Raw genomic sequence first — 57671 nt, forward strand, 5'->3', positions numbered from 1 at the left:
TAGGTGTTCGCTTAACTTAGAATTACATACTATATATTGTGTATATTTTATGAACTTATCACTATATATCGATTTTTGTTGTTTTGAAGCTATATAATGGAGGTTGATAATTTAAATTGGAGTGATAGGTTTGAAACAATTACTAATGGAATTTGAGGAGATAATGAAAAGTAATAATCAAGATTTTATCCAAGAGAATGCAAATGTGGACGGAATGAGCCCTATGAGTCATATGATGCAATTTGCTTCTACTTCCTCTAAACATTATACAATGGAACATTTATTATCTAAAGAAGTGAAAACGGCTTTTGAAGAGGGATATATTCATATTCATGATCTCGACTTCTTTTCATCTGGTACAACAACATGCTGTCAAATTCCTTTAGGAAAAGTATTAGCAGACGGATTTAATACAGGCCACGGCTTTATGAGAGAACCGAATTCCATTATGAGTGCAATGGCACTTACTTCTATTATTTTACAAGCAAATCAAAATCAACAACACGGTGGACAAGCGATACCTATGCTTGATTATGATTTAGCACCATACATACAAAAGTCTTTTACTAATAACAAGAAAAAACTGGAAGAAATTATCAAAGATGCTAATGTTTTAGAACAAAAAGCATGGGAATGGACGGAGAAGGAAACCTACCAAGCATGTGAGGCATTTATCCACAATTGTAATAGCATGCACTCAAGAGGTGGAAATCAAACACCATTTGTGTCGGTTAATTTAGGTACAGATACTTCAGTCGAAGGAAGAATGCTAACTAGAAACTTACTGCTTGCAACAAAGGCAGGACTTGGAAGAGGCGAAACACCAATTTTCCCAATCATTGTTTTTAAAGTAAAAGACGGTATTAATTATGAAAAAAATGATCCAAACTATGATTTATTTCGCTTGGGATTAGAAACTACCAGTAAAAGACTATTTCCTAATTTTGTATTTATTGATGCACCGTTTAATCTAGCGTATTATAATGGCACACCAGAATCAGAGGTCGCAACAATGGGTTGCAGAACGAGGATAATGGGAAATTTGCATGGAAAAGAACAAACAATTGGGAGAGGGAACTTATCTTTTACAAGCATTAATTTACCTCTTTTAGCTTTAGAATCCACAACTATAGAAGACTTTTATGAAAAACTTACTACAAATATAGATTTAGTAGTGAAGCAATTATTCGAACGTTTTATGTATCAGGGCAGTAAAAGAGGAGCTAACTTTAAATTTCTATATACGCAAGGTGTTTGGAATGGTGGAGACAAGCTTGCTATAGAGACACCTTTAAAAGACATATTGAAACAAGGGACTTTATCAATTGGCTATGTAGGTTTGGCAGAAGCACTTGTTGCATTACTAGGAGTTCACCATGGTGAAAGTAAAAAGGCATATGAAATAGGCTTAGAAATTGTTCGATTTATGCGCCAAAAGGCCGATGAAGCAGCAGAGCAATATCAGTTGAATTATTCACTAATTGCCACTCCAGCAGAATCATTTGCAGGAAAAGCATTACGAACAACTAAAAAACGCTTTGGGGTTATTAAAGGAGTAACAGATAGAGAATATTTCACCAATAGCTTTCATATACCAGTGTATTATCCAATTTCTATCTATGAAAAAATTAAGAAAGAAGCTCCTTTTCATGAACTCTGCAATGCGGGGCATATAACGTATGTAGAGCTAGATGGAGATGCTAGTAAAAATGTTGATGCAATAGAAACGATTGTAAGAACAATGAAGGAAAGCGGTATAGGGTATGGAAGTATCAATCATCCTGTAGATCGTTGTCTTAGCTGCCAACATAAAGGCATTATCAATAAGCAATGTCCTAATTGTGGAGAGGAAGACGAAAAACAGATTGAAAGAATAAGACGTATCACAGGATATTTAGTAGGTTCTTTAGATAGATGGAATACAGCAAAACAAGCAGAAGAAAAGGAACGAGTTAAGCATCGATGAGAGTATTATCGATTATTAGGGATAGTATTGTAGATGGACCAGGATTACGAACTACTATTTTCTTTGCTGGGTGTCCTCATTACTGTAAAGGATGTCATAATCCTAAAAGCTGGAATGAGAATGGAGGGGATATGATGACTGTTGAAGAGATTATGGACGAAATCGGCAGTGATCCTCTAAATAATATCACTTTTAGTGGTGGTGAGCCCTTCATGCAAATCGATGAATTAATTGTTTTAGCAAGAGAATTAAAAGCATTAAATAAGAATATCTGGTGCTATACAGGGTTTACATGGGAAGAACTTCAAGAGAAGTTTGCTGATAGATTTAAAGAATTAGGAAAATATATAGATGTTTTGGTAGATGGAAGATTTGTATTAGAGGAGAGAGATTTAAGCTTAGTTTATAAAGGAAGTAGTAATCAACGAATTATTGAATGCCAGAGAAGTTTTTTGGAGAGTAGGGTATGTTCAGCTGGATTTTAATGGGCTAAAGTTTTTAGGACGAGTGCACAATCATTATTTTCCTACATAATTATGTTAGTATGAATATATAGTGTTATCATACTAAGCATCAGGTGAAACAAAGGGGAGAATTTGATGGGAAAAGTAACGATAATAGCAGGTGGTCATAAAATCGACTCAAGGCTAACAGGAATTTTACAATTTGCTAAGCATTTTTTAGAGGAAAAGCAGGTAGAATTAGAAGTAATACAGGTACATCAGTTACCAAGTGCTGCTCTAATTACTGCTGATTTTATGAATGAAGAAATTGTGGAAGCAAGACAAAAGGTAGAGGGAAGCAAGGGTGTTATTGTTTTATCACCAGTATTTCAGGCATCTTATTCAGGGATAATTAAGACGTTTCTTGATCTTTTACCTCAGAAAAGCCTTCGTGAGAAAACGGTATTACCTTTTATGTTAGGCGGCAGTTATGCGCATTTATTGGTTATGGATTATGCTTTAAAGCCAGTTCTAGGTAACTTAGGTGCAACAAATATTTTAACAGGTGCATATGTGATGGATGCTCAAATTGCGAAAGAAGATGATGGTAATTATCTTTTAGATGAGGAAGCGACTGTTAGGTTGGTTCAGCAGCTTGAGCAATTAGTTGATGCAGTGAAATAGGGGAAGGTGGTATCTCAGTGATTTTTGGGATACCATTTGTTTTGTTTGGAAATAAGATCTGGAAAATTAGTGCTAGAATATGGGAATGGAACATGCTATGATAGGTGTACTAATAATTTGATCTGATAGTTCAGCGGGAGAATACATCCTTGACAGGGATGGGGTCGGGGGTTCGAATCCCTCTCAGATCATTTAATGAGAAGAGTCTTTATTCCTTGTATATAAGGAGGCAAGGCTTTTTTTGTTTACTTCTAGGGAATCTATAATTAGCCTACGTATAATTAATAGAAACTACTTTGAATTGAGAGGAAAGTACCTTTTATTGATTGGCTTTTTTTAAGCATCTACTTTTAAGTTTAAAAATAGATGCTTGGGAGTTTTGGAATTGTGCTTGTAGTGGAATTGCTAAATCAATTGTGTTGCTGAAACTGCGAATCTAAAAGGTTACTAAGCGATCCTGTCAATTGGTTAAGCAATGCTATTCTAATAGTATTTTATAAACTTATACAAAGAGAGGTATTTTTTTGAGACCGAAAATATTAAGAACTTTTGTGTACTTAGTAATAATAATAGCCATAGGTTTGGTTTTCTCATTTTATAAAATCTATGATGCAGATCTTTTTAAAAGTGATAATGCTGAGTATTCAGTAACAATTGTGGGATTGATCATATCTGTTATTGCTTTTTTATTTGCTTTTTTAACATATGTTTCTATTGATAGTGTAAATAAAATCACACAAATGGATGGAAATGTATTAGAAAATGAAAATTATATCACTTCGTTTACTAGCTTAATTAGCGAATATGATATGGAAGATTCAAGTAAGTTCAGTAAACATGTCCTGAAAAATTTAAAAGATCTTTTTAAATATAAATCTAAGACGGCTGTCCAGTTTGCAAATAATTTACAAATGTTAATTGATTTATTAGTATTTCTTCCTTATATGTATCATAGCGAGGGAGAAAAAGCTAAGAATCAAAAGAAAATGAAAAAAATTCTTAAAATCATTAACAAGAGAGAAAAAACATTATTGGCGGTTAGTAATGGTAATTTAGTTCTGATTTCAGAAACTGTAAAGTTAATAGAGTCCGTTCTAAATTATCAAGAGCATGTGCATACAGATGAATTTAAAAAGACTTCTACTCTTTTAGAAGTCAGAGGAAATATGTTAAGGAACTCTGTTACCCAAATGGTTTACTGCAATTATAAAGGATTATACTATCAAAAAAAAGCAATTGGAGTATTGCAAAAAAAGTATGGAATTCCAAATGGAAACACATTTATGTACAGCAAATTAAAGCTTATTAAACGTAAAATATTGTCTTTAGAAAATCATGATAAAGAATTATTTATTATCTATCTTAAAGAAGCTCAAAAATCTTTTGATAAGGCAGTGAAACAGGGAAGTGATGATGTTATGTGGGAAGGATTTATAAAATTTAATGCAGCAAGAACCTGCTATTTATTATCTATTGTTGGGGAAGAAACGATAGATAATTGGTATAGTATGATGAATGAAGCTTTATCTGCTCGATATAGATTGAGCATCTTGATAGATGATATTTTGCAAGATAAAGAAACAACACATTTACAAGAAGCTTTCAAACATGAAAGTAATATGGCGGAATTAGTTAAAATAAATATTCTAATGGCCGAAGAGTTAGATATTACCAATAGAACGGAGAACCTTAAGTATTCTGCACCTTTTTATCAAGGTTTACAGGAAGAAACTTTATTAACTGTTTCATATAATAAGCATTTTGAAATTATTGTGAATCTTCAAAAGGAAATAATACATTACCTTCAAGAGATAGACCAAAGTACACCAGTTGCATAGTTAAAATAATTGGTTCAGACATAAGTATTTAGCAAATGATAATCCAAACACTTAGTTGATTTTTGATATACTTCCCTATAGATACCAGATTACTTTAACAAAGATTTCTGGCTAGCTAGAAGGGAGTTTTTTTTATGTCCAGCGGTTGTGATTCTTTTAGATGAATAGTATGGAACATTGTGGAGTTAGTGGATGTCCACCTATCTTCTAGGATAGCTAAAATACTTTTTCTACTTACAAAATTTCAATGGAAGTTCCTTATCAAATGATTAGCAAGAACATTATAAGGGTAATATTAACTTGAATAATGAATATATAACTTGTATAAATATCATTTATTAAGGAGGACAACCATGAAAAACTCTAAAAGATTAGGAGTTATTTATCTAGTATTCTTTGCAATTATGATTTTCTTAAACTATTGGTCACCAATGAATGTAGGAAATGTAGCAAATGCAAACCAACCACTCATTCAGCCAGCTGGATATGCCTTTTCTATATGGGGATTGATTTATCTTCTATTAGTAATATGGATTATAAGGATTTTTGTAGTAAGGGATACATCTACATATGAGATAGTTAGCTATTGGCCAGCAGTAAACTTCTTATTTAATGGTTTGTGGATTCTAGCCTTTACAGCTCAGTGGCTATTTACTTCGGTTATCATTATTTTTGCTTTGCTAATTACATTAATTATCATTTATTCTTCTATTAATAAGAGCCCATCCCATACGTTTTTCGAAAAGTTACCATTTTCTTTTTATATTTCTTGGGTATCTGTTGCTAGTATCTTAAATGTATTTGTTTGGTTAGTTGGGATTGATCAGAGAGAATTATTAGGTATGGGAGAAGAAATGTGTTCCATCATCATTCTATTTGTGGCAACCGCTTTGGCCATGTGGTTCTCCATTCGTTTTAAGGACTTTATTTACACATTCGTTTTTATTTGGGCTTTTGTTGGAATTTATATGGAGACTTCTAGTGATATGATTCAGAATACTACGTTGGTTCTGATTGTGATTCTTGTTATTACATTTTGTTATGTTGTATATAGTTACTTCAAGAATCGTCATTTAAGAGGTAGAAGGTTATAAGTATTAATCATATAAATGATTATTTATAAAAGTTTTCCTTTTTTAAGGAAAGCTTTTCACAGTGTTGAAAAAAGATTATGTCAATGAAAAAGCCTCCAATTTTTATAACAGGAGTGTGTCGAGAACTTGTATCAGTAATTAACTCACTAAATAAGGTTTGATTTCTGTTACAGGCGTTCGGTTCGCTTTTCATGGGGCTCGAAGCTTTATACTCTGTCCATGGTCTACAGAGTATAAAGCTTCGCAGATTCCAAAGGATTCTCACCGCTGAAACATAAATCATCTGGATAAAAAGAACCTTATTGAAAAAAATTCCACAGCCAATTCGTAGGAATCCTCAAAATAAGCGGAGAATTCCGATTAATGGCAAATATAAAGTTAATTTCCTTGTTAATAAGCGGAGTTTTCCGGTTAAGTAAGTAAAATGCCTCCGATTTTCATGTGTTATAAGGAAATAGGCGTAATTCTCCGTCTATTTCCGTTGTTTTTCATGAAAGTAACGAAAATAAGAGGATATCTACGACTATTTTTCCAAAAGTGGTTTTATCCAAATTCTATATGTTACGAAGCATCGTACATTATTTCATAGTTCTTTCGATTTTTTCTACTATCTCCATATTTGAATGGGTGAAGTACATAAAAAATCCCTCGTTTTTCATTATGATACGAGAGGGTCTATCTCTATTTTCACAAATTCTCCATAGACAATTTTGTTTTTCAACAGTATGAAAAGCTTTCCTTTTTTAAGGAAAGCTTTTTTGTGTTTCCGAATATTGGATGGGACGGAAAATGTCATTAGAAAAAATGATTTAATTTTCTGAAACTTATTTGATGGTTACACGTATACTTTATAACTTTAGCAAATAGTGAGCTAGTTCCATATAAATATAGCAAGTATACAGTGCTTTATATTTCGAAGCATACACATAAGGTATTAGGAGGTTGTTCTATTGAAGAAGCTAGCAACCATCATTTTTGGATTATTGTTATTAACTGCATGTACTGCGGAAGAAAAGCAATATAACTATTTATTTATAGGAGAAGGGGATTTCTGGAAAGCTGAATATGTTTATAGGGGAACAGAGGTATGGAAAAAAGAGGGAGAAAGAGAGCGGTATTCTTATAGAGATAGTGATGAGTTTACTTTGACATATAAAGGGGCTAAAGAAGAACTTTCTACTATGAAATCTCTTGAATATCAGTATAAGACCTCTGGAGGAAGTAGTACAATGCAGGAAGAGTTTGATGAACCGACTTCTAAGGTTACTTTTACACAAAAAGGAAGTTCAGAAAATGGATCAAAAGTAAGCGAAGATGAAGTGATTCAAGTACAGGTAGAATGGGATGGACACAAGGAAATATTTGAATTACGTAATACGAATAAGTAGTTTAATTAAGGAGAAAAATTAAGCCGCCATTATAAAGGTGTTACTTTATCATCTAATTGGTAGAGTAACACCTTTTTTATTATTTCATACTATCAAAAAATAAATCAACATCTTCCACTTTAGAAACTAAATTAGGTATATCTCTAAACGATAAGTTTGTTAAGCAACTTCTTAAGAAATATGTTATCTCATTTGTGTTTTTATTTAATCTTGTTCCCAGTCTTGCATTAATAAAACCAGCTTCAAAAACAATAGGGTTCTCTTCTAGAAACTTAGCTATCTCATTAGATTTAACCGTATATAAAGTGGTATCCTCTTGATTATTATAATACTGACCAATTAAGTAACCTACTATTGAATTACCTTGTAATAATACGGCTGATACAAAGAAATCACTTAGAGGGTTCCCTTTTTCTACTGAATAGCTAGTTACAGGCATTTTTAATAGTTTCTGATAGGATGCCGACCTAGGAAGAACTACTTTCACTCCTTCGAATTCCTCATAAGTACCTAATGAGTCAATGTCTTCTTGCAAGTAATAGGATTTTTTCTCTTGCTGCATTTCTTCAGCAGCAATTGCTTCTTGCATGACTTGACTTTGCATGGGAACATCAAATTTATCACTAATAATCTCCGTTAATGCTTCTTGAAGACACTTTTGCACTAATGGTCTAGCCGTATTGATAAACTGTTGTGTTACTTTGAATTTGAATCTCTCCTTTATAACAAACTTAATAAAGTCATCACTAGGATTTTCAAATATCTCTTTAATAACAGATTTAAAGGATTGTGAGTATATTAGAGATTCAGCTAGTAATTTTATCGTTTCATAATCATAAAGATTTTTAGAAAACTTAACTAAATGACTAAAATCATCTTCAGAATACGAAGTTAAGTCAAATACAAAGAAAGGAGTAGGATCCATTATATTAGTATTGTTTAAATCTGTGAAAAAGTGATACTCTATTCCATTCGTTAATATGCCCAGTCGAACATTTGGAAACGTGCTAAAGTATCTACTTAATTGCGGAGCACTTTTGTTAATTTTACTATTGATTGGTTTTGCTTCTACAAATATTTTAGGTTCGCCATTTATAGAAATTGCATAGTCCACTTTTTCATTCTTCTTATGAAAATCTGCCGTGAATTCAGGAGTAACCTCTTGTGGACTGTATGTATCGTAGCCAAGGCCTCTAAGTAGAGGTAAGATGAGAAACTGTTTAGTAGACTCCTCATTCTTAATTAAATCTCTATTTTCAAGAATTACTTTATTTAACATTTCTAGCGTTTCTTTAAGATTCAATACTATCACTCTCCAGATTTATTATTTAGATGGAACAATATAAAAGTAAGGCTATTACTATTCATTTTTGGTACAATCTATCTTTTGTTGTGTGAATTATTTATTTTTAGGCATACTAATTTGGTAAATCTATTCTATTCATATGTTGAAAATTATATTTTGCATAACGAGTAAATATGAATATTATTACAATAGATAATACCATTTACTTTCCATATTTTCTCTGTTTATTAAAAAGGTTCATAATTCCATAACAATTTAAAGTTGTAGATTGATCTTAATAGAAACTAGGTAGAAATTTATAAGATTTCCATTTATTTTCTGGTGAAATATTTTTTCATTAAAATGACTAAAAATATAGAAAAATAAAAATATTTTATTCTTTTAAATGAAATAAAAAATATTCTTTAATAACGTATTGATTAATGAAAAAAATTTTCGTATAATGAAAACAGTTAAAGAAAACACTTACATTTACAAAAAATGAGTTATAGGAAAGGTGGTTGTCTTATGGATGCCTATTTATTAATTATTGCACTAGTATCCATTATTGTTGTTATTTTGGGAGTTTCCTTGTTTAAATGGCATGCATTTATTAGTTTAACGGTTGCGAGTTTATTTCTTGCTATTTTCTCAGGATTATCCTTTGATAAGATTGTAAGCGCTTATGAGACAGGCGTTGGTGGAGTATTAGGTCATTTAGTTGGAATTTTGGCTTTAGGTACTATCTTGGGGAAAATGCTTTCTGAGTCAGGAGCAGGTCTAAGAATTGCTAATTTCTTTATAAAGGTTTTCGGGGAAAAGAAATTACCATGGGCAATGTTCTTTTCTGGTTTTATCATTGGAATTCCTGTGTTTTTCGAAGTCGGTATTTTAATTCTATTACCATTAGTTATTTCTATTCATAAAGCTACTAAAAAGAATATTCTTTTAATAGCACTACCTGGTATTGCAGGATTATCGATTGTGCATGGACTTGTTCCTCCACATCCAGGTGCAATTGCAGCAATTGGAATTTTTGATGCGAATTTAGGAAAAGTATTACTCTATTCATTAATTATCGCTTTACCTGCTGGTATACTAGGAGGACCAATATTTGCAAAATATATTAGTAAACGTGTAACACCAGAAGGGGAATCTACTTTAATTACAGCAGATCCAGTAGCAGATAGTAAACTACCTAGTACTGGCGTTTCTTTTCTATCTATATTACTACCAGTTATTTTAATGATTATTGGTACTGCTGCACCATATATGACAGTTTTTCCAGAGAGTGTTAGAAGCTTACTAGCTTTCTTAGGAAGTCCGTTATTAGCTTTATTAATTGCCGTTTTCTATGCATACTACTTCCTTGGTTTCCGTCAAGGTATGAACAAAGAAAGTATTAGAAAGTTTACAGAAGATTGCTTTGTCCCAGTTGGATCTATTTTATTAATAATTGGTGCAGGTGGGGCATTTAAACAAGTTCTAATTGATAGTGGTGTTGGTACTACAATTGGAACGATGTCTGAAAGCTTATCACTATCTCCATTAGTTCTAGCATTCTTTATTGCAGGATTAATTCGTATTGCGACAGGATCAGCTACTGTTGCCCTGACAACTGCAGCTGGAATCGTTTCTCCTATTATCGCAGGAATGTCTGGCGTGAATGTAGAGCTATTAGTTATTGCAACAGGAGCAGGATCTCTTATGTTCTCCCATGTTAATGATGCAGGATTCTGGATGGTTAAAGAGTATTTAGGGCTTAGTGTAAAAGAAACCTTTAAGACTTGGACCGTTCTTGAAACGATTCTATCCTTTGTGGCATTTGCTGGTGTATTAATTCTTGATATGTTTATTTAATAAATAAAAAAAGAGTGGCTTTAGAGAGAGGTTAAGTACCTGTTCTAAAGTCACTCTTTTTTTGTTATATTCTGGTATCAGAAATAGCATTTCTAATTTTCTCTAAAGTTTTATTTGCCACTTCTTTATTTAATATCATCATATTTACATATAATGCATCAATTAAGCTTAACTGAGCAATCCTAGAAGATAAGGCTTCTGAACGATATTCTGTTTCTTCAGAACTCGTGAACAGGGCTACATCTGTATTTTGTCCAACAGGAGATTTTGGATATCCTGTAATACCGATTGTTTTTGCTCCATTACTCTTAGCTGACTTCATAATGCTTATGGTGTCCTTGTTAGTCCCAGAGTGAGAGATAATAACAGCAACATCATTCTCTGATAATTGAGAAGAAGACATGAGCTGGAAGTGGGAATCCACGAATGAAAACGCTTTTATTCCCGTACGTACAAATTTATGAAAGGCATCCATTGCGATAACGGCAGATCCACCGGTACCATAAAATTCTACTCGATTCGCATGTAGTAATAAATCAACTGCTTTTTGAATAGAATGACCATTTAATATTTCTAATGTGTTTTCTAATGTACGTATATTAGATAAAAATACTTTTTCTGTTACGGTTTTAACGCTGTCTTCTTCAGAAATTTCTTCATGTATTTGTTGAATTGGTTCAATAACCTCAGAAGCTAGTGCAATCTTCATAGCTTGGTAGCCTTTGAAGCCAATTCTTTTACAGAATCGAAAAACAGTTGCATCTGCAACTCCTAAATCTTCTGCTAATTCATTGATAGTAGAATGAATGATTTTTTCTGGATTTTCAAGAATATAATCGGCGATTTTTTTCTCTTTTTCACTGAGTCTAGCGTAATAGGAACGAATTTTTCCAAGACAGTTTTGCGCCATCGACTTCTATCCTTTCAAAATAATATAGTGGTAGTATAACACAATACATCGTTTGAAAAAAAATTTCTTGAAAATAGGGTATTTATTAAAAAAAATTCACAAAAGGGTTTAAAATTCGAAAAAAATTTCGTATAATGTAATTAAAGAAGAAATATTTTTTCTTAAAAAGGAGAGTGTAATGATGAATATAGGTCTTATTGGTTTAGGAAAAATGGGATATAACTTAGCATTAAATATGGTAGATCATAATTATAGTGTAACAGCTTTTGATATAAATGAAAGCGCTGTAAAAGAAATTTCTCAAAAAAATGTAACTGGAGTAAATACAATTGAAGAACTCGTTAACAAATTGTCTTCTCCAAGAGTAATTTGGTTAATGGTTCCAGCAGGAGAGATTACTGAAAATGTTTTAAGAGAATTAAAAAAATATTTAACAGTTGGGGATATCGTAATGGATGGAGGAAATTCTCATTATAAAGATTCAAAACGAAGAGCCACTGATTTAGCAGAATTAGGTGTTCATTATCTAGATGTAGGAACAAGTGGTGGAGTAAGTGGTGCGCGAAATGGCGCATGTATGATGGTAGGTGGCAGCAAGGAAGTATTTGAGTCAGTGGAGTCATTATTTAAAGATCTATGTGTGAAAGATGGTTACAATTATGCAGGTGAGTGTGGTAGCGGTCACTTCTTAAAAATGGTTCATAACGGAATAGAGTACGGTATGATGCAATCTATTGCAGAAGGCTTTGAACTTCTTGAGAAAAGTGAATATTCCTTTGATAATGAGGGTGTCGCAAAAGTGTGGAATAATGGTTCCGTTATACGCTCTTGGTTAATGGAATTAACACAAAATGCATTCTCTAAAGATCCGAAATTAGAAGGAATCAAAGGAATTATGCATTCTTCAGGAGAAGGAAAGTGGACATTAGAAACAGCATTAGACTTACAAACAGCTATGCCAGTAACGGCACTTTCCTTAATGATGCGTTATCGCTCATTAGAGGAAGATACTTTTTCTGGGAAAGTGGTTGCTTCCCTTAGAAATGAGTTTGGTGGGCATAGTGTGGAAGGGAAATAAGTTTGGGAGAGGAGTCCTTTGGCAGGTTGTGGCTGTCAGAGGGCTTTTTTTTATGATGGTAGTGAATGATGAAAGCCCGAAATAGTGAAGAGAAAGAAAAAAGGTCGTTCATCGGCGAAAGGAAAGCCCAAAATGGTGAAGAGAAGGAAAAAAGGTCGTTCATCGGCGAAAGGAAAGCCCGAAATGGAGAAGAGAAGGAAAAAAAGTCATTCATCGGCGAAAGGAAAGCCCGAAATGGTGAAGAGAAGGAAAAAAGGTCGTTCATTATCGAAATGAAAGCCCGAAATAGTAAAGAGAAGGAAAAAAGGTCGTTCATCATCGAAAGGAAAGCCCGAAATGGAGAAGAGAAAGAAAAAAGGTCGTTCATCGGCGAAATGAAAGCCCGAAATAGTGAAGAGAAGGAAAAAAGGTCGTTCATCATCGAAAGGAAAGCCCGAAATAGTGAAGAACAAAAAAGCCGTTCATCCCTAAAAAGATGAACGACCACTCTAAAAACAACCCTTACTTAACCCACTTATTTTGAAAATCCGCAATAGCGTCATACTCTTGCTCTAGAACACGAGAAATGCGAATGTAGATGGAAGTTAAATCCTGATAAATATCCACATTATCAGATATAGGTTGATGTGTATGGGTGCTGCCTACTAACTCTTTCATAATAGAAAAGTCGTCGATTTCTCCTAAAGCATACATTCCTAAAACAACTGCTCCAAGACAAGAGCTTTCAAAGCTTTCTGGTACAATGACTTCTTGATCAAATATATCTGCCATCATTTGACGCCATAACTCAGAGCGTGCAAAGCCACCTGTTGCTTGAATTTGTTTTGGTGCACCAATTACTTCTTGAAGAGCGAGCATAACTGTATATAAATTGAGGATTACTCCTTCTAGAACTGCTCGTACCATATGTTCTTTTTTATGATGAAGTCCTAGGCCGAAGAAGGATCCTCTCGCATTAGCATTCCATAATGGAGCTCTTTCACCAGCTAGATATGGATGGAATAAAAGTCCATCTGCACCTGGAGTTACTCTTGAAGCAATTTTCGTTAAGACTTCATATGGATCAATTCCTAGGCGTTTAGCTGTTTCGACTTCGGATGAGGCAAGCTCATCTCTGACCCAACGGAAGGTCATTCCACCATTGTTAACAGGTCCACCAACTACCCAATGATTCTCGGTTAAGCAGTAACAGAAGATTCTTCCCTTCGGATCTGTTACTGGTTTATCTGTTACTGTACGAATGGCTCCACTAGTTCCAATTGTGACGGCAACTACTCCTGGATCAATGGCGTTTACTCCAAGATTAGAAAGAACTCCATCACTCGCACCTACTACAAAGGGAGTATCAGTAGGAATCCCTAGCTCTGATTGATAACTATCTTTTAGACCACTTAAATAATGTGTAGTTGGAACTGGTTTTGCTAGCTTGTCTTCTGTTACACCTGCAACTTGTAATGCTTCCTTGTCCCATGCAAGATTCTCCAAATGAAACATACCAGTTGCCGAAGCAATAGAGTAATCAATAACAAATTCATCAAATAATTTATAAAATACATATTCTTTAATGCCTATAAATTTATGTGCTTTTTTAAAGATTTCTGGTTGATCTTCTCTTAACCAAGCAAGCTTTGCAAGTGGTGACATAGGATGAATAGGTGTGCCTGTTCGTCGGTAAATATCTAATCCGTTATGTTCTTCTTTAATTTTTTTCGCCCATGCAGTGGAACGGCTATCTGCCCATGTGATACAACGAGTTAAGGGCTTACCATTCTCATCAATCGCTAATACACTATGCATAGCAGAGCTGAAAGAAACTAACTTTAGATTTTGAACATTTATATTGGCTTTCTTAATAGCAACCTTCATTGTTTCTAGAACAGCCTGAAAGATCTCTTCTGGATCTTGTTCTGCTATAGCAGGTGCTGGGCTATATAGTGGGTATTCGACGTGATGCATACTTAGTACTTTACCAGCTTCTGCAAAAAGAACGGATTTTGTGCTAGTAGTACCGATATCTACTCCTAAGTATAGGGATGAATGACTCATATAAAAAACTCCTTTATGAAAGGTATTGGTGTGTAAAAAAATATTTCTTGAAATTGTTTTTAATCAGAAAAAAAATTCCTTATAATCTTATTTTAAAGGAAAATAATTTGTATTGGAACTGTTTTCATAAAATAATGCTAATTTCTTTCAAAGTAATCCCTGTATTCATATTTGAAATAAAGCTTCTTTAAGAAAGATAAATGATAAATTTTTGCTCTAAGGTAAAGCAAAAATATGCTACCATATAAACAAATAGTAGAAATGTTAAATGGAGGCTAATTCAATGAGCAAAATGGACAATGTTTACGATCAAATATATCAGCAAATTTTACAACAGCAAAAACAAATCGAATTGTTCCAACAAGAAGCTTCTACCTACAGTGAGGAAGATAGAGAAAAGTTAGATCGCATCGAAATGGCTCTTCAAGTCTCTAAAGATATTCTTGAGAATATGTTAACACCAGGAAAGAAACTGAATTTTACTTATGAAAAAGGCATGATTAGTCTAGAATTGTTTTAGGGAGTCACATCTATTAAGCAAATAAATCTTCACTAGGACTAATCCTCTTTTTTCGAAATTGCCCTGGGGTCATACCTGTGACTTTTCGAAATACCTTTGTAAAATAATTGGCATTGGCAAATCCTACTTCCACGGCAATCTCTTCTATAGCCTGGTTCGTCTGATATAGAAGCTCTGCTGCTTTTACGAGACGGAGATTCGTTAAGTATTGAATAGGGGTAATTCCCATTGATTTCTTAAACATACGTGTGAAATGGTATCTAGATAAGCCCGCAGCATCTGCCATTTCATCAGGGCCAACTGCTTCCTGATAGTGGTTTTGTGCAAACAAGGTAGCATTAAGTATACTTTCTGGTAACTTTACGGAAGTCAGTTGTTTCGTAAATTGGTAAAGCTCCATAATAAATTCATAAGCCAAGTGAGAAGCTTGAAAGGCGTTCTTTATATTTTTCTCCTTTGCCATTTGATACATATGAAGCAGTTGTTTAATGGGAGCTGCTTCAGAAGATAAAGAAATTATTGCCTGATTTTCACGTTGAATGTAATCCCAAGCATCCTTTACTTTTTCCCCGTAAAGTGTAATAAAAAGAAATTCCCAATGAGTACTATGTTGTGGTAAATAATAGCGATATTCATCCGCTATATCGATTAAAAAAGCTTTTCCAGGTGTGAGTTTATATTCTTTATCCCCTAATTCAATCGCTCCTATTCCTGAAATAGTATATTGAAAAACATACATACTATCCTCTTTTCGTTTAGAGCCCTTCCAATTGTATAAATGAGAGGTTTGATTTTCCCAGCCAATGGACCATATCTGAGCAATTTCTTTTGTTATCTTTTCATTAAATCGATAAGCAAACACATGATTGTCTTGTTGTGGTGACATGGAAAAACATCCTTTCTAGGTAATGGTAGATAATTGCCTCTATTTCTAGTAGGTATATAGAAAAATTAACGATTAATGGGAAATGCTCTAAGCAAAATATTACCCTTTTATCTCATTTATTTTACCATTGAGGAATGAAATGATGAAGCATAAAATAAAAATGTAAACGATTTATCGGAGCGGTAGAGGAAAGGAGAGACAGACATGTCTAAACAATTATTAGATAGATTTAATGAGATTTTTCAACATAATGAAGCGAACAGCAGAGCGTTTTTTGCTCCTGGGCGAGTGAATTTAATAGGAGAGCATACAGACTATAATGGTGGTCATGTTTTTCCATGTGCTTTAACAATCGGCACAATGGCCATTGTGAAAAAAAGAGAAGATCGATTAGTTCGTTTTTACTCCACTAATTTTGAGCAATTGGGGATTATTGAAGTGGCGTTAGATAATTTGCAATATGAAAAAAATCATGATTGGGCGAACTATCCAAAAGGAGTTATTGCTATATTGGATCAGCATGGATATAAGGTTGAATCAGGGTTTGATGTATTGTATTCTGGGGAGATTCCGAATGGAGCAGGTCTATCATCCTCTGCATCTATTGAAGTGGTAACAGGAATACTGTTAAATGAGTTATTCTCATTCGAAATAGATAGGGTAAAACTTGTGAAAATGTGTCAGCAAGCTGAAAATGAATTTATCGGAGTTAGCTGTGGCATTATGGATCAATTCGCTATTGGTATGGGAAAAGAGAAGCATGCTGTTTTATTGAATTGTGACAATTTGGACTATGTATATAGCCCGCTAGATTTAGAGAATGCTTCGTTAATTATTACAAATACGAATAAACGTAGAGGTCTTGCAGACTCAAAATATAATGAAAGACGTGCAGAATGTGAGAGGGCTTTAGGAAATTTGCAGAAAGAATTAGGCATTTCTTCCCTTGGTGAGCTATCTCCCACTCAATTTGACCAATATGAACATCTAATCACAAATAAGATGGATAGAAAAAGAGCAAAGCATGCTGTATATGAAAACGCAAGAACAAAGGAGGCAGTTAACAAATTACAAGAAGGAGACATTCAAGCCTTCGGAAAGTTAATGAATGCTTCTCATGTTTCTTTACGTGATGATTATGAAGTAACAGGGCATGAATTAGACGCTTTAGTAGAGGCAGCATGGAGACAAGAAGGTGTTATTGGTTCTCGCATGACTGGAGCAGGGTTTGGTGGATGTACGATTAGTATTGTAGAAGACGACTACATTGCATCATTTATTGAAAAAGTCGGCGCAGAATATGAAGGAAAAACAGGACTTAAAGCTGATTTCTATGTAGTGAATGTTGGGGATGGAGCAAAAGAAGTCTCCATTAAGTAAGAAAAAATGAATCATGGAGGGAACAATAATGACAATTCTAGTATGCGGTGGAGCAGGATATATTGGCAGTCATATGGTTAAAGAACTGTTAGATAGAGAGGAAGAAGTAATCGTCGTAGATAATCTTCAAACAGGGCATAGAGAAGCAGTATTAGAAGGAGCAACTCTTTATGTCGGTGATTTACGAGATGAGAAGTTTTTAGATAATGTGTTTAAACAGAATAAAATTGATGCAGTCGTTCATTTTGCAGCAGATTCTCTAGTGGGGGAAAGTGTAACAAACCCGTTAAAATACTATGATAATAATGTATACGGAGCACTCAGTCTTTTAAAAGTGATGCATGCAAATGGAGTGAAGAAGATTGTCTTTTCTTCTACCGCTGCAACCTATGGGGAAGCAGAGAATTTTCCTATACAGGAAAGTGACCCGACAAATCCAACAAATCCTTATGGAGAAACAAAACTAGCCATTGAAAAAATGCTGAAATGGTCTGAAATTGCTTATGGGATACATTATGTTGTGCTTCGTTATTTTAATGTAGCGGGAGCTCATATAGGTGGTCAAATAGGAGAGGATCATTCTCCAGAAACCCATCTTATTCCAATCATTTTACAGGTGGCATTAGAGAAAAGGGAAAGTATAAGTGTATTTGGAAATGATTATGATACACATGATGGAACATGTATTAGAGACTATATTCATGTTACGGATTTAGCCAATGCACATATACTTGCTCTTGAAAAATTACACAAAGAAAATCAAAGTGGAACATATAATTTAGGAAGCGGTACTGGTTTTTCCGTTAAAGAAGTGATTGAGGCTGCTCGAAAAGTAACTGGTCATCCAATTCCAGAAGTGGTTGCACCAAGAAGAGCAGGTGATCCTGCTAGATTAGTTGCTTCATCAGAAAAGGCGAAAGCAGAATTGGGATGGGATCCACAATATACAACTCTAGAAGAAATGATTGAAACAGCTTGGAGATGGTTCCAAGAGCATCCAGACGGATACAAAGAATAGAGAGGAGCAATGTTAGATGAGTGTATCTATCTATCATCATATCGAACATTTGCTTCACTATGGTGTCAGACAAGAATTAATTACAAAGTGGGATATAGAGGTTATTAGAAATAAAATTTTAGAGGTCTTAGAGATAGAGGATTATATATATCCTGATAAAGTAGTAGAGGAAGATACACCTCTACGAGAAATATTGGAAGCAATCCTCGATTGGGCTTCTAAGAATAATAGGCTGAAAGAAAATACAATCACTTATCGCGACTTACTGGATACAAAGCTCATGGGCTGCTTCGTTCCATTGCCATCAGAGCTGAATCGAACATTTTTTGAAATGGTTACCTCTGAAGGACCAGAACAAGCAACAAACTGGTTCTATAAATTTTCTAAAAAGGTAGATTATATTCGCACAGACCGCATAGCTAAAAATGAAGAGTGGCTAACAAAAACGGAATATGGTGATATGGAGATTACTATTAATTTATCCAAGCCAGAAAAGGATCCAGTAGCGATTGCTGCAGCAAAAAATTTGAAGCAAACTGGCTATCCAAATTGTCTACTATGTAAAGAGAATACAGGATATGCTGGAAGAATCAATCATCCAGCAAGACAAAATCATCGTATTATTCCTGTAACATTAAAGGATGAACAATGGTTTCTCCAATTCTCTCCATATGTTTATTATAAGGAGCATGCTATTTGTTTCTCTGAACAGCATAGTCCCATGACTATATCCAAGAAAACGTTTGAGCAATTATTACTCTTTGTACAGCAATATCCCCATTACTTTATCGGCTCGAATGCGGATTTACCGATTGTAGGGGGATCCATTCTATCACACGAGCATTTTCAAGGAGGCTATCATGAGTTTCCGATGGCAAAAGCTCCGATAGAATGGCAGTTTTCGCTAAAACAATACCCGACTGTAATAGCGGGATTGGTGCAATGGCCAATGTCGGTGATACGACTACAAGGTGAGGAAATAGAAGAACTGGTAGAAGCATCCGATTATATACTGCAAAAATGGAAGCATTATACCGACGTTAAAGCGGATATCGTTGCTTATACCAATGATAAAAGACATAACACGATTACTCCTATTGCAAGGAGAAGAAATGACCTTTTTGAAATAGATTTAGTGTTAAGAAACAACCGTACTAATAAGGAATATCCGTTTGGAATCTTTCATCCACATGAAGAGGTTCATTCTATCAAAAAAGAGAATATAGGACTTATAGAAGTAATGGGGCTAGCTGTGTTACCTGGCCGCTTAAAAGACGAAATGAATATACTTGCAGAGCAATTAGTACAGGTTGATTATGAAGAAAGAATAACTAGAGATGATTCCATTTCTAAACACCTAAACTGGGCTAAAACAGTAAAAAGTAAATATGCAAACATTAAAGAAAGTAATGTTCATTCCATTATTCAAAAAGAAATCGGCTTAACATTTGAAACCATTTTACACCATGCAGGCGTTTTTAAAAGAAATACAGAGGGAAAGAGCGCGTTCCTTAGATTCATTGATGTATTGGTACATGAAAAGAATGCTTAACTGCTAGAGGAAATAAAAAATGGAAGTCTCTATGAAACCCTGGTGATTCATTGAGACTTCCATTTTATTTTAGAGGAATGTCCTCCCAATTTCTTATAACACCTTTAAAGCTAACTGATTATGAACGTTCTTATAGAAATGATGATTTTCTGTTTGGCTTTTTTTTAGAAGAAGCTTTTTATTAGGAATCTGTAACGGAATTTTTTGATACTCATTAAAAACTAAGTAGAGATTATACGTCGATTTTGATAAAGGGGATATGAATCCTTCTGGAATGGTGACTCTTCTTAATGGCACTGGCGAATCTGAAAGAGAATAGGTTACTTGATTGAATATATTATTACGATCATGGAATAGGATGTTTTCCACTTGATTTTCATAGTCACCAGTAATCCTTAAATCTAGTCGAAAAACACCAGCTGCAAAGTCACAATTTACCACTTCTGCATACATCGGAATCTTTATATATTTATTAGGCTGTGGTAAAGGAGAAACAGTATAAATAGAGTCTTTACTACGTACATATGATTTTCCGTTCTCTTTGTTATACCACTTCAAAAAGGCTTCTAATTCTTGGTAACGCTTCTGTTGAAATAAGGCATAACAGATTTTATTATGTGAATCTAAAAATTGCTCTGTTAGAGGGTATTCCAACTTAGAAGTCGTTTTTAATATCTTTCTCAAGGCAGAGTTATAGGTCCATCTTTTTAAGCTATCCTTAGCTTCTCTTGTATAGAAGAATGGTTATCACTACGAATTGTATAGTATTTATTCATAAAGCTATTAAAGCTATCCACTTCATAAAGTCGATTGAAAATCATTTTTCGCAATGTTGGATCTAGCTCTTGTTGATGAAAATACTGTATAACTTTTTTATTACAATTCATCTTGATTAGTGGATTAATTTGCTTTGCAAGAGAATTTCTATTATCATCACGACGATTAAGGTAATAGATGACAGCATCAGTGGTTGATAATCTTTTACATTTTGTTAAAACTTCCAGAAAGAATTGCTTCTCTTGTGCATACTTCATTTCAGGAAATTGAATGATATTATCCTTTATTATACTGGATTTAATCATGCGAGCTCTTGGTGCTAAATGGTTAAAGATATGCGGAATACTTGTTGGTGCAATGCTTCTTCTTTCCTTAAAGGACTCATGTTCTGCAGTGATTACCATTTCATTAGAAGTTACCTTAATCGTTCTTCCTATAGCATAGTCATCACCAGTTTCTTGTAAAATAGTATACAGCTTCTCTAGTCCTGTACTTTCTAGCCAATCATCTGGATCTAAAAAAGTAAGATAAGGGGCATTTGAAAGAATGATACCTAAATTTCTAGGATAGGCTGGTGTTCCTGTACTCTTTTTTAAGAAGATAACTTTTAAATTAGAATGCTCTTTCACCATTGCTTTTAGAATTTCCCTCGATTGATCTCTAGAGCCATCATCAATAAGAATATATTCGATTTGTGGCATGATAGATTGCTGTAAAACGGATTCAATAGTATGTTTTATTGTTTTTTCATTATTAGATACAGGTGTAATGATAGATACAATTGGTTGAGTTATATAGTCTTTACTTCGTATAAAATCAAAGGAAACAGTCATCTTTTTGTCCCTGCTTTCTTTCAGTAATTAATCTGTAGTCATAGTATGGACCAAAGAGAAAAGGGATACACTTCGGTATGTAAATTAGAATGAATAAAAGTTTTCAATAGAAAAAATGGTTGACAGAAAAGAAGAAAGTAAATTATAATCCAAATTGTAAGCGGTTGCTCAAAATAGACTGTCACATTATCTAACAAATTCCAAGATTTTTACGCATATTTTTAGTAGGATTAGGAATAAGATAAGAGTACGAGTCAACTGGTATAGACATCTAGATATATAGATAATAGTAACAAAGGGGATTAAAGCATGTTAGAACAAGAGAACATCTTAGTAATAAAGAATGTACGAATATATGCAGAAGAAGAATTTCTAGAACATGGATATATGGTAATAAAGAATGGAACCATATTTGCGATAGAACATCTGTCAACCTTTAAGGAGGAAGAATGGGCTCATGCTAAGGTTTTAGAATTTCCTAAAGAGTTTCATTTAATTCCTGGTTTCATTGATATTCATATACATGGAGCAAATGATGCAGATGCAATGGATGCTTCAATAGAAGCACTAGAAACCATGGCAAAAACATTGCCAGAAGAGGGTACAACTAGTTTTCTAGCTACTACTATGACACAGCCTGCAACTGATATTGAGAGAGCACTTTCAGTTATAGGAGAATATATGGATGAGCAAGAAGAAGGGAAAGCCGAAATTTTAGGTGTTCATTTAGAAGGTCCTTTTATTTCTAGTAAAAGAGCAGGTGCACAGCCACTGCATGCAATAAAACAGCCAGATGTAGAGCAATTTAAAAAGTGGAATGATCTTTCAAAAAATCAAATAAAATTGGTAACTCTTGCCCCAGAAGAAAATGGTGGGTTAGAACTTGTTCAATATTTAAAATCAAATCATATTATAGCTTCTATGGGCCATTCTGATGCCATATACGAAGAAATTCTTGCAAGCATACAAGCAGGATTAAATCATGTGACACATCTCTATAACGGGATGAGAGGCATACATCACAGAGACCCTGGCGTTGCAGGCGCAGCCTTGTTACACCCTGAATTAATGACTGAAATGATTGTAGACGGAATTCACATCCATCCAAGTATTGTAAAACTAACGTATCAAGTAAAAGGTGCTGATCATATTATTTTAATCACAGATAGTATGAGAGCAAAAGGATTAGAGGATGGCGTATCATCCTTAGGTGGTCAAACCGTTTTAGTGAAAGATGGAAAAGCATTACTAGAAAATGGTGCCCTTGCAGGAAGCACATTAAAAATGATAGATGCTATCCATAATATGATGAACTTTACGGGATGTTCTTTAGAGGAAGTAATAAAAATGGCTTCTTATAACCCAGCAAAGCAAATCGGTGTCTTGAATCGAAAAGGAAGTATCGCAGTTGGAAAGGATGCTGATTTAGTTGTATTAGATCAGAATAATCAACTTGCATTAACAATTTGCCAAGGTCAAATAGTATATGTGAATGGAGGGTATGGAAATGAAATTAATAGAAGTGAAAAACTATGAAGAGATGAGTGAGCAAGCTGCTAGTGAAGTGATTAAGCAAGTTCGAATCAAACCAGATAGTGTGCTTGGATTAGCTACTGGTGGTACGCCGGTTGGTATGTATCAATACATCATTAAGGATTTTATGGGGAATGGAACCTCTTACCAAGATGTCGTGACAATGAACCTGGATGAATATATCGGAGTTAGCCAAGACAATGAGCAAAGCTATCACTATTATATGCGAGAAAATTTATTTAAACATATTGATTTGAGACCAGAAAATACGTACTTACCAACTGCTCGAAATATAGAAGATAATGAGGCTGGAGTGAAATATGAAAAGCTAATTGATTCAGCTGGTGGAATCGATTTACAGATTCTTGGAATTGGAGAAAACGGCCATATTGGATTTAATGAGCCTGGAACTTCTTTTGATTCTATCACAGGTATTGTAAAGCTAACAGAATCAACAATAAAAGCAAATGCTAGATATTTTCAATCAATAGAGGAAGTTCCTACACATGCTATTTCAATGGGGATCTCTACCATCATGAAAAGTAAAAAAATTCTTCTCCTTATTTCAGGCAAGAAGAAGGCACAGATAGTAGATCAATTATTGAAGTCAGAGGTTAATGAAAACTTACCAGCATCCATCCTAAAAAATCATTCTAATGTCATCATGATTGCTGACCAGGAGGCTCTATCAGTCTTCAAAGAAAATAAAGGGAGTGTGTATAGTTGATTATTAAGGATTCACATATTCCGATTTACTACCAGCTTGAAGTAGAAATAAAAGAGCTAATCAAAGAATTAAATCCAGGAGATCCTATTTATTCAGAACGAGAATTTTCCGAGAAGTATGAAATTAGTAGAATGACAGTACGTCAAGCCATCAATAATCTTGTAGCAGAAGGCGTACTAGTTCGCCAACGTGGGAAAGGAACCTTTGTTGCTGCTCCCAAAGTAGAACAGGAACTTTCAGGCATGACAAGTTTTTCGGAAGATATGAAGAAAAGAGGGTTAACGCCGCAAACCAAAATACTGGATTTTAAAAAGATTGCTTCGACCATGACCATAGCTAATAAGTTGAATATTCAAGAAGGTGACATGGTGTATGAAGTCACTAGGCTAAGAATTGCAGATGATATTCCGATGGCACTGGAAACATCCTATATACCAGTTCATTTAATAAAAGAGTTACAAGTAGAAACCTTACATGCTTCTTTTTATGAATATGTGGAAGATACATTACAGCTAAAAATTAGTCATGCTACACAGACGTTACAATCAACTCTTGCTGAATTAGAAGAAAGTGCTTCCTTAGGTATAGCTAGTGGTGCACCAGTATTATTAATGGAGCGTTTTGGTTATTTAGAAAATGGTACACCATTTGAATATGTAAAATCGATTTATCGTGGTGACCGTTATAAATTTGTAATCGATATGAAGAGGTCGAAATAATGACAAATCAGAAAACAACGGAACAAAGAAATAGTCAAAGTCTCGCATTAGATGAATGGAACTCCTTAGAGATTGTATCTTTTATGAATAAAGAAGATGAAACAATTGCAGTATCTATTCAAAAGGCATTACCAACCATTGCATTAGCAATTGATGCTATTGTAGCAAAATGGATAACAGGTGGTAGAGTGTTCGTCATCGGAGCTGGAACAAGTGGAAGATTAGGTGTAGTGGATGCAGTAGAATTGGGTCCTACTTTCTCTATTGAAAAAGAGCGTTGGACTAGTATTCTATCAGGTGGATATGAAGCGATGTGGACGTCCCTTGAAGAAACAGAAGATGATGAGCAGCATATTCTTACTGCACTTAGGTCTCACTCTTTTTCTTCTAACGATGTATTAATTGGGGTAACAGCTAGTGGATCTACTCCATTTGTGTTATCAGCCATTCAGTATGCTAAAGAAATAAATGCCACTACTATTGGGATTAGTAATAATGAACATTCTCTATTATCTTCTATATGTGATTATGGAATTGAAGCAGTAACGGGCCCAGAAGTGATAAGAGGATCTACACGATTAAAAGCAGGAACTGCTCAAAAAATGATTTTAAATATGCTTTCTACAGCTTCTATGGTGAGACTGGGAAAGGTATATAGCAATGAAATGGTCGATATGAGGCTAATTAATAGCAAGCTTGTAAAAAGAGCCATTGATTCGCTCACAAATTTAACAGAGATTACTGAATTAGAAGCAACTAAGATTCTAGAAGAGAATGATTATGATTTAAAGACTGCCTTATTTCGAGCATTAACAGATAGTACAAAAGAGGATGCTTTTCGCTATATAGCAGAAGCAGAGGGTCATATAAAAAAAGCAGTTCAACTCTATTTTTCTAAAAAGATAAAAAATTGATCCTTTAGAGGAGGGATGCCGTGATAATAGAAGAGTTCTAAGCTTCATTGAAATTATTTTTTTCATTTATTTCATAAGTAGATTTAGGGGGGAATTTGGATGAAAGCATACTTACAAAAATTAGGTCGAGCTTTAATGTTACCTGTAGCAGTTTTGCCAGCAGCAGCCATATTATTAGGAATTGGTTATGCCATAGATCCATCTGGATGGGGAGCAGGAAGTCCTGTCGCTTCATTCTTAATAAAAGCAGGGTCATCTATATTGGATAATATTGCTATCCTTTTTGCAGTTGGTGTTGCACTAGGGTTGTCAAAGGATAAGGATGGGGCATCTGCTCTAAGTGGTTTAGTTGCTTACTTAGTAGTAAAAACTGTTTTATCGCCTGCATCTGTTGCGATGCTTCAAGGTATTAATGTAGAAGATGTAAACTTAGCTTTCTCTAAAATTGAAAATGCATTTATTGGTATTCTAGCGGGTGCAGTAGCCGCTTTCTTATATAATCGTTTTAGTAAAACGCAGCTTCCTACCGCTTTCGCATTTTTTAGTGGGAAAAGGCTAGTGCCTATTCTAAGTGCAGGATCTATGTTAGTTATTTCTTTAGTTCTTTTATACGTTTGGCCAACTATCTTTACAGGTCTTGTTACTTTTGGAGAGTCAATTAGTAAATTAGGAGCTGTTGGTGCAGGGATTTATGGATTCTTTAACCGTTTATTGATTCCAACAGGTCTTCACCATGCTTTAAATGCTGTATTCTGGTTTGATATTGCAGGAATTAATGATATTAATAATTTCTGGTCTAATAATGGAACAAAGGGTATAACGGGTATGTATCAAGCTGGATTCTTCCCTGTAATGATGTTCGGGCTTCCAGCAGCAGCTCTTGCTATGTACCATACAGCGAAGTCTAAACGTAAAAAACAAGTAGCATCCTTAATGTTAGCAGCTGGTGTAGCAGCATTTATTACGGGTGTAACAGAGCCGATTGAGTTTGCGTTTATGTTTGCAGCTCCAGGATTATATGTGGTTCATGCTGTATTAACAGGAATCTCCCTATTTATAGCAGCAAGTTTTCACTGGACAGCTGGATTTGCCTTTAGTGGTGGATTAATTGATTATGTATTAAGCTATAATTTACCACTTGCTAATAAGCCTTATATGATAGTAGTACAAGGATTAGTGTTTGCCGTTATTTACTATACATTATTCCGTTTCTTAATTACGAGATTTAATTTTAAGACACCTGGAAGAGAAGATGATGAGCTACTAGAGGAAGATTCCATTAATCAAGTAGCAGCTTCAGCTGATAATAAATTTGCTGCTATGGCAACAGAAATCTATGCAGGACTAGGTGGAGATCAAAACGTAACGTCTGTTGATAACTGTGTTACTCGTTTAAGAATTGAAGTGAAGGATATGGATACTGTTAATCAAGAAAGAATCAAAGCAACAGGGATACCAGGTATTAATATTGTAGGCAAGACTAGTATCCAAGTAATTGTAGGAACACAAGTTCAATTTGTTGCAGATGAAATAGAAAAGATTAGAAAAGTATAATCATACAAATAATATTAGAAATCTTAATGAAAAGGCATATCAGAAATTCTGATATGCCTTTTAACATTACTTAATCCCCTTCATCTTATGTTGAATCATTGGAGATAGTAAGAATAGAACAATACTCAATACAACAGCTGTTCCACCTAAAATACCAAAGTAAGTTACTTCTGATATTTTAGTAAACAATGGTGCGATTTGTGCATTTAATGCTTGTGCAGCAGCACTTGATAAGAACCAAAGACTCATTGTTTGCGCAGAGAACGCAGCTGGTGCCAATTTAGTTGTAGCAGATAATCCTACTGGAGATAAACATAATTCTCCGACTACTACTAAGAAATAACTTAATACAAGCCATAATGGACTTACTAGCGTATTTTCTCCACCTAAGTAAGCAGGAAGCATCATGATAATAAAAGATAAACCTGCGAATAGCAAAGCAATGGAGAACTTCTTCGGAATAGAAGGTTGTCGGTTGCCTAACTTAATCCAAATCCATGCAAATACTGGTGCTAAAATAATAATAAATAAAGGATTAATCGATTGGAAAAGTGCTGGCGAAATACTGAAACCTGCAAAATCTAATTGAGTTCTCTTATCCGCATAAGAAGCTAAGATGGTAGAACCTTGCTCTTGAATAGCCCAGAACATAACAGATGCCAAGAATAAAGGAATGTAGGCAATTAAGCGAGAACGCTCATCTGCTGTTGTTTTAGGACTACGATACATCACAGTGATGTAAATAGTAGGAATCAAGAATCCTAGTATTCCAATAATGGTAATAAAAGAATTAAAAGTTAAATACCCTAAAGGAATGGTAATAGCAAGTATTATGGCAAGGACAACTAGACCAGTTCCAATTATAGTGAAAACTTTTTTCTTTTCTTTTTTAGATAACGGATTAGGAACAACTGTACCTGCAAGACCAAGGTTTTTCTTTTTTGTCATCATAAAGACTATTAATCCAATTAGCATTCCAATTGCAGCAATACTGAAACCTAGATGGAAGCTATAATTCATTCCTATTTCCCCAACGATAATTGGTGCAAGGAATCCTCCGAGGTTGATACCCATATAGAAAATACTAAAACCAGCATCACGACGAGCATCTTCAGGACTATACATTTCTCCAACAATACTAGATACGTTTGGTTTTAGTAGACCAGTTCCAATTACAATTAAGACCATTGAAATAAAGAACATAGTAATACTACCTGGAAATGCTAAAACAATATGACCAAACATGATGAAAATACCACCATAGAATACTGCTCTAGATGTACCAAATATTCTGTCAGCTAACCATCCACCAATGACACCTGACATATATACTAGAGATCCGTAGATAGAAGCTATTGAAAGAGCTAATCCTTCACTAATTCCTAATCCACCTTTTGAAACTTCATAGTACATATAATAAACGAGAATAGCTCGCATACCGTAATAGGAAAATCTTTCCCAAAACTCTGTGAAGAAAAGTGTGAATAACCCTTTAGGATGTCCGAAGAATCCTTTTTGGGGAACACTGTCCACAATTTTCTGTTTATTAAAATCTGACATACTTCAACCTCCTCTATCATATTTAAATATAATATCGAACGAATAATAGATTTGTCAAAATAATTTTTGTATATGGAAAATATTAAAGAAAACATGGTGATTATGTTAGAAAAGTGGTAATTATTATTATATTAAGATAATAGAATGTTTGGTTTATTTTAACTATTATATGAATTCTGTAAAAACGGAGAGATAGATTGAAATGGTCCTAAAAGAAGGTTTTTTGGCAGGAAATCAGTGGAATTATCTTTTGAGTATAGTTTTTAGCAAAAAACAAAGTAGCTGTATTTAATCAGCTACTTTGTTTCATATTACCCTCTAATTGCTGCGATTGCTTTCGCTCGGTTAGTTTGGTTATAAATGAAGGAGCCTGCAACTAGAACATTTGCGCCTGCTTCTTTTACTAATACAGCTGTTCCTTCGTTTATGCCGCCATCTACTTCTATTTCTAACGTTGGATTCATTTTATTTGCAAGTTCTCGAACTTCCTTAATTTTAGGTAGAACACTTGAGATAAAAGCTTGTCCACCAAAGCCAGGATTCACTGTCATAAGAAGAACCATATCTATATCTTGAATGATATGTTTGATCATTTCAACTGGTGTACTTGGGTTTAATACTACTCCTGGTTTAACGCCATGTTCTTTTATTAATTGAATAGTTCTGTGTAAATGATTGCAAGCTTCTACATGAACCGTGATAATATCTGCGCCTGCTTTAGCAAACTGTGGGATATAGTTATCCGGATTTTCAATCATTAAATGAACATCTAGAGGTAGTTTTGTCACTGGTCGGATAGCCTCTACAATTAAAGGACCAATTGTTATATTTGGTACAAAATGGCCATCCATAACATCTACATGGATATAATCAGCTCCGCCTGCTTCAACATCTTTAATATCTTCTCCAAGCTTAGAAAAATCAGCAGAAAGAATAGAAGGTGCAATTTTAATCATTATTTTACCTGCCTTTCGTATTAGAAATTAGTTAGGATGCTTTAGTATGTATGACATGAAAATTATACCAAACAGGGAATGGTCAAACAAGTTTGCAAGACAGAGAGTTGAAGTAGTAAAGATAATAATCATGCATGAAATCATAAATACTGTGGGACATTAAAATGTACATTTTAAGAGGAGGTTATGTAATGGATACAAACGAATTTGTAGAAGAGCTAAAAGAAAATAAGAAAAAACAAGAACAAAACAAAAAGAAGGGGAAAGGACACCCTGAAGCAAAACTGCCTAATAAGCAGCACTAACAATAGTATTGATACTTTTATTGATTGATAAGAAGTGAATTTCATGAAAATTTCCTTTCACAGTTTAACTCTCGTTGCATAATGTAGCAAGGGAATAATGTGAAGGGAGATTTTTTTATGAAATTAGAAAAAATAGTAAGATATTATGGATATGATTTAATGGTTAATGAGGTATTACATAAGAAATGTTTGAGGTGTGAGAAATGGTATAAGTTTGAGAAAGAGTCTGGATACTGTCAGAGTTGTTTGGTTCGGTTTGTCAAACAGCAAAAGCATCGATAGGGTTTGGCTGTCACGAAATTGATTGTTTAGGGTGAAAGTAATTTATTACAATATTACTTGTCAGCAACAGATTGGTTTGTACAAAAAAAAGAGCCAATTCACTGGTATTTTACTAGATAAATAGGCTCTAACTATTAAAAATTATTTTGAAACTATTTGAATGATGGCCTTTTGTGTTTCGTGGTTTGCAGCTTCAAAACTACTAGAAATACATTGAACTAAGACATCCTTATTTTTATAATAGGATTCTTTGTTTTTATTATAATAAAAACGAACACTTTCTTCTTCTTTAAAGAATTCTTTACCAATTTTTAAAAGTGTTGTTACAGGTAAATGATCAAGCTTTATGTAGGTAGTTTCTTCAGCTGATTCTTGTTCTTGATCTTGATCTGCTTGTTTAAACTCACTTACTAGCTTTTTTAGTAGCTTCTCTTGAGAGACAACTTGTTTAAACAGCTTTTTACGGACTCTTTTTTTCTTTGATTGTAAACCAAACGTTTCTAATATAAAGTGATGTAATTCTATATTTTGTGTTGCTTCTTCTTGCATTTGATTCATTGTGTTCATTGCAAAACTCCTCTAATCTATTGTTTACCGCCAAAAGGTTAAGGATTTTGGCACTGATTTATTATTATATACTAAACTAGCAAAAGTACAAAATATATTTCGTATTTCGAATCAAAATACTTGTATAACTGATTTTTTTAAAGACAGGTGAATGCGAGAGTCTGTAGTGCAGTGGATTGACCTTATACAACTGTGTATCAACTAGATGAATAATTCAAAGAAGGGTGAGGAAAGAAAACGAAAGAAGACTATACTAGCCTTCTTTTGTTGATCAGTTTTCTCTTTCTGCAAAGAGTCGAACGATCTCTACTATTACATTTGTTGCTTTTACCATGTTATCAGCAGAAACATATTCGAACTTTCCGTGAAAGTTCTCTCCGCCTGTGAAAATGTTAGGAGTTGGAAGTCCCATATAGGATAGCTGTGAGCCATCTGTTCCACCACGAATTGGCTGAACAAGAGGGTTTATTCCTAGATTGACCATTGCTTGATGGGCTACATCTACTATTTCTTTCACAGGTTCAATCTTTTCACGCATATTATAATATTGATCATTTAATTCTAATTTTACTACGTTTTCTCCGTATTTTTCATTTAATTCTACAACAACGCTTTGAATAAAGCCTTTCTTATCCTCGAAGGAAGCACGATCAAAATCACGAATTATGTAGTGTAATTCCGTTTTTTCTACATCTCCTTGGAAAGAAAGTAAATGGTAGAAGCCTTCGTAGCCGTCTGTATATTCTGGTGCTGCATTTTCTGGTAATTTACTTTGTAATTCCATTGCGATTTTTATACTATTAACCATTTTTCCTTTTGCTGTACCTGGATGCACATTTGTCCCACTTACAGTGATTTTTGCTCCAGCAGCATTAAAGCTTTCATATTGTAATTCTCCTAGTGGTCCTCCATCGACTGTATAAGCAAATTCTGCTTGAAATCTATCTACATCAAATTCATGAGGTCCTCTTCCTATTTCTTCATCTGGTGTAAATGCTACTCTAATTTTTCCATGCTTAATAGCAGGGTTTTCCTTTAAGTAGATAAGAGCAGAAATAATTTCAGCAATTCCTGCTTTATTGTCTGCGCCTAGTAAGGTAGTCCCATCTGTTGTAATTAAAGTGTGACCAACATAATTCTTAAGTTCGGGAAAATCTTTTGGAGATAAAACGATATTTAGAGCTTCATTTAATGTAATATCTTTACCATCATAATTCTCTACTCTTTGTGGTCGTACATTTTTCCCTGTAAAATCAGTTGCTGTATCAAGATGAGCAAGGAAACCTATTGTCGGAACTTCCTTATCTGTATTAGCGGGAAGTGTAGCCATTACATAGCCATTTTCGTCTATGGTTACTTCGTCTAAACCTATTTCCTTCAGTTCTTCTACTAGAAGGTTTGCCAATCTTAACTGTCCAGGAGTAGACGGGCATTCTTCATTATCAGCATCAGATTGTGTATCAACTACCGCATACGAAATGAAGCGATTAATCATGTTTTCTTTCATAGTATTCATCTCCTATATATAATAGTTGATTTTAACATAAGAATAATACATTTTACGAATTTATTGAATTGGTAGATAACTATTCTTTTAGTTAACTCTAGAAGGATTCAATGTACTATTTAGAATTGATTTGTTCACAATACTGTTGTTTTTTGATAAACCTTTCCATCCTTGTCCTAGGTAAAATAATCTATAAAGACGTATTTAAAGGAGAGGAATATGAAGAAAAACCAAAAAGCTAAACTAACATTTATATTCATAATTGCCGTAATTATTATAAGCTTCTTATCCATTTGGCTGTTAAATAGAAGTAATCATACAGCTATTGAAGATCTGTCCAAAATAAAAGCAGAGGAAACATTTACTCAATCTGAGGATGAATATATTGTTTATTTCTGGCAATCAACATGTACATATTGTAAGCAAATAGAACAGGATGTCCTCTCATATAGTAATAGTGGAGAACTGCCGATTTATATTGTAGATATGCAAAATACTAGCAATGAAGATTATTGGTATGATTGGGAAGGACATCATAAAGAATATGATCAAATCATTGGGAAATTAGAAAATGAAAAAGAGGTATTCAAAGAAGGGATAACGTTAGAACAGTTTCAAAATGATCAAGAGGTAGCATGGTCCATTGCTGTAAATAATGAAAAGGACATTATTGCCACTCATAATACGGCATATGGTAATGAGGAGCCAGAAACGGCTAAGGAAATAGAGATTACAGGTACACCGACAATGATTCAAGTTAAAAATGGAATGTTTGAGAGTTATGCTGTAGGTGTAGATGAGACTTTAAAGCTGATAGATAAACAATAAAATAAGACCCACATTTGAAAAAAAGAGATATCCGTTATTTTGGTATATCTCTTTTTTTCCGTTAAGTAGTACTAATTATTCTTCTCCAATATACTCGCAAAGATTATAATAATAGAAGTACATACATTTTTTTCCTAGTGAGGTGCTACAGTGAAGAAGTTAATCCCTATTTATACTATATTAATAATACTATTTGGATTTTACATCTATCAGGTAAAAGATGGACTATTCCATAATAATACAGATAATAGAGAACGCTTACAAGGTTCCTTGAATGATGAATTTGTAATGGTAACCTTTCAAGGAGGAATTGACTATTGGAAAAAGGCATTAAAAGGCTTTGAAGATGCTGCTGGTAAACTTAATGTTTCCGTTGTCTATCGAGGTAGCGCAAATTATGATCTTCATGAGCAAATTACTATATTAGAGCAGGTAATCAGTAAGAAGCCTGCAGGTATAGCTCTATCCGCCATTAACCCAACTGCCTTAAACGATACAATTAATAAAGCAATGGAAGCTGGTATTCCAGTTGTATTATTTGATTCAGATGCACCTGAAAGCAAAGCAGGATCTTTCTTAGGAACAAATAATTATGTTGCTGGTGTTAAAGGAGCAGATAAACTAGCAAGCGATTTAAGTGAAGAGGGAAAAGTGGCTGTTATTACACTTCCAAACCAGCAAAATCATAAAGAGAGAACAGAAGGTTTTATGAATACAATAAAAGGAAAATATCCTAACATGGAAGTGGTACAGGTGTTAAATGGAGAAGGAAATCAACTTGTATCACAACAAGTAGCAGAAGAGATTTTAACAAGATATCCAGATATAAAAGGGATATTTGCAACAGAGGCTAATGGTGGAGTTGGTGTTGCAGATGCTGCCAATAAATTGTTGAAAGAAGACTTGAAAATTCTAAGCTTTGATGTAGATAAGCAAACATTAGATTATATTAAAAATGGAGATATATCGGCAACTTTAGCTCAAGGGACATGGGAGATGGGATATTGGGCCATGCATTTTTTATTTGAGCAAAAAGAATCTTCTCTCTCTATCGAAGATGCATCTCTCTTATTACCAGAATATGTGGATACAGGATTATCCATTGTCACAAATCAAAATGTGGATACATATTATGCAGATTACAAATAGAAAGGCTAATGAAACATGCTCTCCAAAGTAGTCAACTTAAATAATTTATCAATTAGGAACAAGCTAATTATTTTATTTATTATCATTAGCATAATTCCTTTTATTGCTCTTGGTTTGGTAATAGGGGTAACGGTAGAAAAGATACTAGGTGAACAAGCGACAAAAAATACATATCAATTAATTGATCAGGTAAATGCTACTTTTGAATCTTATATCACTAATTTGCAAAATGTCAGCTACTTAATTTCGTTAGACACGGAAGTAAACTCTTTTTTTAATGGTATGAACAAAGAGGAGCAAAGAATAAGAGAAGATTATTCTATTCGCCAAAAAATGCAAGGGTTTACATCGTTGTACCCTGAGATTGCGGGAATATTCCTTATTAATAAACAAGGGGAATATATAAGTAATGAGCTTTTTGCTCAATCAGATGCGGACTTAACAAAAGAAGAATGGTATGAAAAAGCTGTTGAGAATAAAGGTATCTTTAAAATTATTGGAAAACCAAAAAATCGGAATATTATTAGTCAAATCAACTATAAAGATAACGAGGTAGTTACTGTTGTTAGAGCAATCTTAGATAGAGAAACGCAAGAGGTGACTGGTGTAATATTAATAGATTTAAAGATACGTGTGTTAGGGGAGGCAATGAATAATATTCGATTAGGTTTATCAGGTTACTTAATGTTAGTAGATGAGGAAGGGCAAGAATTGTACTCTACTAATAATAAGAGGAGTATTCCTATCCCACAAGAAGTGTTGAAAGGTGAGGAATATGGAGCCTATCAAAAAGAGATAGGGAAGGAAAAAATGGAATTTATATATCAAAGAACTCCTTTTACACAATGGACAACAGTAGGTGTATTTTATGTAGAGGAATCCGTAGCAGAAGTAAGAGAAATTAAGTTTTATTTAATGAGCTTTGTGTTTTTTCTATGTTTGGTTGGTGTTACAGCATCCTACTATTTCTCTCACTCTATCTCAAATCCAATCACTGGTCTCATGTCCTTAATGAAAAGAGTAGAAAATGGAAACATGAAAATACAGTATAAAGAGCAAAGGAAGGATGAAATCGGTAAGTTAGGTCAAACCTTTAATCATATGATTTCGAAGATTAATAGCTTAATATCCTTGAATGAGCTGCAAGAAAAGCAAAAAAGGGAAGCAGAACTAAGAAGTCTTCAGGCACATATCAAGCCACATTTCTTATACAACACATTAGATACTATTAATTGGATGGCAAGAAAGCATGGTGCAAAGGATGTAGCAGAGGTTGTTTCTTCTTTGTCTTCTTTATTTAGAATAGGACTAAGTAAGGGAAAAGACATCATATTGGTGAAGGAAGAAATCAAGCATATAGAAAGCTATCTTCGTATTCAAAAGGCTAGATACCAAGAAAAATTGAATTATGAAATAGTAGTAGATCCATCCATAGAGGAAGTGAAAATCCTAAAATTAGTCCTTCAACCAATTGTAGAAAATGCAATTTATCATGGCATAAAAGAAAGAAAGGGAGCTGGATATATAAAAATAGACATAAAAGAACAAGATGATTCTTTGTATTTAATGGTATCAGATGACGGAAAAGGGATATCAAAAGAAAATGTATATTTACTTAAAGAGAAACTTCATACATTAACTATTTTGGATAAAAAGGAGAAAGAAAGCATTGACTTTGGATATGGAATGATGAATGTTCAGGCAAGAATTAAGCTTACTTATGGGAAGGGCTATGGAATAACGTTGGAGAGTAATGCTGATAAGGGGACAGTTGTAACGATTAAGCTTCCTGTTAATAGATAAAACGGACATAATAGGAGGGGATTAGGGATGAGCAATTCATTATGGAAAGTATTAATAGCAGATGATGAGCCAATTATTCGCGAAGGCATTCGAAGCTCTATTAATTGGGAGCATCTACAAATGAAAGTGATAGACGAAGCAGAAGATGGTGAAGAGGCAATAGAAAGGGCTATTCTTCACTCCATTGATATATTATTGGTAGATATTAATATGCCGATTGCGAATGGTTTAAAAGTGATTAAGAGAGTGAAAGCTGAATTACCCGATTGCCAAGTTGTTATTATAACAGGCTATGATGAATTTAAATATGCACAAGAAGCAGTCAGGTTACATGTTTCTGATTATCTATTAAAACCAGTCGAACCTGATCTACTCGTGGAGATACTAACTAATATGCGAGAAGAGCTTGTGAGAATAAAGGACCAAAAAAGATTATGGAACACTACTACCGAGCAAATTACTAAAAACCTAGCCACTTTAAAAACAGAATTCTGTCGTGAGTGGGTACTTGGAAAGCTAAGTAATGAAGAGGTGCTGAGTCAATTACCATTTCTTCATTTACCGTCGTACTCTCCAAAGCAATTCCTTGCCATAGCTAGTTCAGAATACATAGAAAGCAGAAATTTAATGAATGAAAGAGATAAAGAAGCTTTCCAAAAGAAAATCATGAATCAAATTTCTGCTCTATTTTTAGATTATGATATTTTATCTTTCCACGATGATATGGGAATCATTATTATTGCTTTTCAGGTTATTCCGCAAAAGTTTACTGAAAAAGTAGAAGAGCATTTGCAGAAGGAATGGAATATGTATTTGTCTATTTATAGAAAGAATAATGAAAAGGATTTTAGCCACATTTCCTTGCTTTATAAACAATATAGAGAACAAATTCAAAGTGAAATAAATATATCACCTATTGTAAGAAGAGCAAAAAACATCCTCGAGCATCAATATGCTGATCCAACTATCTCACTTGAGAAGGTGGCACTAGAATTGCAGGTATCATCTGTCTATCTTAGTCGACTATTCAAGCAAGAGCTAGGGATGAACTTTGTACAGTTACTAACAAGAAAAAGAATAAAACAGGCAATGTATTTGCTACAATCGACAGACAGTCCTATTGTTACAATATCCGAACAAATTGGTTATGATACACAGCATTATTTTAGTACTGCTTTTAAAAAGGCAACCGGGATTTCACCAAATAAATATCGAAGAAATCTTATTCAACAGATGGAAGAAACAAAATGTTAAGGAAATCGAGATAGACACATCTCGGTTTCTTTTTTTTTGTAAGCGTTTTATTTAAAGTTAAAAAAGTATAAAAATAGTAAATTAATTGAAAAGACCAGTAACTCACGTAAATGATATATTGAATGCGTAGATAACAGGTCAATTCATGAGCGGAAAGGGGGAAATCCATTTGTTTAAGAAATCGCTTACAATAATTATTGCGCTTTTCCTATTGATCCTTACAAGTGGTTGTGGAGTAAGTCAAACGAATGGAGAGTCAAAGGGTTATATTGGCATTTCCATGCCAACCAAATCTTCTGAAAGATGGGTGAATGATGGAGAAAATATGAGAAAGCAATTTGAGGAATTGGGATACAAAACAGACTTACAGTATGCTGAGGATGTTATTGAAAACCAGACAGCTCAAATTGAAAATATGATTACAAAAGGAGTAGATATCCTAGTCATTGCACCTATAGATGATCGGTCGGGTATGACAGGTGTTCTAGAAAGAGCTCATAAAAATGGTATTAAAATTATTTCTTATGACCGTTTAATCCAACATAGCGAATATGTGGATTACTACGCTACATTTGATAATTTTCAAGTAGGAGTATTACAAGGTCAATATATTGAAGAAAAGCTTCACTTAAAAGAATCTGATGGTCCATATAATATCGAAATTTTCGCAGGGTCACCTGATGATAATAATGCTTACTTCTTTTTTGATGGTGCCATGTCTATATTGCAGCCCTACATAGATTCAGGCAAGCTCGTGGTGAGAAGTAACCAAACGAAATTTAGTCAAGGAGCCACACTACGTTGGGATGGTGCACTTGCTCAATCAAGGATGGATAATCTTTTAAGTGCGTATTATTCTAGTGAACGTTTAGATGCAGTGCTATCTCCTTATGATGGAATCTCTATCGGAGTTATCTCTTCTTTAAAAGGGGTTGGTTATGGAAGTGCAGATAAGCCGATGCCTATTATTACTGGGCAAGATGCAGAACTAGCATCCATTAAGGCAATTATAAATGGTACTCAAACACAAACCATTTTTAAAGACACACGAGAGCTAGCTAAAAAAGCGGTAGATATGGCGAGAGCATCATTAAATGGAGAAATAGCAGAGGTAAATGATACCGAAACCTATAATAACGGAAAAAAAGTGGTTCCAGCTTATTTGTTGAAACCGGTTTCGGTTGATGTTGAAAACTATCAAAAAGAGCTAATAGAAACAAAGTATTATACAAATGAACAGCTTGGCCAATAAAAAAGAATTAGCTAGGGGTGGTGAGAAAATGACAAATATCATTCTAGAAATGCGCAAGATAACTAAAGAGTTTCCAGGAGTTAAAGCACTAGATAACGTTAATTTAAAGGTGAAACAAGGGGAAATACATGCACTTTGTGGAGAAAACGGTGCAGGTAAGTCGACCTTGATGAAGGTACTAAGTGGGGTATATCCACATGGAACATACTCTGGTGATATTTTGTTTCAAAATAAGGTTTGTGCTTTCAAAGATATTAAGCAAAGTGAAGAATTAGGCATTGTTATTATTCACCAAGAGCTAGCATTAGTGCCTGAATTATCAATTGCGGAAAACCTCTTTTTAGGAAATGAAATTACAAGTAGGGGTGTGATTAATTGGAATAAAACCACTAATCGCGCGAAGGAGCTCCTGAATAAGGTTGGTTTAGATGAATCTCCAAATACAAAGGTAAGTGATATTGGAGTCGGAAAACAGCAGTTAGTTGAAATTGCTAAAGCGCTATCAAAAGATGTAAAGCTGCTAATCTTAGATGAGCCTACAGCATCCTTAAATGAAGATGACAGTGAAAATCTATTAAATTTATTACTTGAATTTAAAAAACAAGGAATGTCAGCTATTATTATCTCCCATAAATTAAATGAAATTGAAAAGGTAGCCGATTCTATTACCATTCTACGCGATGGGCAAACAATTGAAACTTTAGATGTTAAGGGTGATCAAGTAACAGAAAATCGCATTATTAAAGGGATGGTTGGAAGAGATTTAACCAGCCGTTATCCAGAGAGAATTCCGCAAGTTGGCGAAATTGTTTTGGAAGTTAAAGACTGGAATGTATATCACCCTCAGCATTTAAATACAAAAGTAATTGATGATGTTGACTTTCATATTCGCAAAGGAGAGATAGTTGGCGTCGCTGGATTAATGGGAGCTGGTCGTACAGAATTGGCCATGAGCCTTTTTGGCAAAGTCTATGGAAAGAATATTTCTGGCCAAATCCTCAAAAATGGAGAAGAAATTCATTTGAAAGATGTAACAGCTGCCATCAATTATGGCTTAGCTTATGTATCTGAGGATCGTAAAGGAAATGGTTTAATCCTTATGGAGGATATTAAGCAAAACATTACCTTAGCAATGCTTGATAAGATTTCTAAGCGATCTGTTTTAGATAAGAATAAAGAAATAATGGTTGCAGAAGAATATCGCCAAAAATTTAGAATTAAAACGCCAGGTATTTTTCAAAAAGCAGGTAATTTAAGTGGTGGAAATCAGCAAAAGATTGTTCTTAGTAAATGGGTATTTTCAGAACCTGACATTCTGATTCTAGATGAACCGACAAGAGGGATTGATGTTGGTTCTAAGTATGAAATTTATACCATTATTAACAGTCTTGTAAAAGAAGGAAAAAGTATTTTAATGATTTCTTCAGAGTTACCCGAATTGTTAGGAATGTGTGACCGAATCTATGTAATGAATGAGGGATCTATAACAGGTGAAGTATCAAAAGAGGATGCCAATCAAGAGAAGTTAATGACATTAATGACTAAAAGTAAAGTAAGGGGGTAAAAGGATGGAACCACAGTTAAAATCAAATCCAACCACAACCAAAAAAGGAAATTCACTTAAATCACTTTTGCAGCTAAATATGCGTCAATATAGTATGATTATTGCCTTAGTATTCATAATGGTCTTGTTTCAAATTCTTACAGATGGATTACTATTAAAACCATTAAATATCACTAATTTAATTTTGCAGAATAGTTATATTCTTGTACTAGCAGTTGGAATGCTACTTGTCATTGTTACTGGACATATTGATTTATCAGTAGGCTCTATTGCTGCATTTGTTGGCGCAATTTCAGCTATTATGATGGTAAACTATGAATTTTCTCCATTTGTCGCTATTGTTATTTCATTAGTGCTTGGAGCAGTTATTGGTGCATGGCAAGGGTTTTGGATAGCATATGTTAGAATTCCTGCATTTATTGTTACACTAGCTGGAATGCTACTATTTAGAGGCTTGACCATGATTGTATTAGAAGGAAAGTCAATTGCTCCATTCCCTGAGTCTTTCCAGAAAATCAGCTCAGGCTTTATCCCAGACATCTCAAGTTCAGGGTCTGTTCATCTTTTAACCATATTGATTGGAATTGCACTTTCTATTATCCTTCTAGTAGTTCAGTTGAAAAATAGAAGAACACAACTTAAACATCAATTCGATGTGCAGCCTTTTGGATTATTTGTAACAAAATTAGTTGGATTAATCCTCATCTTAAATATATTCACGTATGTATTAGCTACGTACGAGGGAATACCCAATATTCTAATCATCTTAGGTATTTTAGTTATCATCTACACATTTGTGACCAATAAAACAAAAGCAGGTAGACATATATACGCCATTGGAGGCAATGAAAAAGCTGCGTTGCTTTCAGGGATTAAAACAAAGAAAATGACCTTTATGGTTTTCGTCAATATGGGTGTACTTTCTGCATTATCTGGTCTTTTATTTGCAGCACGCCTAAATGCAGCGACTCCAAAAGCAGGAAATTTATTTGAGTTAGATGCAATAGCAGCATGCTTTATTGGTGGAGCTTCGGCGTATGGAGGCATTGGAACCATTCCAGGAGCAATTATTGGTGGATTAGTAATGGGAGTAATGAATAACGGAATGTCCTTACTTGGACTAGGTATTGATTGGCAACAGGGAATTAAAGGGCTAGTATTATTAGCAGCAGTTGCATTTGATATCTATAATAAGAATAAAGCAAATTAACGAAAAAATGGCTGTTTTGAAGGTAAGGTTACCTGAAACAGCCATTTTTTATTTTACTCTATAACACGCTTTAAACCGATACTTGCTAATGCAGTATGTAGGTTAGCACAAGTTGTTACTTGACTAAAATCAATTCCTAACGAAATAATCGTTTGAGCTATTTCTGGTCTAATTCCAGAAATAATGGATTTTACTCCAATTAAATCTAATGCATGAACTACCTTAAATAAGTTATCTGCAACCATTGTATCAACAATAGGTACCCCAGATATATCTAAAATTAAATATTCTATTTTTAAATTAGCCGATTCTTGTAAGGCTACTTCTAATATTAATTGAGAGCGTCGTGTATCAATTTCACCAATTAAGGGGATAATAGCTGTTTCTTTTGCAATAGGAACAACTGGTACAGAAAGTTCTTCTAATGCAGAATACGCCATTTTCATTTTTTGTGTATTACTCTGTTCATAAATATGTCCTATTATGGCACTAATTTCATCAAGAATAGGATCAATAATTTTTCCAACATCTAGCATAGTTATCGGGGCGAAGGATTTTTGTTCTAGCTCTTCTGTAAATACGTCCCAAATAATATTTCGATAAATAGATAAGGAACGAAGTGCTGATTGTAGAGGGACAAGATGATCTACGAAAGCCTTACCAGTTTTTTCAGACCAATGCTGTACTTCTGTTGCATTCTTATTATCTTTAAGTGCTTCACCTAAAATGGAAAAAAGCTTCGCATTCCATTCAAGGGTACCTTTTTCGTCAAAAGGGAGACTTTGATAGGGAAAATCCTTTGATAAGAATTCTATTAGCAGTTGATTTATATTAGCTCCTAGGATGCTTTTATTTTTTATAATTTTATTCCCAATATAGGCCAGTTCATCCTTCACAATAATTCACTCCTACTTTTATTTCTATTTATCCAGTATACATGGTTTTAGGAGATAAGGGGAGAAATACGGCTTTTTCATTGTTTATTATTCCTGTTGCTATCTAGGGATTACCATTTTATCATTAAGATAATGAGAGCGCCTTCAAGATAGAGCCAAATGAGGAGGAAATAAAGATATGTACAAGCATGGTGTTTATGGATTTCGGTTTTTAGATGGCATGGATCAATCTCTGTATCAATTGTTTGCTGTTGGTTATGAATATATTACAAATACTGAGTATCATTGGGATGGTCTGCAGCGAACAGATGGACCATTAATCCTATTTCAATATACAGTTTCGGGAAAAGGGAGCTTAATAGTAAATGGGCAATTACATGAGGTGTCAATGGGAAGTGCATTTATGATTGACATTCCAAGTAATCATCAATATTTTTTTAATAGTAGTAATGATCATTGGGAGTTTTATTTTATTCTATTTCGTCCGACAAAATTGGAGACTGAATGGCAATTTTTATCAAAAGAGCTTGGAGTGATTTTTTCTTTAGAAGAAGCAAGTCCACCTGTATTATTACTTAAAACGATGTATCTTCATGCTTATAATAGAAATATTAACGATCGTTATCTGGCTTCCTCAATGGTCTATCAGTTTGTGATGGAAATATATCGAAATAGTTTAAATTTACATAAAGAGCATGATATGCCTGATCATATGAAGAAGGCAATAAGGTATATAGAAGAAAATTTTACAACTGTAGAAAGTGTAGAAGAAGTAGCTGCAGTTGCTACATTATCTAAATATTATTTCACTAGATTATTTAAGAAAATAACTGGATTTACACCCTTGCAATATGTAACAAAGCTTCGGTTAGAAAAAGCGATAAAGCTATTAAGAGATACCGATTATACGATAGAAGAAATTGCGAGAATGATAGGTTATGCGAATGCAAGCTATTTTATTAAAGTATTTAGACAATGGGTTGGATATTCTCCTGGAGAATATCGCCTTGGGAAAAATCATCTTGCTTTTACAGATATGTTATTTAAATAATAGAGCAATATTTTACAACTAGAGCAAAAAGATAGGATAGATGATGACTACTTTTTTCCTTATGATGAGTATATAAGATTACGAGTTTTAGGAAGGATGGATGACATGAAGCATCATTTATTAGCAAGTACTCCTCCGCTTGGGTGGAATAGTTGGGATTGTTACGGAGCATCTGTTACAGAGGAAGAAGTAAAGGGTAACGCGGACTATATGAGCAAATATTTAAAAAAGTATGGGTGGGAATATGTAGTTGTCGATATTCAATGGTATGAACCAGGTGCTAATTCCTCTATGTATCGCCCATTTGTTCCACTAGAGATGGATGAATACTCGAGATTATTACCTGCAGTAAATCGTTTTCCATCTGCTGAAGGAGGGAAGGGCTTTAAAGAATTAGCTGATTACGTTCATGGCTTAGGGCTGAAATTTGGAATACATATAATGAGGGGAATTCCTCGTCAGGCTGCTCACCAAAATACAGCTATACTAAATTCAAGTAAAACGGCTCGAGATATTGCTCACCCAAATTCAATTTGTCCATGGAATACGGATATGTATGGAGTAGATGCTAGTAAGGAAGGAGCACAAAGCTACTATAATTCCCTGTTTGAATTATATGCAGAATGGGGAGTAGACTTTGTAAAGGTAGATGATATTGCTGCATCTAAGTTATATACTACTCATTTGGACGAAATAAAATTAATTCGTCATGCTATTGATCATTGTGGTCGAGATATGGTATTAAGCCTGTCACCAGGACCTGCTCCTCTAGAGTTCTCTAAGGAATTGACAGAACATGCTAATATGTGGCGTATGACAGATGATTATTGGGATTTATGGCAATTACTTTATGATATGTTTGAACGATGTGAAAAGTGGTCTGATTACCGGGGAGAGGGATATTGGCCGGATTGTGATATGTTGCCATTAGGACATATTGGAATTCGCTCTGTTGATGGTGGGGCGCAAGATCGCTGGACTCGTTTTACAAAAGAGGAACAGAAAACAATGATGACACTATGGTCTATCTTCCGCTCACCACTTATGTTTGGAGGCGAGCTTAGAGATAACGATGATTGGACACTATCTTTATTAACAAACGAACATTTATTGTATGTAAATCAGCATAGTCATAATAACCGCCAAGTTTATCGAGAAGATGATAAGGTGGTCTGGTCAGCTGAGGATGATCAAGGAAATTCTTATGTAGCTTTGTTTAATATTGGTGAAGAGGAAAAGTTGGTTACTGTTAAGCTTGAAGATCTTGGTCATACAGATACAAAAAAATATGAAGATATTTGGGATAACCAAGAAGTAGGGGAAATAACGGAGAAAATAGAAGTAAACTTAAAGCCTCACAGTACGAAGTTTTATCGAGTGTATTAATAGAAGAGAGAGTCTTAAAAGGTAAATCCTTTAAGACTCTTTCTGTTTTGTCATAACCGTTTTAGCATCAAAATATTGTATATAAAAAGGTACTTCTCTTCAAGAAAAGTACCTTTTTATATATTCTTATTGATTTACAGGGCATGGTCCAGTGGAATTACGTATAACTAACTTTGGTTTATAAACAACAGAAGGAGGAACAGAATTTTTTTTCTCAACAGCATCCACAATCCATTTAGCAGCTTCCATTCCCATTTCCATTTTAGGATGAGAAACGGAAGTTAACTTTACTTCAGAAGCTTCTGTTAAGAAAGAGTCATCATATCCAATAATGGACACATCTTCAGGAATGGTTAAGTTTAAAGAACGAAGAAAATGAATCACTTGAATAGCCAGTTGATCATTGTAACAAACAATAGCTGTTGGTTTATCATGGCTATCAAACAGTTCCTTTAACTTCTCTAATGGAAAATGTACCTGGTTTTCCGTTGAATAATTAATCACCATATCTGGGAAAAAAGGAACCGAGAATTCCTTATAGGCTTGAATGAAGCCTTTCATACGATTTATTCCTTGTAAATCATCAGACTTAAATAAGCCAATAATTCTTTGATGTCCTAATTTTATAAGATGTTCTGTTGCAATAAATCCCCCTAGTTCGTCATCTACTATTAGATGAGGTGGAGAAAGTTGAGAATAGAACTGATTAATCATTAAATAGGGAATCTGATTTTGTTCAAGCTCTAAGTAAAAGTTAATATTAGGATTAAAGGTACTGCTTTTAGTTGGTTCTACAATTAGTCCATCAACATTTCTGCTTAACATGGTTTGTAAACATTGCTTTTCTTTTTCTACATCATTGTCCGTACAAGCAAAGGTAAGTGAATAACCTTTTGTTGTTAAATAAGATTCAATTCCTTTTATAATGGAAGGAAAGATATAGTCTGATATGTAAGTGGTAATGACTCCAATGTTCTTTGTGCCTTTTATCGAAGAAATGGAACTATTTGCACTTGGCGTTTGTCTGTGGGAGACGAAGGTTCCTGCTCCTTGCTCTCTATAGAGCCATCCTTCGTGGACTAAATCTCCTACTGCTTGACGGATAGTATGTCTACTAACCCCAAACATCTTTACTAATTCATTTTCTGAATATATTTTATCACCTGGTTTCACTTTCCCGCTAGTGACCCATTCGGTTATTTTTTCTTTGACCATATTATATTTTGTCATTTGTGCCACTGTTTCACCGCTTTCATTGGTATGTAACGAATTCAAACTTATACGTACAATAAAAAGTAATACCGTTATAGTATCAGAAAAAAGCTGAAATGACTATTAAATATTTTAGTAGAAGTATGAACAAAAGGTGAGTAAAGTATAAGTATCTAGAAGAGTACTTATATGAAAAAAGTAAGCCTACACAATAAGGCTTACTTTTTTCATATATATAAGGATATATACGTCTAAACACTGTTTTAATAAACTTAGTGGAGCGTAACGGAACGAACTTGTTCATACAGCCGAATATATTAAAAACAACAAAGGATGTGAAAACAGTCCTATATAATAATATTCTCCGATTCAACAAGTACTAATTTTTCAACATGTAAGAATTTCTGGATGTTGATAGAGGTTGCTCCTAATAAAGAGGCTTTGGAACCTAGAGTAGAACTCTTAATATCAATGTCTTTGTTAAAGGAGCTTACTAGATTTTGCTGAACTTTTTCTAGAATAAGAGGAATTCGTCTAATAAGGGAACTATTTAGATAGACGATTTCTGGTGCGTATGTTGCAATAATATTATTTACAGCAGCAGCTAAGTAAAAACTGAATTCCTCTACAACTTTTAAAGCGATATTCTCCTTATTATCATATGCTAGGATTAATTCATCTACAGTGATTTTACCAGAGCTAGTAAGAGAGGCATATGTAAATAATAATGCATCTTCAGAGCAATACTGCTCTAGGCAGCCATTGTTACCACATGGGCAAGGCTTCCCGTTAGGAACTAAAATGGTATGACCAATTTCCCCGCTCATTCCTTTTTTCCCATGATAAAGCTTCCTATTAATGATTATTCCCGCTCCTACACCACTATGAATACTTAAACTAACCAAATTCGTTTGATCAGTAGTAAAAGTATTTTCAGCGATAGCCGTTAGATTTGCTTCATTTTCTAGGTGAATAGGAAATGAATAGCTAGTAGTTAAACGTTCATATAAATTAATTTGATCCAAGTCATAATAGGGAGTAAATAGAATGTTATTTGTATCTACAATTCCATGGATAGCTAGGGACATACCAATTATTCCATAGTTAAACGTGTAGATATTCGAGTCTGCTTTTTTTAAGGTATTTAGTTTTAGTTGATACTCTTTTACAATTTCTGAAATCAGCTCAAAGATATTTTCATTAGAAACAAGGATGTTCTTTTTTTTCTCGGCAGTAATTATCTCTCCGTCAAGAAAGCAAAGTGCAGAAGAAATATAGTTAGCGCCAATATCTATGGAAATGGAAAGTCCTGCGAATTTATTAAATGTTAGCATAATAGGTTTTCTTCCGCCTTGATTCGTGCTATCACCTATTCCTACTTCTAGGATTAATTCTTTCTCTAAGAGACTTTTCGTAATTTCAGAAACGGATGCTTTATTTAAAGCAGATATTTGGGAGACAGTGGCTCTTGATATTTGTCCATGTTGAATAATTAATTCAAGAACCAATTGCTCGTTTTTTTCTCGTATTTTATATCTATCTGTAATCATTTTTTGATTCACTCCAAACCGATTGCTCTCTCTTGTTTGCTAAAAATCAGCTTATCATAGCGAGCAAGAAAAAGCAGTTTATTTAGGGAAATTCTTGACAAATGTAAGCGGATAAATTATGTTTTACTTAGTTAGTTTAACTTCCTAACAAACTGTTTGCAAGAATAAAAAAAGAGGAGTGTTTTCAGAATGAGTTATTTTCCTAATGTACAAAAAATCAAATTTGAAGGTACACAAAGCAAAAATCTATTTGCATTTAGACATTATAATCCCGATGAAATAGTGTTAGGAAAGTCGATGAGAGAGCATCTTAGATTTGCAGTTGCCTATTGGCATACCTTTACTCAAGATGGCTCTGATCCATTTGGTGCAGCAACAAACATTCGTACTTGGATAACAGATGACTCAATGGAAACCGCATATAATAGAGTGGAAGCTGCATTTGAATTTTTCACAAAAATAGATGCTCCTTACTTTTGCTTTCATGATGTGGATATTGCTCCAGAAGGAGAAACTCTTCAAGAGTTCTTTGATCATTTAGATGAAATAACAGATTTAATAAAAAAGAAGATGGATGAGACTGGTGTTAAGTTACTATGGAATACAGCAAATATGTTTACAAATTCTAGATTTGTGCATGGAGCAGCATCATCTTCTAATGCAGATGTGTTTGCATATGCGGCAGCTCAAGTGAAAAAAGGGTTAGATATTAGTAAAAAATTAAATGGACAGAACTATGTTTTTTGGGGTGGCAGAGAAGGGTATGAATCTCTTTTAAATACGGATATGGAGTTAGAACAAGATAATATAGCAAGGCTTTTTCATATGGCAGTAGATTATGCGAAAGAAATTAACCATCCTGTACAGTTTTTAATTGAGCCAAAACCAAAAGAACCTTCTAAACATCAATATGATTTTGATGCTGCAACCACTCTTGCATTTCTTCAAAAATATAACTTGATGGATCATTTTAAATTAAACTTGGAAGCGAATCATGCAACACTTGCTGGTCATACTTTTGAACACGAATTAGCTGTGGCGAGAAGTTATAAGGCATTAGGTTCTATAGATGCGAATCAAGGAGATTTACTTTTAGGCTGGGATACGGATGAGTTTCCGACCAATATTCACGATACTACTTTGACGATGTATCAAATCTTAGAGAATGGTGGAATTGCACCAGGTGGAGTAAACTTTGATGCAAAAGTTCGCCGTAGTTCCTTCACAATGGATGATTTATTTTTAGCCCATATTGCTGGGATGGATACTTTTGCTCGCGGGTTAAAGGCAGCAGCGAAATTAAAGGAAGATAAATTTTTTGATAGTCTACTAGAAAAGCGCTATGAAAGTTATCGTACGGGTATTGGAGCGGATATTGTGGAAGGTAAGACAGATTTAAAAGTATTAACAGAATACGCTTTAAAAAATGATCAAATAAAAAATGAACCAGCGCATTTGGAATGGATTAAATCAAGATTAAATGATTATTTAGTTTAATAGGGTAATAGTTTATAGGAGAGGAGGAGAGATAATGAGATATGTGCTGGGGTTGGATTTAGGTACTAGTTCATTGAAGGGTATTGTCGTTAATCAAGAAGGAAGAATTGTGTGTACTAAATCAGCTGATTATCCATTATTTAACTTACAGAGTGGCTACAGCGAACAAGATCCTCTTGATTGGTTAAAAGCTGCGAAGAAAGTATTGTCTGAGCTGAAAATGGAGATATCTGATTTTGCTTCTCAACTAGAGGGGATTAGCTTTTCTGGACAAATGCATAGTTTAGTATTACTTGATGAAAATAGTAATCCACTTCGCAAAGCCATTCTATGGAATGATGTCAGAACAACAGAACAATGTGACACAATAATGAAGGAATGTGGTGAAGAAATTCTTGCTACAATGAAAAACCGAGCATTAGAGGGCTTCACATTACCTAAACTCCTTTGGGTGAAAGAAAATGAGCCAGAAACTTGGAAAAAGGTAAGTAAATTCCTCCTTCCAAAGGATTATTTAGGATTTTGGATGACTGGTAATATCCAAATGGAATATTCAGATGCTGCAGGAACACTACTACTTAATATCGCAAAAAAAGAATGGGAGTGGAGTGTTGCGGAATATTTTGACATTCCGAAAGATATTTTCCCAAGGCTAATAGGCTCTATGGATCAAATAGGGATATTAAGAGAAGAGCTAAAAGAAGAGTTTGGTTTCACTAAAGATATTCCTATTTATGCAGGTGGTGCAGACAATGCTTGTGCTGCATTAGGAGCAGGCATCGTAGAAGATAATACGGGTTTATGCAGTATTGGAACTTCAGGGGTATTTCTTACTTATGAGGCCATAAGTGAAAAGGATTATAAAGGAAAACTACATTTTTTTAACCATGTAATAAACGATCATTTCTATTCAATGGGGGTAACCCTTGCTGCTGGTCATAGTCTTAGCTGGTTTAAAAATACATTCGCTAATGATGAGAATTTTGAAGAATTACTGAGTAAAGTAAGTACTATTTCTCCAGGGGCAGAAGGATTATTATTTGCTCCATATATTGTGGGAGAAAGAACTCCGCATTTTGATAGCAAAGTTAGAGGAAGCTTTATTGGGATTGATACAAGACATCAGCTTGCTCATTTTACTAGAGCTGTTATGGAAGGGATTACATTCTCCTTGAAGGATTCTCAAGACTTGGTAATTAAATATGCAGATAAAGAATTGGACAAAATAGTCTCTATTGGTGGCGGTGCTAAAAGTGAAGAATGGCTACAAATGCAAGCGGATATATTTCAAACAACGATAGTAACTTTAACCAATGAACAAGGACCAGGACTAGGAGCAGCGATGATAGCTGCAATAGGTTGCAAGTGGTTTAATGATTTTCAGGAATGTGTCCAAACATTTATTTCTTATGGAAAAGAATATAAGCCAATACAAAAAAATGTAGAGAGATATAAAGAAGTGTATAGTAGATATAAAGAAGTGTATCCAGCAATTAAAGAGGTCAGTCTCTCGGTGCTTTAAGGCATAAAGGGGGCTGACCCTTTTTTAAAAAAAAATATGTATTTTTTAAAAAAATACATTGAAAAAAACAGAATAGGTGATAGAATTTAAATTAAGGTTATACGTACAAGTTAGTAATAATATTGTTTGGTTGTAAGTATATATGTATAGGTTTACAATTCTTTGTTCTTGTACGTATGAAAAAAGAATAAATATAGTAATAACAACTTTAGATAATTCATTGAAATGAAAACGTATTCTTTATTATGTAGGAGGATATTTTATGACCAAGTATACGATAGGTGTAGATTATGGAACACAATCAGGAAGAGCTGTTTTAGTTGAAGTTGGGACAGGGAAAGAAATTGCTTCAGCTGTTAAGGTATATACCCATGGAGTAATGGATGAATACTTACCGGATGGTACAACAAAATTAGAACATGACTGGGCACTTCAACACCCAGCCGATTATTTAGAAGTATTAGAGATTACTATTCCAGAAGTTTTAGCAAAAGCAAAGGTATCTAATGAGGATGTAATTGGAGTAGGTATTGATTTTACAGCTTGTACGGTTCTACCAATTGATGAAAATGGAATTCCCCTCTGCTTCAAGCCGGAATATGAGAAACAGCCACATAGTTATGTGAAGCTATGGAAGCATCATGCTGCACAAGATGAAGCAAATCGTTTAAATGAAATAGCAGAACAAAGAGGAGAAGCCTTTCTTCAGAGATACGGTGGAAAAATTTCATCTGAGTGGATGGTTCCAAAAGTATGGCAAATCTTGAATGAAGCACCAGATATTTATGATAGTGCAGATCAAATATTAGAAGCAACGGACTGGGTGATTTCTGAATTAACAGGAGTTGTTACACGCAATAGCTGTACTGCTGGATACAAAGCTATCTGGCATAAACAAGATGGTTATCCATCAAATGAATTCTTTAAAGCATTAGATCCAAGACTAGAGAATGTAGTAGAAGATAAGCTATCAACGAATATCATACCAATTGGTTCTAAAGCAGGAGAAATAACAGAAAAAGCAGCTAAATTAACAGGATTAAAGCCTGGAACCGCTGTTGCCATTGCAAATGTAGACGCACATGTTGCGGTACCAGCAGTCGGTATTACAGAACCAGGGAAATTATTGATGATTATGGGAACTTCGACTTGTCATATTCTACTTGGTGATAAAGAAGAAATTGTGCCAGGTATGTGTGGTGTGGTAGAAGATGGTGTCATTCCAGGACTTTTAGGATATGAAGCAGGGCAATCCTGTGTAGGAGACCACTTTGAATGGTTTACAGAAAACTGTGTACCTGAAAGCTATTATAAAGAAGCAGAAGAAAAAGGCATGGGGATTCATCAGCTTTTAACGGAAAAGGCAAGTAATTTACAAGTTGGTGAAAGTGGACTTTTAGCATTAGATTGGTGGAATGGAAACCGCTCAACATTGGTAGATGTAGACTTAACAGGTGTTTTATTAGGGCAAACATTGCTTACTAAACCAGAAGAAATTTACCGTGCATTGATTGAAGCAACTGCTTACGGAACGCGTATGATTGTAGAAACTTTCCGAGAAAATGGAGTTCCTGTAAATGAAGTATATGCAGCAGGAGGAATTGCAGAAAAAAATGCGTTAATGATGCAAATCTATTCAGATGTACTTAATATGGATATTAAAATCTCTGCGTCTTCTCAAACTCCTGCTCTAGGAAGTGCTATGTTTGGAGCTGTAGCTGCTGGTAAAGATAGAGGCGGTTATGAAACGATAACAGAAGCGGCAAAAGATATGGGTAGAGTAAAAGACCATGTGTATCAACCAGGAGATAAGAATGTAGCAGTATATAACGAGCTGTATAGTGAATATGCAAAACTATATGATTACTTCGGACGCGGCGAAAATAATGTAATGAAAACACTGAAAAAAATTAAAAAGAACTCTGTCGCTAAGGAGGCAGAAGAATATGTTGGATAAATTAAAGCAAGAAGTATTAGAGGCAAACCTTGCTTTGCCAAAGCATCAGCTTGTTACGTTTACATGGGGAAATGTAAGTGGAATTGATAGAGAGCAGAATCTTGTTGTCATTAAACCTAGTGGTGTTCCGTATGATGAACTAAAAATAGAACATCTAGTTGTGCTTGATTTAGAAGGTAATGTAGTAGAAGGTGATTTAAGACCATCTTCAGATACACCAACACATCTAGCTTTATATAGACAATGGAAGAATATAGGTGGAATTGTACACACACATTCCCCTTGGGCAACGAGCTGGGCACAAGCAGGAAAAAGTATTCCTGCTCTTGGAACCACACATGCAGACTACTTTTATGGAGATATTCCATGTACACGCAAACTAACTGAGATAGAAATTAATCGTGCATATGAGTTAGAAACTGGAAATGTCATCATTGAAACACTAACACAAAAAGGAATTGACCCAGTTGCGATACCTGGTGTTTTAGTAACAGGTCATGCACCATTTGCATGGGGAAAAAATGCGGATGAAGCAGTGCATAATGCAGTTGTATTAGAAGAAGTAGCAAAAATGGCTCTTCATACCATTCAATTAAATCCAGAAGTGGAATACATTGATCAATACTTATTAGATAAGCATTACTTAAGAAAACATGGAGCAAATGCATACTACGGTCAGAAATAATGAAGCATTCATCCGTGTTATGGTCATGCACGGATGAATGGAAAATAATTAGCTATTTAACAAGCAACTAAACTTTTAGGAGGAATTTATGATGTTACATACAAAAGAATACGAATTTTGGTTTGTTACAGGAAGTCAGTTACTTTATGGAGAAGATGTACTTAGACAAGTAGAAGAAAACTCAAGAGAAATTGTAAATGGCTTAGATGATGCTTCTAGTATTCCATATAAAATTACCTTTAAAGCTGTTTTGAAAGATGCTAATAGCATTCAGCGTTTAGTTTTAGAAGCAAATCAAGACGAAAACTGTGCTGGTATCATAACATGGATGCATACTTTCTCACCATCTAAAATGTGGATTGCAGGGCTTTCTTCTTTACAAAAACCGCTACTACATTTTGCTACACAATTTAACCGTGATATTCCTTGGAGCTCGATTGACATGGATTTCATGAACTTAAATCAATCAGCACATGGAGATAGAGAACATGGGTTCATTGGAGCAAGATTAAATGTGAAGCGTAAAGTAATTGTTGGTCACTGGGAAAATGAAGAAATTAGACAACGTGTCGGCAATTGGACGAAAACAGCTGTAGCATACTCTGAAAGCAAGCAGTTAAAAGTTGCTAGATTTGGTGATAATATGCGCCAAGTTGCGGTTACAGAAGGTGATAAGATTGAGGCGCAAATTAAATTTGGTTGGACGGTAAATGGCTACGGTGTTGGTGATCTTGTTCAGAAAATGAATGAAGTAACAGAAGAACAAATTGAATCATTAATGAAAGAGTATCAAGAAAACTATGATATAACTTCAGAAGGATTAGTAGAGGGACCAGTAAGAGATTCTATAAGAGAACAAGCAAAGATTGAGATAGGATTAAAAGCTTTCTTAGAAGAAGGAAACTATACAGCTTTCACCACTACATTTGAGGATTTACATGGTATTCGTCAACTTCCAGGTCTTGCTGTTCAACGTTTAATGGAGCAAGGATATGGATTCGCTGGAGAAGGAGATTGGAAAACAGCTGCACTTGTACGCTTAATGAAAATCATTGCAGATAATGAAGGCACATCTTTCATGGAAGACTATACGTATCATTTTGAACCAGGAAATGAAATGGTATTAGGTTCTCATATGTTAGAGGTATGTCCAACAATCTCAGCAACTCGTCCGAAAATTGAAGTACATCCACTTGGAATTGGTGGAAAAGAGGATCCTGCAAGAATTGTGTTTGATGGTAGAGGAGGATCTGCTTTAAATGCATCTATCATTGACCTAGGTCACCGCTTCCGTTTACTAGTAAATGAAGTAGATGCTATTCAGCCAGAAGAAGAATTGCCTAATCTTCCAGTAGCTCGTGTATTGTGGAAAACACAGCCATCACTAAGTCAAGCAGTAGAAAACTGGATCCAAGCTGGTGGAGCTCACCATACTTGCTTCTCCTATGTAGTAAGCACAGAGCAATTAAGAGATTTTGCAGAATTAGTAGGAATGGAAACAGTAGTTATTAATAATGATACAAAAACAGAAACTTTCTTAAATGAATTGCGTTGGAATGATGTTGTTTACCGTTAATTATATATAATAGAAGAAAGTGCTTCTTCTATTAAAAGCAGTCTACCAAACAGTCCAGTATAGTCTAATAATCTATATAATTGGAAGTGAAGGGAGACTGCTTTTCTATTTTATATGAAAGGATGTTACGTAGAATGCAAATAACACAAAAGCTATTCGGAAAAATGGAAGAAAAAGAAATAATAGAATACACCTTAAAGAATAATCAAGGGATGGAAGTATCTTGTTTAAATTACGGGGGAATTGTAACAAGAGTTATTGTTCCAAATAAAGAAGGTAAATTGGAAAATGTAGTACTTAATTATGCTAGTTTAGATGAATACCTAAATGATACATACTACTTTGGAGCCCTTATTGGTAGAGTTGCAGGAAGAATTAAAGGCGCAACATTTGAATTAAACGGGAAAACACATTCTCTTGAAATTAATGACAATAGAAATAATCTACATGGTGGAAAAAAAGGATTTAATCGTGTTATATGGGATACAGAATTGTTAGAGAATGAGGAAGAAGTTGCCATAAAATTAATGTATCACAGTCCAGATGGTGAAGAAGGTTTTCCAGGAAATATTAACGTAGAAGTGTTATATACTTTAAACAATCATAATGAGTGGAAAATTAGCTACAAGGGTAATAGTGATGAACAAACTATTTTAAATATGACTAACCATACATACTTTAATTTAAGTGGAAATGCTAAACGAGATATTCTTCAACATCAAATGCAGCTTAAAAGTGATAAAGTACTTGAACTAGATCAAGAATTACTGCCAACAGGGGAATGGATCTCGGTGGAAAACACTCCGTTTGATTTTCAAGAAAGAGCAACGATTGAAAAAGGTGTATTAGCAGATCATGAACAAACTATTCTTGCAGGCAATGGATATGATCATCCCTTTTTATTAAATGCACATAATGATCAGGAAATTCAGCTAATCGACGAAGAGTCTGGAAGAATATTAACGATTGAAACAGAAGAAGAAGGAGTAGTTATCTATTCTGGTAATCAAATGGAAGAAAAAGGAATGGTATCTGGTGTGCCTTGCAGAAAGTATTTAGGGATTTGTTTAGAAACTCAAGGGTTGCCTGATGCTATTCATCATTCTGCCTTTCGCTCTTGGGTAATAGATAAAGACCGTCCTTATCAAACAGAGACAGTTTACCGATTTGATGTAATTAAGTAAGAGTAGAGGGAGTGTATAGGAAATGAAATCAATTGTTTCGGATATTCAATCTTTATCTTATCAATGTAATTGTGGTAATCAACATCAGGTGATTGAAATAGAGGAAATTGTTGTTGAAAAGGGTGCATTAGTAAAAGCAATGGAATATATGGAAAAGAAAGCTTTTCAGCAAGTCATGATCATTGCCGACGAAAACACACATAAAGCATGTGGAGAGAAATTATCTGCTTTACTAGAAGAAAAGAAACTATCTTATTCTAGTTGTTTGGTAGAGTCAGATGATAATGGAGATGTTTTGGCAGACGAAAAATCTCTTGTACAAGTATTATTAGAAGCATCATCAGAAGTGGATGTAATGGTTGCCGTCGGTTCTGGAACATTACATGACATTACTAGATTTTGTAGTGCGAAAATGGGCATTCCTTTTATCTCTATTCCTACAGCGCCTTCTGTTGATGGATTCACTTCGCTTGGAGCACCTATTATTGTAAAGGGAGTAAAACAAACATTTCAGTTAACTTCTCCTATTGCAGTATTTGCTGATATTGAGGTTTTAAGTGCAGCTCCAAGAAAGATGATTGCAGCAGGTGTAGGAGATATGATAGCTAAGTACACATCTTTAGCTGATTGGAAATTCGATTCATTGGTAACAGGTGAACACTATTGCCCCGTTTCTGCCCAAATAACACAAGACGCCCTATTGGCGTGTATAGAGAATATCGACTCTATTGCAGCTGGAGAAGATAAAGGAATTACTATTTTGATAGATTCCTTAATAAAATCAGGGCTAGCTATGCTATTATTTGGCAAATCCCATCCTGCCTCAGGTGGAGAGCATCATCTATCTCATTTTTGGGAAATGGAATTTATGAAAGCAAATCGACCACAAGTTTTACATGGAGCAAAAGTTGGAGTTTCTACTATCTTATTAGCATCTGTGTATAAGGAGAAATTCTTACAAGCATTGGAAAATGATTTCATTTTGGATCAACTACCAATTCAAGAAGAATGGAAGGTAAATTTAAAGGAAAAGATAGAGGAAATCATAAATACTTATCAACAAATACCTGACGCTGCTGAAATTAGGGGATTCATTCAAAAAATCGGTGGACCCACTTGCTATGAAGAGTTAGGTATAGAGGATGAGCTTTTACTGTCTAGCTTAAAAGAGGCACATCAATTACGGGATCGTTTTACGGCTTTAAAGTTTTTACATGAAGTAGGAGAGAAGGACTTTTCTGCCTATTTATCTACTGCCGAAGCGAAATGATAATTTTTAAAAGCTATATATGTTACTAGATTAGCTAGTGATATGTATAGCTTTTTTATGTTATAGAAGTTACTTGGATAGTGAATGAAATGGGAGATATGGAGGGTGTGAGATCTCTGTTTTATGGCTATCACAGCCTATTTAATCTCAAAATATTGGACAATTCATACAATGTGTTTTTGATTAAAGATATTTCCTTGTAATACTTAATTTATTGAAAAAATGGATAAAATACGAAATAATCAATTTAATAATCTGAAAAATTAAAAATCTAACAAAGTAGTAAAGCTTAAAAAAGGAGGTATATTTGTATGAAGAAGATTATTATTGTAAGCTTGACCATTCTCATTCAAGCAATCGGACTGTACGTATTGTCTTTGTTTATCCATTGGAATTATGTGGATATGCTATTGCTAGGGAGCATTCTTTTATTTGGTGTTTCTTGGTTATTTCCAATGCATTTAAATCATACAAACAACCAATATAATGCTTATGAAAAAGCGTGGACTGGAAAAGAATTAGGGGCAATAAGGCCGTTTGTTTTTAGAGTAAATGCTGTTATTTTGGGACAAATTATCTTTATGGTTCTTTCGATTGTAATAACAGGTATTATTTACCTTATTTTCTTTAATATTTAGTATGA

The 57671-nt window shown here is 34.3% G+C and carries 49 protein-coding genes and 1 tRNA gene; 37 read left to right on the forward strand and 13 right to left on the reverse strand.

Translation table 11 applies throughout. The features are described from left to right. The first annotated feature begins 145 nt into the window (after positions 1 to 145). From F9279_RS15110 to F9279_RS15140, 7 genes are all read left to right on the forward strand, one after another. Complete coding sequence (locus tag F9279_RS15110) at positions 146 to 1966, forward strand: anaerobic ribonucleoside triphosphate reductase (protein ID WP_152114589.1); 1821 nt, start codon at positions 146 to 148, stop codon at positions 1964 to 1966. Continuing rightward, positions 1963 to 2451 (forward strand): anaerobic ribonucleoside-triphosphate reductase activating protein, encoded by a 489-nt coding sequence (gene nrdG / locus F9279_RS15115; RefSeq protein ID WP_152114478.1) that lies wholly within the window; start codon positions 1963 to 1965, stop codon positions 2449 to 2451. The genes F9279_RS15110 and nrdG overlap by 4 nt, the downstream gene beginning before the upstream one ends. A gap of 114 nt (positions 2452 to 2565) precedes the next feature. Beyond that, positions 2566 to 3093: an NADPH-dependent FMN reductase gene (ssuE, locus tag F9279_RS15120; protein WP_152114480.1), complete on the forward strand. Its 528-nt coding sequence runs from the start codon at positions 2566 to 2568 to the stop codon at positions 3091 to 3093. Between the two features lie 119 nt (positions 3094 to 3212). Then, positions 3213 to 3284 (forward strand) — tRNA-Val (locus F9279_RS15125). Between the two features lie 333 nt (positions 3285 to 3617). Beyond that, positions 3618 to 4931, forward strand: coding sequence for a hypothetical protein (locus F9279_RS15130; RefSeq protein ID WP_152114482.1), 1314 nt, complete (start codon positions 3618 to 3620; stop codon positions 4929 to 4931). Positions 4932 to 5284: 353 nt separating this feature from the next. Then, positions 5285 to 6025, forward strand: coding sequence for a TspO/MBR family protein (locus tag F9279_RS15135; protein WP_152114484.1), 741 nt, complete (start codon positions 5285 to 5287; stop codon positions 6023 to 6025). 950 nt (positions 6026 to 6975) lie between these two features. Then, positions 6976 to 7413, forward strand: coding sequence for a hypothetical protein (locus tag F9279_RS15140; RefSeq protein WP_226793565.1), 438 nt, complete (start codon positions 6976 to 6978; stop codon positions 7411 to 7413). A gap of 79 nt (positions 7414 to 7492) precedes the next feature. Here F9279_RS15140 and F9279_RS15145 read toward each other — a convergent pair whose 3' ends face one another. Next, on the reverse strand, positions 7493 to 8716 hold the full coding sequence (locus F9279_RS15145; RefSeq protein ID WP_152114486.1) for a type I restriction endonuclease: 1224 nt from the start codon (positions 8714 to 8716) through the stop codon (positions 7493 to 7495). Between the two features lie 510 nt (positions 8717 to 9226). On the opposite strand from F9279_RS15145, the gene F9279_RS15150 reads away from it, so the two are divergent. Continuing rightward, complete coding sequence (locus tag F9279_RS15150) at positions 9227 to 10558, forward strand: gluconate:H+ symporter (RefSeq protein WP_152114488.1); 1332 nt, start codon at positions 9227 to 9229, stop codon at positions 10556 to 10558. A 64-nt stretch (positions 10559 to 10622) separates the two neighbouring features. Here the strand turns inward: F9279_RS15150 and F9279_RS15155 are convergent, their stop codons facing one another. Then, entirely contained in the window at positions 10623 to 11468 is an 846-nt protein-coding gene (locus F9279_RS15155) for a MurR/RpiR family transcriptional regulator (RefSeq protein ID WP_152114490.1), read from the reverse strand. A gap of 181 nt (positions 11469 to 11649) precedes the next feature. Here F9279_RS15155 and gnd point away from each other — a divergent pair, with 181 nt between their 5' ends. Together gnd and F9279_RS15165 are read left to right on the forward strand one after the other, a co-directional pair. Beyond that, positions 11650 to 12546 (forward strand): phosphogluconate dehydrogenase (NAD(+)-dependent, decarboxylating), encoded by an 897-nt coding sequence (gnd, locus tag F9279_RS15160; RefSeq protein WP_152114593.1) that lies wholly within the window; start codon positions 11650 to 11652, stop codon positions 12544 to 12546. A 65-nt stretch (positions 12547 to 12611) separates the two neighbouring features. Continuing rightward, on the forward strand, positions 12612 to 13025 hold the full coding sequence (locus F9279_RS15165) for a hypothetical protein (protein ID WP_152114492.1): 414 nt from the start codon (positions 12612 to 12614) through the stop codon (positions 13023 to 13025). A gap of 22 nt (positions 13026 to 13047) precedes the next feature. Here F9279_RS15165 and gntK read toward each other — a convergent pair whose 3' ends face one another. Beyond that, a complete protein-coding gene (gene gntK, locus F9279_RS15170; protein ID WP_152114494.1) occupies positions 13048 to 14592 on the reverse strand; it encodes a gluconokinase in 1545 nt (514 codons plus the stop codon). 283 nt (positions 14593 to 14875) lie between these two features. Between gntK and F9279_RS15175 the strand changes: the two genes are divergently transcribed. Next, the gene (locus F9279_RS15175; protein WP_152114496.1) at positions 14876 to 15112 is read left to right on the forward strand and encodes a hypothetical protein; all 237 of its coding nucleotides are present in this window, start codon (positions 14876 to 14878) and stop codon (positions 15110 to 15112) included. Positions 15113 to 15125: 13 nt separating this feature from the next. Here the strand turns inward: F9279_RS15175 and F9279_RS15180 are convergent, their stop codons facing one another. After that, a complete protein-coding gene (locus F9279_RS15180) occupies positions 15126 to 15998 on the reverse strand; it encodes an AraC family transcriptional regulator (protein WP_152114498.1) in 873 nt (290 codons plus the stop codon). Between the two features lie 204 nt (positions 15999 to 16202). Here F9279_RS15180 and F9279_RS15185 point away from each other — a divergent pair, with 204 nt between their 5' ends. From F9279_RS15185 to galT, 3 genes are read left to right on the forward strand one after another with little or no spacing between them, the layout of a single operon-like run. Next, positions 16203 to 17378 (forward strand): galactokinase, encoded by a 1176-nt coding sequence (locus tag F9279_RS15185; RefSeq protein WP_152114500.1) that lies wholly within the window; start codon positions 16203 to 16205, stop codon positions 17376 to 17378. A gap of 28 nt (positions 17379 to 17406) precedes the next feature. Then, positions 17407 to 18396, forward strand: coding sequence for a UDP-glucose 4-epimerase GalE (gene galE / locus F9279_RS15190; RefSeq protein WP_152114502.1), 990 nt, complete (start codon positions 17407 to 17409; stop codon positions 18394 to 18396). A gap of 16 nt (positions 18397 to 18412) precedes the next feature. Beyond that, positions 18413 to 19948, forward strand: a complete 1536-nt coding sequence (galT, locus tag F9279_RS15195; protein WP_152114504.1) for a UDP-glucose--hexose-1-phosphate uridylyltransferase — start codon at positions 18413 to 18415, stop codon at positions 19946 to 19948. 93 nt (positions 19949 to 20041) lie between these two features. On the opposite strand, the gene F9279_RS15200 is transcribed toward galT, so the two are convergent. Together F9279_RS15200 and F9279_RS15205 are read right to left on the reverse strand one after the other, a co-directional pair. Beyond that, positions 20042 to 20632: a hypothetical protein gene (locus F9279_RS15200; RefSeq protein WP_152114506.1), complete on the reverse strand. Its 591-nt coding sequence runs from the start codon at positions 20630 to 20632 to the stop codon at positions 20042 to 20044. 23 nt (positions 20633 to 20655) lie between these two features. After that, positions 20656 to 21558, reverse strand: a complete 903-nt coding sequence (locus F9279_RS15205; protein WP_152114508.1) for a glycosyltransferase family 2 protein — start codon at positions 21556 to 21558, stop codon at positions 20656 to 20658. A 309-nt stretch (positions 21559 to 21867) separates the two neighbouring features. On the opposite strand from F9279_RS15205, the gene nagA reads away from it, so the two are divergent. From nagA to nagE, 5 genes are all read left to right on the forward strand, one after another. Then, positions 21868 to 23094, forward strand: coding sequence for an N-acetylglucosamine-6-phosphate deacetylase (nagA, locus tag F9279_RS15210; protein ID WP_152114510.1), 1227 nt, complete (start codon positions 21868 to 21870; stop codon positions 23092 to 23094). After that, on the forward strand, positions 23066 to 23818 hold the full coding sequence (gene nagB / locus F9279_RS15215; protein ID WP_152114512.1) for a glucosamine-6-phosphate deaminase: 753 nt from the start codon (positions 23066 to 23068) through the stop codon (positions 23816 to 23818). Before nagA ends, nagB begins: the two co-directional genes overlap by 29 nt. Then, complete coding sequence (locus tag F9279_RS15220; protein WP_152114514.1) at positions 23815 to 24537, forward strand: GntR family transcriptional regulator; 723 nt, start codon at positions 23815 to 23817, stop codon at positions 24535 to 24537. The genes nagB and F9279_RS15220 overlap by 4 nt, the downstream gene beginning before the upstream one ends. After that, entirely contained in the window at positions 24537 to 25451 is a 915-nt protein-coding gene (murQ, locus tag F9279_RS15225; protein WP_152114516.1) for an N-acetylmuramic acid 6-phosphate etherase, read from the forward strand. The genes F9279_RS15220 and murQ overlap by 1 nt, the downstream gene beginning before the upstream one ends. Positions 25452 to 25550: 99 nt before the next feature. Next, the gene (gene nagE / locus F9279_RS15230) at positions 25551 to 27005 is read left to right on the forward strand and encodes an N-acetylglucosamine-specific PTS transporter subunit IIBC (protein ID WP_152114518.1); all 1455 of its coding nucleotides are present in this window, start codon (positions 25551 to 25553) and stop codon (positions 27003 to 27005) included. Between the two features lie 66 nt (positions 27006 to 27071). Here nagE and F9279_RS15235 read toward each other — a convergent pair whose 3' ends face one another. Both F9279_RS15235 and rpe read right to left on the reverse strand, forming a co-directional pair. Next, entirely contained in the window at positions 27072 to 28565 is a 1494-nt protein-coding gene (locus F9279_RS15235; protein WP_152114520.1) for a peptide MFS transporter, read from the reverse strand. A gap of 311 nt (positions 28566 to 28876) precedes the next feature. Then, positions 28877 to 29521: a ribulose-phosphate 3-epimerase gene (gene rpe, locus F9279_RS15240; RefSeq protein ID WP_152114522.1), complete on the reverse strand. Its 645-nt coding sequence runs from the start codon at positions 29519 to 29521 to the stop codon at positions 28877 to 28879. Positions 29522 to 29712: 191 nt separating this feature from the next. Between rpe and F9279_RS15245 the strand changes: the two genes are divergently transcribed. After that, positions 29713 to 29826: a DUF4023 family protein gene (locus F9279_RS15245; protein ID WP_152114524.1), complete on the forward strand. Its 114-nt coding sequence runs from the start codon at positions 29713 to 29715 to the stop codon at positions 29824 to 29826. A gap of 423 nt (positions 29827 to 30249) precedes the next feature. On the opposite strand, the gene F9279_RS15250 is transcribed toward F9279_RS15245, so the two are convergent. Both F9279_RS15250 and pepT read right to left on the reverse strand, forming a co-directional pair. Next, positions 30250 to 30675, reverse strand: a complete 426-nt coding sequence (locus tag F9279_RS15250; protein ID WP_152114526.1) for a hypothetical protein — start codon at positions 30673 to 30675, stop codon at positions 30250 to 30252. 271 nt (positions 30676 to 30946) lie between these two features. Then, positions 30947 to 32182, reverse strand: coding sequence for a peptidase T (pepT, locus tag F9279_RS15255; RefSeq protein ID WP_152114528.1), 1236 nt, complete (start codon positions 32180 to 32182; stop codon positions 30947 to 30949). A gap of 219 nt (positions 32183 to 32401) precedes the next feature. Between pepT and F9279_RS15260 the strand changes: the two genes are divergently transcribed. From F9279_RS15260 to mmsB, 7 genes are all read left to right on the forward strand, one after another. Beyond that, the gene (locus F9279_RS15260; protein ID WP_152114530.1) at positions 32402 to 33010 is read left to right on the forward strand and encodes a thioredoxin fold domain-containing protein; all 609 of its coding nucleotides are present in this window, start codon (positions 32402 to 32404) and stop codon (positions 33008 to 33010) included. A gap of 150 nt (positions 33011 to 33160) precedes the next feature. After that, positions 33161 to 34159, forward strand: coding sequence for a substrate-binding domain-containing protein (locus F9279_RS15265; protein WP_152114532.1), 999 nt, complete (start codon positions 33161 to 33163; stop codon positions 34157 to 34159). Positions 34160 to 34174: 15 nt separating this feature from the next. Then, positions 34175 to 35962 (forward strand): sensor histidine kinase, encoded by a 1788-nt coding sequence (locus F9279_RS15270; protein WP_152114534.1) that lies wholly within the window; start codon positions 34175 to 34177, stop codon positions 35960 to 35962. A 27-nt stretch (positions 35963 to 35989) separates the two neighbouring features. Continuing rightward, the gene (locus tag F9279_RS15275) at positions 35990 to 37216 is read left to right on the forward strand and encodes a response regulator transcription factor (protein WP_152114536.1); all 1227 of its coding nucleotides are present in this window, start codon (positions 35990 to 35992) and stop codon (positions 37214 to 37216) included. Between the two features lie 211 nt (positions 37217 to 37427). After that, complete coding sequence (gene chvE / locus F9279_RS15280) at positions 37428 to 38468, forward strand: multiple monosaccharide ABC transporter substrate-binding protein (RefSeq protein ID WP_413463214.1); 1041 nt, start codon at positions 37428 to 37430, stop codon at positions 38466 to 38468. A 28-nt stretch (positions 38469 to 38496) separates the two neighbouring features. After that, on the forward strand, positions 38497 to 40032 hold the full coding sequence (mmsA, locus tag F9279_RS15285) for a multiple monosaccharide ABC transporter ATP-binding protein (protein WP_152114540.1): 1536 nt from the start codon (positions 38497 to 38499) through the stop codon (positions 40030 to 40032). A 79-nt stretch (positions 40033 to 40111) separates the two neighbouring features. Continuing rightward, the gene (mmsB, locus tag F9279_RS15290; RefSeq protein ID WP_319020771.1) at positions 40112 to 41242 is read left to right on the forward strand and encodes a multiple monosaccharide ABC transporter permease; all 1131 of its coding nucleotides are present in this window, start codon (positions 40112 to 40114) and stop codon (positions 41240 to 41242) included. 53 nt (positions 41243 to 41295) lie between these two features. On the opposite strand, the gene F9279_RS15295 is transcribed toward mmsB, so the two are convergent. Continuing rightward, on the reverse strand, positions 41296 to 42138 hold the full coding sequence (locus F9279_RS15295; protein WP_152114545.1) for an STAS domain-containing protein: 843 nt from the start codon (positions 42136 to 42138) through the stop codon (positions 41296 to 41298). 178 nt (positions 42139 to 42316) lie between these two features. Between F9279_RS15295 and F9279_RS15300 the strand changes: the two genes are divergently transcribed. Together F9279_RS15300 and F9279_RS15305 are read left to right on the forward strand one after the other, a co-directional pair. Then, positions 42317 to 43189 carry an AraC family transcriptional regulator gene (locus tag F9279_RS15300; protein WP_152114548.1) on the forward strand — a complete coding sequence of 291 codons (873 nt, stop codon included), beginning with the start codon at positions 42317 to 42319 and terminating at the stop codon, positions 43187 to 43189. Positions 43190 to 43294: 105 nt separating this feature from the next. Next, on the forward strand, positions 43295 to 44575 hold the full coding sequence (locus F9279_RS15305) for a glycoside hydrolase family 27 protein (protein WP_152114549.1): 1281 nt from the start codon (positions 43295 to 43297) through the stop codon (positions 44573 to 44575). A 126-nt stretch (positions 44576 to 44701) separates the two neighbouring features. Here the strand turns inward: F9279_RS15305 and F9279_RS15310 are convergent, their stop codons facing one another. Both F9279_RS15310 and F9279_RS15315 read right to left on the reverse strand, forming a co-directional pair. Next, positions 44702 to 45814: a GntR family transcriptional regulator gene (locus F9279_RS15310; RefSeq protein ID WP_152114551.1), complete on the reverse strand. Its 1113-nt coding sequence runs from the start codon at positions 45812 to 45814 to the stop codon at positions 44702 to 44704. 320 nt (positions 45815 to 46134) lie between these two features. Continuing rightward, on the reverse strand, positions 46135 to 47337 hold the full coding sequence (locus F9279_RS15315) for an ROK family protein (RefSeq protein WP_152114553.1): 1203 nt from the start codon (positions 47335 to 47337) through the stop codon (positions 46135 to 46137). Positions 47338 to 47526: 189 nt separating this feature from the next. On the opposite strand from F9279_RS15315, the gene xylA reads away from it, so the two are divergent. From xylA to F9279_RS15355, 8 genes are all read left to right on the forward strand, one after another. Then, a complete protein-coding gene (xylA, locus tag F9279_RS15320; RefSeq protein WP_152114554.1) occupies positions 47527 to 48834 on the forward strand; it encodes a xylose isomerase in 1308 nt (435 codons plus the stop codon). A 34-nt stretch (positions 48835 to 48868) separates the two neighbouring features. After that, positions 48869 to 50356, forward strand: coding sequence for a xylulokinase (gene xylB / locus F9279_RS15325; RefSeq protein ID WP_152114556.1), 1488 nt, complete (start codon positions 48869 to 48871; stop codon positions 50354 to 50356). Positions 50357 to 50618: 262 nt separating this feature from the next. Then, positions 50619 to 52313, forward strand: a complete 1695-nt coding sequence (gene araB / locus F9279_RS15330; RefSeq protein ID WP_152114558.1) for a ribulokinase — start codon at positions 50619 to 50621, stop codon at positions 52311 to 52313. After that, on the forward strand, positions 52303 to 52998 hold the full coding sequence (gene araD, locus F9279_RS15335) for an L-ribulose-5-phosphate 4-epimerase (RefSeq protein WP_152114560.1): 696 nt from the start codon (positions 52303 to 52305) through the stop codon (positions 52996 to 52998). Before araB ends, araD begins: the two co-directional genes overlap by 11 nt. 91 nt (positions 52999 to 53089) lie before the next feature. Beyond that, complete coding sequence (gene araA / locus F9279_RS15340) at positions 53090 to 54574, forward strand: L-arabinose isomerase (RefSeq protein ID WP_152114595.1); 1485 nt, start codon at positions 53090 to 53092, stop codon at positions 54572 to 54574. 134 nt (positions 54575 to 54708) lie between these two features. Further along, positions 54709 to 55758 (forward strand): aldose epimerase family protein, encoded by a 1050-nt coding sequence (locus F9279_RS15345; RefSeq protein WP_152114562.1) that lies wholly within the window; start codon positions 54709 to 54711, stop codon positions 55756 to 55758. Positions 55759 to 55780: 22 nt separating this feature from the next. Continuing rightward, positions 55781 to 57028 carry a sn-glycerol-1-phosphate dehydrogenase gene (locus F9279_RS15350; RefSeq protein ID WP_152114564.1) on the forward strand — a complete coding sequence of 416 codons (1248 nt, stop codon included), beginning with the start codon at positions 55781 to 55783 and terminating at the stop codon, positions 57026 to 57028. A 311-nt stretch (positions 57029 to 57339) separates the two neighbouring features. Next, positions 57340 to 57666, forward strand: coding sequence for a hypothetical protein (locus tag F9279_RS15355; protein WP_152114566.1), 327 nt, complete (start codon positions 57340 to 57342; stop codon positions 57664 to 57666). Positions 57667 to 57671: the final 5 nt, after the last annotated feature.

Source organism: Bacillus sp. B1-b2, from assembly GCF_009183415.1.
GTDB lineage: Bacteria > Bacillota > Bacilli > Bacillales > Cytobacillaceae > Niallia.

What these genes read in the sequence shown, in the direction of transcription:
- F9279_RS15110 (WP_152114589.1), top strand. Translation starts at nt 146, where the DNA reads ATGGAATTTGAGGAGATAATGAAAAGTAATAATCAAGATTTTATCCAA.
- nrdG (WP_152114478.1), top strand. Translation starts at nt 1,963, where the DNA reads ATGAGAGTATTATCGATTATTAGGGATAGTATTGTAGATGGACCAGGA.
- ssuE (WP_152114480.1), top strand. Translation starts at nt 2,566, where the DNA reads ATGGGAAAAGTAACGATAATAGCAGGTGGTCATAAAATCGACTCAAGG.
- F9279_RS15135 (WP_152114484.1), top strand. Translation starts at nt 5,285, where the DNA reads ATGAAAAACTCTAAAAGATTAGGAGTTATTTATCTAGTATTCTTTGCA.
- F9279_RS15150 (WP_152114488.1), top strand. Translation starts at nt 9,227, where the DNA reads ATGGATGCCTATTTATTAATTATTGCACTAGTATCCATTATTGTTGTT.
- F9279_RS15155 (WP_152114490.1), bottom strand. Translation starts at nt 11,468, where the DNA reads ATGGCGCAAAACTGTCTTGGAAAAATTCGTTCCTATTACGCTAGACTC.
- gnd (WP_152114593.1), top strand. Translation starts at nt 11,650, where the DNA reads ATGAATATAGGTCTTATTGGTTTAGGAAAAATGGGATATAACTTAGCA.
- F9279_RS15165 (WP_152114492.1), top strand. Translation starts at nt 12,612, where the DNA reads ATGATGAAAGCCCGAAATAGTGAAGAGAAAGAAAAAAGGTCGTTCATC.
- gntK (WP_152114494.1), bottom strand. Translation starts at nt 14,592, where the DNA reads ATGAGTCATTCATCCCTATACTTAGGAGTAGATATCGGTACTACTAGC.
- F9279_RS15175 (WP_152114496.1), top strand. Translation starts at nt 14,876, where the DNA reads ATGAGCAAAATGGACAATGTTTACGATCAAATATATCAGCAAATTTTA.
- F9279_RS15180 (WP_152114498.1), bottom strand. Translation starts at nt 15,998, where the DNA reads ATGTCACCACAACAAGACAATCATGTGTTTGCTTATCGATTTAATGAA.
- F9279_RS15185 (WP_152114500.1), top strand. Translation starts at nt 16,203, where the DNA reads ATGTCTAAACAATTATTAGATAGATTTAATGAGATTTTTCAACATAAT.
- galE (WP_152114502.1), top strand. Translation starts at nt 17,407, where the DNA reads ATGACAATTCTAGTATGCGGTGGAGCAGGATATATTGGCAGTCATATG.
- galT (WP_152114504.1), top strand. Translation starts at nt 18,413, where the DNA reads ATGAGTGTATCTATCTATCATCATATCGAACATTTGCTTCACTATGGT.
- F9279_RS15205 (WP_152114508.1), bottom strand. Translation starts at nt 21,558, where the DNA reads ATGACTGTTTCCTTTGATTTTATACGAAGTAAAGACTATATAACTCAA.
- nagA (WP_152114510.1), top strand. Translation starts at nt 21,868, where the DNA reads ATGTTAGAACAAGAGAACATCTTAGTAATAAAGAATGTACGAATATAT.
- nagB (WP_152114512.1), top strand. Translation starts at nt 23,066, where the DNA reads ATGAAATTAATAGAAGTGAAAAACTATGAAGAGATGAGTGAGCAAGCT.
- murQ (WP_152114516.1), top strand. Translation starts at nt 24,537, where the DNA reads ATGACAAATCAGAAAACAACGGAACAAAGAAATAGTCAAAGTCTCGCA.
- nagE (WP_152114518.1), top strand. Translation starts at nt 25,551, where the DNA reads ATGAAAGCATACTTACAAAAATTAGGTCGAGCTTTAATGTTACCTGTA.
- F9279_RS15235 (WP_152114520.1), bottom strand. Translation starts at nt 28,565, where the DNA reads ATGTCAGATTTTAATAAACAGAAAATTGTGGACAGTGTTCCCCAAAAA.
- rpe (WP_152114522.1), bottom strand. Translation starts at nt 29,521, where the DNA reads ATGATTAAAATTGCACCTTCTATTCTTTCTGCTGATTTTTCTAAGCTT.
- F9279_RS15245 (WP_152114524.1), top strand. Translation starts at nt 29,713, where the DNA reads ATGGATACAAACGAATTTGTAGAAGAGCTAAAAGAAAATAAGAAAAAA.
- F9279_RS15250 (WP_152114526.1), bottom strand. Translation starts at nt 30,675, where the DNA reads ATGAACACAATGAATCAAATGCAAGAAGAAGCAACACAAAATATAGAA.
- pepT (WP_152114528.1), bottom strand. Translation starts at nt 32,182, where the DNA reads ATGAAAGAAAACATGATTAATCGCTTCATTTCGTATGCGGTAGTTGAT.
- F9279_RS15260 (WP_152114530.1), top strand. Translation starts at nt 32,402, where the DNA reads ATGAAGAAAAACCAAAAAGCTAAACTAACATTTATATTCATAATTGCC.
- F9279_RS15270 (WP_152114534.1), top strand. Translation starts at nt 34,175, where the DNA reads ATGCTCTCCAAAGTAGTCAACTTAAATAATTTATCAATTAGGAACAAG.
- F9279_RS15275 (WP_152114536.1), top strand. Translation starts at nt 35,990, where the DNA reads ATGAGCAATTCATTATGGAAAGTATTAATAGCAGATGATGAGCCAATT.
- mmsA (WP_152114540.1), top strand. Translation starts at nt 38,497, where the DNA reads ATGACAAATATCATTCTAGAAATGCGCAAGATAACTAAAGAGTTTCCA.
- mmsB (WP_319020771.1), top strand. Translation starts at nt 40,112, where the DNA reads ATGCGTCAATATAGTATGATTATTGCCTTAGTATTCATAATGGTCTTG.
- F9279_RS15300 (WP_152114548.1), top strand. Translation starts at nt 42,317, where the DNA reads ATGTACAAGCATGGTGTTTATGGATTTCGGTTTTTAGATGGCATGGAT.
- F9279_RS15305 (WP_152114549.1), top strand. Translation starts at nt 43,295, where the DNA reads ATGAAGCATCATTTATTAGCAAGTACTCCTCCGCTTGGGTGGAATAGT.
- F9279_RS15315 (WP_152114553.1), bottom strand. Translation starts at nt 47,337, where the DNA reads ATGATTACAGATAGATATAAAATACGAGAAAAAAACGAGCAATTGGTT.
- xylA (WP_152114554.1), top strand. Translation starts at nt 47,527, where the DNA reads ATGAGTTATTTTCCTAATGTACAAAAAATCAAATTTGAAGGTACACAA.
- xylB (WP_152114556.1), top strand. Translation starts at nt 48,869, where the DNA reads ATGAGATATGTGCTGGGGTTGGATTTAGGTACTAGTTCATTGAAGGGT.
- araB (WP_152114558.1), top strand. Translation starts at nt 50,619, where the DNA reads ATGACCAAGTATACGATAGGTGTAGATTATGGAACACAATCAGGAAGA.
- araD (WP_152114560.1), top strand. Translation starts at nt 52,303, where the DNA reads ATGTTGGATAAATTAAAGCAAGAAGTATTAGAGGCAAACCTTGCTTTG.
- araA (WP_152114595.1), top strand. Translation starts at nt 53,090, where the DNA reads ATGTTACATACAAAAGAATACGAATTTTGGTTTGTTACAGGAAGTCAG.
- F9279_RS15345 (WP_152114562.1), top strand. Translation starts at nt 54,709, where the DNA reads ATGCAAATAACACAAAAGCTATTCGGAAAAATGGAAGAAAAAGAAATA.
- F9279_RS15350 (WP_152114564.1), top strand. Translation starts at nt 55,781, where the DNA reads ATGAAATCAATTGTTTCGGATATTCAATCTTTATCTTATCAATGTAAT.
- F9279_RS15355 (WP_152114566.1), top strand. Translation starts at nt 57,340, where the DNA reads ATGAAGAAGATTATTATTGTAAGCTTGACCATTCTCATTCAAGCAATC.